This is a genomic window from Aminobacter ciceronei (assembly GCF_014138625.1).
Lineage (GTDB): Bacteria > Pseudomonadota > Alphaproteobacteria > Rhizobiales > Rhizobiaceae > Aminobacter > Aminobacter ciceronei.
Genome location: NZ_JACJHY010000008.1, coordinates 52,838 through 107,194, shown reverse-complemented (window position 1 = coordinate 107,194; position 54,357 = coordinate 52,838). Strand labels below are relative to the sequence as shown.

Sequence of the window (54,357 nt, the reverse complement as noted above, 5' to 3'; positions counted from 1 at the left end):
GACGAAATGCCGTTGCGCGGGCTGGACTTCAACGACATTTGTATGAGATTGTGCGCTCACAGCCGGTTTCAAGGCGTTACAGGCCTTGTTTAGGTCTGAAAGAAACATCATATTTCGGCGGAGGCATGCTGGAGTCCCGCCAGCGGCGCCTGGGTCTCGGCCTGACACCCGACGGGGCAGAAGCAACAGAGGAAACCATGTCCGACTTTAGAAACTACCAGACGCGCATGGCGACGGCAGGCAGCCGCACCGACGCGTCGATCGACGAAGGCCTGCGCGCCTACATGCTCAAGGTTTACAACCTTATGGCGCTCGGCCTGGTCATCACCGGTCTTGCAGCGCTGGGCACCATGACGCTGGCGACCACCAACGATCCGGCCACCGCCGTCGCCACGATGGGCAACGGCAAGATGCTGACCAGCCTCGGCGTTGCGCTCTATGGTTCGCCGCTGAAGTGGGTCGTCATGCTGGCTCCGCTCGGCATGGTGTTCTTCCTGAGCGCCCGCATCCAGTCGATGAGCGTTTCCGGCGCGCAGACCGCGTTCTGGGTGTTCGCCGGCCTGATGGGCCTGTCGCTGTCGTCGATCTTCCTGGTCTACACCAGCGCCAGCATCGTCCAGACCTTCTTCATCACCGCGACCGCCTTCGGTGCGCTCTCGCTTGTCGGCTACACGACCAAGCGTGACCTGACCGCCATGGGCACGTTCCTGACCATGGGCGTGATCGGCCTGCTGATCGCGATGGTGGTCAACATCTTCCTGCAGTCGCCGGCCCTGCAGTTCGCCATCTCGGCGATCGGCGTGCTGGTGTTCGCTGGCCTGACCGCCTACGACACGCAGAAGATCAAGGAGATGTATTTCGACGGCGACGACGTGCTCGTCTCCGGCCGCAAGGCGATCATGGGCGCGCTCACGCTCTATCTCGACTTCATCAACCTGTTCTCGTTCCTGCTGTCGTTCCTGGGCAACCGCGAATAATCAGCTGGACCATCAGACTTTCGAAGGGCGGCCAATGGCCGCCCTTTTCATTTGTTCGGAGCTTTGCTCTAATGGAGGCAGAAGAATGGATTGCCTAAAAAATGAGCATGAAGATTCGGCACGCGCTGCCTGACGACCTCGACCGGATCACCGAAATCTATGCCGACGCGGTCCTCAACGGCACGGCGAGCTACGAGCTCGATCCGCCCTCGCGCGCCGAGATGGGGGAGCGCTACAACAGCCTGACGGATGCCGGTTATCCCTACCTCGTCGCCGAGCGCGACGCTGTCATTCTGGGCTATGCCTATGCCGGCCCGTTCCGTGCGCGCCCTGCCTATCGCTTCATTGTCGAGGATTCGATCTATGTTGCGCCGGAAGCCAAGGGCGCCGGCATCGGCAAGGCGCTGATGCAGGCGCTGATCGACGAATCAACTGTTCTCGGCTTTCGACAGATCATCGCCGTCATCGGCGACGGCCATGCCGACAGCGCTTCGGTGCAGCTGCATGAAAGGCTCGGTTTCCATCACACCGGCCGCATGGAAGGCTCCGGCTACAAGCATGGCCGCTGGCTCGACACCGTGTTCATGCAACTGGCGCTGAATGGCGGCGCGACACTGCCGCCGGATCCGGGCTCGATGCTGGAACGGCGCTTCGTCGCCAAAGGCGGCAAGGGCTGAGCCGTCAGCCCGTGCCGCCGAGAAGCGGCACGAAACGCACGGCCACGAGCGTCTTCCGCGCATAGTCGTTCTCGCCGTTGCGCACGATCTTGACCAATTGCTGGTCGCCGAACGGGCCCAAGGGCATGATCAGCCGTCCGCCTATCGCAAGCTGTTCCTTCCACGCCGACGGCACGGTGCGTGAACCCGCTGCCGAGAGAATGGCGTCGAACGGCGCCTCGGCCTCGCAGCCGGCCGAGCCGTCTCCCGCGATGACTTGTACATTCGCATGGCCGAGCTTGTTCAGCCGAGCCCTGGCGCTGTCGGCCAGCGAAGCGATGCGCTCGATGGTGACGACGCGGCCGGCTAGCCTGGCCATGACGGCCGCCGCATAGCCCGAGCCGGTGCCGATCTCCAGAACCTTGTTGCCGCGCTCGAGTTCCGCCGCCCAGGCCATCAGCGCGACGATATAAGGTTGCGATATAGTCTGGTCGTGGGCGATGGGCAGGGCGGTATCGTCGTAGGCGCGGTCGCGCAGGGCCGTGGGTACGAATTTCTCACGCGGCACCGCGGCCATGGCCTCCAGCACCGCCGGCTCGGTCAATCCACGCCGGGCGATCTGGTACTCCACCATGTTGAGGCGCGCTGCCCGATAGTCGACCATGGCCTTCCTGCCGTCGCCCCTTTAACCGTCGCGGTTGCGCAAGGTTCCCCTATCAGGGCTGCTTACGCAGCGTCCGCAAGATGGTGCAGCGCGGCGCCTCTTGCTGCATTGCACAAAACGCAAAGCTCCTATGCAATATCAACACTTTAAATCGATACGCAGCGGAGCTAGATATCAGTCATCGAATTTGTCGGGCCTACCTCCTCCCAGGTTTCCGACGAATAGGTCAGCGCCTACCTCCTCCCAGACGCTGGCCACAAATACGACACCCGCCGGACCTCCTCCCCCGGCGGGTGTTGTTTTTTCAGCCTCCCTCACATCGATGTCAGCTTCGCCGCGCGTACCGCGTGGCGCTGGATCACGTCTGGCCAATTCGCCGGACAGCACGCTCACAGCGATCGCCGATGTGGCGCTGAGGTGGTCGATCAGGCTATAGCCATTGCCAAGCGTCTTGCGGCCAAGGCCGTCGAGAAACGAAGCGATAATGCCCCGACCGACGACGCGAACACACGCGCAAACGGCCCCGGGGCGGGTGAGGAACGAGGAAAGGAATTCAGCATGAACATGACCAGCGAAACCGCCGCTCTTCTGGAGCGGCTTGGCGTTGCGTCAGCTGCCTTCACCGGCGGCGACCTGATCGTGCGCAGCCCGGTGACGGGCGAGCAGATCGGCGCGCTCAAGTCGATCTCATCAGCCGAGGCGGAAGCCGTAATTGCCCGCGCCGATGCCGCCTTCAAAGCTTGGCGCAACGTGCCGGCGCCGAAGCGCGGCGAGCTTGTCCGCCTGCTCGGCGAGGAGCTGCGCGCTTCAAAGGCCGATCTCGGCCGCCTGGTCTCGATCGAGGTGGGAAAGATCACCTCCGAGGGCCTCGGCGAAGTCCAGGAGATGATCGACATCTGCGACTTCGCCGTCGGCCTGTCGCGCCAGCTTTATGGCCTGACCATTGCCACCGAGCGTCCCGGCCATCGCATGATGGAAACCTGGCATCCGCTCGGCGTCACAGGCGTCATCTCGGCCTTCAACTTCCCCGTTGCGGTGTGGTCGTGGAATGCAGCCCTGGCCTTTGTCTGCGGCAATTCGGTGGTCTGGAAGCCGTCGGAAAAGACGCCGCTGACCGCCCTTGCCTGCCAGGCGATCTTCGAGCGTGCGGCAAAACGTTTTGGCGCTGATGCGCCCGCAGGCCTGTCGCAGCTTTTGATCGGCGATCGCGCCATCGGCGAGGTGCTTGTCGACCACCCCAAGGTGCCGCTGGTCTCGGCCACCGGCTCGACCCGCATGGGCCGTGACGTCGGCCCGCGTCTGGCCAAACGGTTCGCCCGCGCCATCCTCGAACTCGGCGGCAACAATGCCGGCATCGTCTGCCCCTCGGCCAATCTCGACATGGCGCTGCGCGCCATCGCCTTCGGCGCCATGGGCACCGCCGGCCAGCGCTGCACGACCATGCGCCGCCTGTTCGTCCATGACAGCGTCTACGACCAGCTCGTGCCGCGGCTGAAGAAGGCCTATCAGAGCGTCTCGGTCGGCAGCCCGCTGGAAAGCTCGGCGCTCGTCGGCCCGCTGATCGACAAGGCCGCCTTCGACGGCATGCAGAAGGCGCTGAGGCACGCGGCCGAGGCCGGCGGCGAGATCACCGGTGGTGCGCGCGTCGACCAGGGCCATGACGGCGCCTATTACGTCAAGCCGGCACTGGTCGAGATGCCTGATCAGACAGGTCCGGTGCTGGAAGAGACCTTCGCACCGATCCTTTATGTGATGAAATATTCCGACTTCGATGCTGTGCTCGACCTGCACAATGCGGTCGGCGCCGGCCTGTCGTCGTCGATCTTCACGCTCGACCTGCAGGAAGCCGAGCGCTTCCTCTCGGTCGAGGGTTCGGACTGCGGCATCGCCAATGTCAACATCGGCACCTCGGGTGCGGAGATCGGCGGCGCCTTCGGCGGCGAGAAGGAGACCGGCGGCGGCCGCGAAAGCGGCTCGGACGCCTGGAAGGCCTATATGCGCCGCGCCACCAACACGGTGAACTACTCCAAGGCGCTGCCGCTGGCCCAGGGCGTCAGCTTCGACATCGACTGAGCAAGCCGACACCGGTTGCGGCGCTGGCATCGGCCACGCCACAGCCGCCGCATGACTTCAGGCGCCGTCCGCAGAAGCGGGCGGCGTCTCCGCTTGCGGTTCAGAGTGTGAGGTCGGGGATTGTCCATCCCGCCAACTCCGCTTGTGCTGCCGGCGCGATGGGCAGAAGCTTGCGCGTTTCCAGGTCGAAGCAGATGGCCACAACCTCCATCGAGCCGAACGGCCTTCCGGAGAACGGGTCGAGCATCCAGTTGACGATGTTCATGGTCCGCCCGTCGACGCGGGCGAGGCCGGAGCGCACCTCCCAGCAGTCGCCGCTTGCGGGCAGGCCGTCCACGCCGATCAGGAACTCGAGTGCTGCGGCACCGAAATGTGGTCCAGTCCTGTCGCTGTGGCGGGCGCAGGCCTCGCGCAGCGGCGTGATGATGTTGCGGACGCTGTCGGCCATGGCGCCGACGAAGGCGTAAGGCAGCATCCTGCCCCAGGGGTCACAGGCCTGATGCGGCACAGCGCCTTGGCCGAGCCGATGCAGGCCGAGTTGTTCGGCCCGCACGCCCGATGCGGATATCATCGTGGGAAGATCGCCTGTGCCACGCGGCATTGCCAGCCTCGGCGTCTCGGTGAGCTCGGTCGCAATATGATTGGCGAAGGTCTCAGGCCATGGCCGCCCGCTGCCGTCCGTCGATGCGACATGATGAAGGCGGATGCGAAAGGTCGCGGCGCAATCATTCGAGGCTGTGTCGAACATCATGGCAACGATGTCGGCCGTGCCGTTGCCTATGGCGGCGAACCCCGCCGAGATGTGCATCGAGCTTCCGGCCCGCGCCTCGCGCAGGAAGCGGATATGCATGGTCCTGACGGCCAATGTCGTCTCCGAGCCGACCGCCAACAGGCGGGGCAGGCCAGACCGGCCGAACAGCATGGTGATGGCCTCCATGCAGCGCGCCACGTAGAAGCGCGTGTTCATATGGCCCATTTCGTCGCATTCCCAGGTGGCGACGCCGCCGCGCCAGACGTCGCGCAACCCCGATATGCCAGCCTTCATGCGTATTCTCCCGCGCTCGACTGCAAGTCGTACCGGTGATGGCAATGAAGGCCATCGTCCGATGCGACGATGGCCGACGGGAGAGACGGGCGTTCGCTCGAACAAAGAATTTGTCGCAGCGTGGTCCATTTTCGCTTTCGTGCCATCGATGCTATCAGTGGCCCCGAAAAGAAAAGGTCGCGACGCTTGGTCGGATTTCGCCGCAAGGGATTTGGGTTCGGGGTCGCGCATGTCGCGGCGCTGATGCTCGTCCTGCAGACGGTGGCGGGTGCCGTGGCGCTCGGCCAGGGCACGCCGCCGCTCGACATTTTCGGCAACCCGCTCTGCATCACCTCGGCAAGCGGCCACACCGCACCGGCCAAGAGCGAACATCCTGCCTTGACCGCGTGTTGCACGCTTGGCTGCAACATGGTCTCGCCGCTCGCGGTGATGCCGCCCGATGGCGCTGGTCTTCTGCTCGGGCGCCAGATCGAGACAAAGACCGTCTTTCTGGCGCTCAGACCCGATGCGGCGACAGCGCCGGAGCACGACCCCGGAAATCCGCGCGCGCCGCCACCACTGGTCTGAGACGGCTGCCGCATAGCTGCAGCCGGACGAATTCGCATATCTCGACAGACCCTGCGCCGCATGTGCCGGCGCCTTAGACATCCGGAGTTTTCCATGACCCGTTCCGCTCGCGCCTTTTCGCGCCCGCTTTTCCGCAGCTTCGAGGAGCGTATCGGCATCGCCGTCTTTGCGCTGCTGCTGCTCTTCGCTTCGACCCAGCAGATGCTCGCCCATGGCTTCAAGGCGGGCGATCTCGAGATCGGCCACCCCTGGTCGCGCGCTACGCCGGCCGGCGCCAAGGTCGCTGCCGGTTATTTGACCATCACGAACAACGGCAGCCAGGCCGACCGCCTGGTTTCGATCCAGTCCGACGTTTCCGAAAAGGCCGAGATTCACGAGATGGCGGTAGACGCCAAAGGCGTGATGAAGATGCGCCAGATTACCGACGGCCTCGAAATCCCGGCCGGCGGCGAGGTCGCGCTCAAGCCGGGCGCCTACCACATCATGTTCATCGGCCTGAAGGCGCAGGTCAAGGAAGGAGACAAGTTCTCCGGCACGTTGACCTTCGAAAAGGCCGGTACGGTGACCGTCGAGTTCCAGGCCGACAAGATCGGCGGCCAGAGCCAGGACCATTCGGGCCACTGACATCATGGGCGCGCGCTTTCCTTGCCTGACCGGGGGCGGCATTGTTGGCGACGGCGCGCGCCTGCTCGTTTTCCTGTGCGGCCTGATCATGGCCGCCAGTGCCTTTCTGGGCACGACGTCGGTCGCACGTGCTCATGCCTCGTTGCTGCGCTCGACGCCTGTCGAAGGTGCGGTGGTGCAGGCAGCCCCCGCCGAACTCTTGCTCGGTTTCAGCGAGACTGTGGCGCCGCTGGTCACCGAGCTGATTGGGCCCGACGGCACCAAAAAGCGCCTGACAGCCAAGGCAAATGGCGCCGACCTGGCGATTGCCTGGCCGGGCTGGAAGGCCGAAGGCACCTACCTTTTGTCCTGGCGCGTCGTCTCTTCCGACGGGCACCCTGTGGCGGGCGTGTTGTCCTTTTCGGTCGGCAATCCGAGTGTCACGCCTCCCGCTGCACCTGAGCTGAACGACACGTCGCTGCGACTTGCCATCTGGAGCGCCAAGCTGGTGCTCTATCTCGGCCTGTTCCTTGGCGTCGGTGGCGCATTCGCGCTCGCCTGGCTCATGCCCGGCAAGCACTCCGGTGTCGGTGTCATCGGCGCGCTGCTCGTTGCGGGCCTTGTCGCAGCACCCGTCTCCTTCGGGCTGCAAGGGCTCGATGCGCTCGGCGCGCCGCTCGCATTGTTCGGTCAGGGCATGGGCTGGCAGGCGGCGGCTGCGACCAGCTATGCCTTCACCGCGGCTATCGCCTTCATCGCCCTGTCGCTGGCGCTGCTGGCACTCGCCAGCGATGCCAGCCTGGCCCGTTGGCTGTCGCTTGCCGGCCTCGTCGGCGTCGGCACCGCCTTGGCCGCGAGCGGCCATGCCAGTGCCGCAACCCCGCAATGGCTGACGCGTCCGATGGTGTTTGTCCATGGGACCGGCATCGCCTTCTGGGCCGGGGCGTTGCTGCCGCTGGCCTTTTGCTGGCGCGAAGGTGGAGAAAGCGCCGAGCTGGCGCTGCGACGGTTTTCGGTGGCCATTCCCTATGTGGTTGCGGCGTTGGTCGCCGCCGGTCTCGTGCTGACAGTCATCCAGGTCGAGGCAGTTCCCGCGCTCTGGCATACCGGATACGGGCTGCTGCTGTCGGCGAAGCTGGTGCTGGCTTTCGCCCTGCTTGCGCTCGCCGGTTTCAACCGTTGGCAGCTGACGAAACCGGCCTTGGCCGAGCAGCGTGGGGCACAGCGCCTGCTGGTGCGCAGCATCCTGGTCGAGACGCTGCTGATGGTCGCGATCCTCGGTCTCGTTGCCGGCTTCCGCTTCACGCCGCCACCGCGCGTTCTGGCCGTCGAGGCGGCGGAGCCTGCAGCAATTCACATCCATACGCCGGTGGCCATGGCCGACTTTGCCCTCAGCCCCGGCCATGCCGGCGCCGTCAGCGCCTCGATCATGGTGATGACTGGCGATTTCGGCCCGCTCGATGCGCGCGGCGTCGTGCTGCGGCTGAGCCAGTCCGGCTCGACCGAAATCAAGGCCGACGCCTACAAGCCCGGCGACGGCACCTGGCGAATCGACAGCCTCGACCTGCCGGCGCCGGGCATATGGGCCGTCGCCATCGACATCGACATGGCGGAAGGGCAGGTGGTCACTCTGGACGGCGCGGTCGCCAGTCGTCCTGCCACCGGCTGGTAGTCGATACGGACGATGCCGTACCCGTGACGCTGCCTATCGTCCGGCCATCTTTTTTGCAGATGCCCGGGAGCGCGCGCATGAAAATCCTCATCATTGGCGGAACGGGCATGATCGGCGGCCACACCGCCGCCTACCTCAAGGCTCAAGGCAACGAAGTGGTGCTGGCGGCACGCAAGCCGGCACCCGAGACGACCCCGATGGCGGCCTATCCGACCATCTATGGCGACTACACCAAGGGTGATTTCTCGGCTGCCGACCTCTCGCCATTCGACGGCATCCTGTTTGCCGCCGGCAACGACATCCGCCACCTGCCCAAGGGCGTCGACGAGAACGAGTTCTGGACCAAGATGCAGATCGAGGGCGTGCCGACCTTCGTCGAGCTGGCGCGCAAGGCCGGCGTCCGTCGCGTCGTCCACATCGGCAGCTACTATCACCAGGTCATGCCGAACCTGGTGGAGACAAACGCCTATGTGCGTGGCCGCAGCCTTGCCGACGAAGGCGTGCGTGCGCTTGCGACCGCCGACTTCAACGTCTCGACGCTCAACCCGCCGTCGATCGTCGGCTATGTCCAGGGTCTGCCGACCAAGCGCTACGAGACGCTGATGGCTTATGCGCGCGGCGAGACGCAGATGCCGATCTTCGCGCCGCCGGGCGGCACAAACTACATGTCGGTGCAGTCGCTGGCGGAAGCCATCTGGGGAGCTTTCCAGCGCGCCGAGAGCGGCAAGGCCTATCTGGTCGGCGACGAGAACCTGACGTTCCAGCAGTATTTCCAGTCGCTGTTCGACGCCGTCGGCAATCCGCACCGGGTCGAGGAGCGCAATGAGGAGCACCCGCTTTTGCCCGACATGTTCATCGTTCCGGGCCGTGGCAACATCCTCGCCTACGAGCCTGAGGCCGAGGAGACCAAGCTGCTCGGCTATCGCCGCAACGACGTGCAGCGGGCGCTGCGCGAGGTCTTCGCGCAGGTCTCGGGCCGGTAGCGCTTCTCCGGGGAGGACGTCATGGCCGACAATCAGGCGGATCTGCTGATGGAAGTGGCGCTGCGGCGGGTGTCGGAGCGCTATGCCTATGCCGTCGACACTGGCGATGGCGACCTGCTCGCCGCGCAGTTCACCGCTGATGGCGCGGTCATCGCGCCGCGTGGGACCTTCGAGGGTCTCGCCCAACTGCGCGGCATTCCAGCGATGGTCGCCGGCCGCTATCTCAAGACCTTCCATGCCGTGCTCAATCAGGCGGTCAGGCCGGTCGAGGGCGGTGCCGAAGGCGAGACATATTGCATCGCACGACACTATTTCCGCGATCCGGCCGGCCGCTACCTCTGCTACGAGATGACCATCCGCTACCAGGATCGCTTCGTCCGCACCCCTGACGGATGGCGCGTTGCGCGCCGCGAGCTGGTGGTGGTCGGCACCCACACATATGAGGCGCAGGACGCGGCGAGCTGAGCTGCCGGCGCCGGAACCATCGACTGCGGAGACTAAGATGCCCGACGAAATCTCCATCCTTGGCCTCGCCGGCAAAGTCGCGCTGGTAACCGGCGGCGGCGCTGGCATCGGCCGCGCCACGGCCGAACTCTTTGCGCGCGCCGGCATGAAGGTTGCTGTCGCCGAGATCGACCCCGTTCGGGTGACATCGATGCGCGAGACGCTGGGCCCCGATCACCTCGTCGTCGAAGCCGACGTACGCAAGGCGGATGACGTGGCGCGCCTTGTCGAAGCGGTGCGTGGCAGCTTCGGCCGGCTCGATGTGGTGGTCAACAATGTCGGCGACTATCTCGGCTTCAAGACGCCGTTCGAGCAGTCGACCGAGGCCGAATGGAACGCGCTCTACCACGTCAACTTGCTGCACATGTTCCATGTCAGCAAGGCGGCGATCCCGCTGATGCGGGCAAGTGGGCAAGGCGGCAGCATCATCAACGTTTCGACCATCGAGGCCTTCCGCGGCATCCCGATGACGGTTGTCTATTCGGCCTTCAAGGCAGCGGTCACCGGCTTCACCCAGAGCCTCGCCGTCGAGCTTGGCCAGCATGGCATCCGCGTCAACGCCATTGCGCCCGAGACCACCAATTCGGCGCAGATCGTGGCGACGCCGCGCGTGCCCAAGGAAAATCTCGAGCACCTCAAGCGCTGGTTCCCCATTGGCCGCTTTGGCGAGGGTTCGGACTCGGCGGGTGCCGCACTGTTCCTGGCGTCGGACACGCTGTCAGGCTGGGTGTCGGGCACGACGATCCTTGTCGATGGCGGCGCGCTTGCCGCCGGTGCCTGGATGCGCATGGCCAACGACGCCTGGACGCACCTGCCTGTCATCCAGTCCGACGGCTACACGCCACGGCCGGAAGCGCGCTGAGGCCTGACAGGCTTCAGGCAGCGCTCGACCGCTGGAGCTCCGAGCGCATGTTGCCGGGAGCTTCGTTGCGACCGACGAGGCTTGCAATCTCCGACAGCGGCAACGGCCGGCCGAACAGGAAGCCCTGCATCTCGGTGCAGCCTTCGGCGCGCAGGAACTCGAAGCTTTCCCGCTTTTCCACGCCTTCGGCCAGAACCGGGATGCGCAGGTCGTTGGCGAGCAGGATCGTTGCCCTCACGATCGCTGCGGCTGCGCTGTCATTGCTGACGTCCTCGACGAAGGAGCGGTCGATCTTGACCCTGTCGAAGGGGAAGATCTGCAGCGTCGACAGCGAGGAATAGCCGACGCCGTAATCATCCATGGCGATGGTCACGCCGAGCGCCTTGAGCTGGCGCACCACGTGCAGGGCGCGGTCGCGGTCCTCGATGATGCTGGCCTCGGTGATCTCGAGCTCCAGCCGCGAGGCCGCAAGGCCGGTCGAAAGCAGCGTCTCATGCACAACCTTGGTCAGGTCGGCCTGCACCAGCTGGGCGGCGGCGATGTTGACGGCGATCTTGTAGGGCTTGCGCCAGCCGGCAACCTCGGCGCAGGCGGTCTTCAGCACCCACTCGCCGATCGGGATGATCAACCCATTCTCCTCGGCGATGGGGATGAATTCTTCCGGCGCAACGATGCCGCGTTCGCGATGATGCCAGCGCAGCAGCGCCTCATAGGCGGTGACCTCGCCAGTCTTCATGTCGAGCTGCGGCTGGTAATAGAGTTCGAACTCGTCGCGCTCCAGTGCGTGCCGCAGTTCCATGGCGAGCGCGCTGCGCTCGCGCCGGCCCTCGTCCATCGAGCGGTCGTAGTAGCAGACCTTGTCTGTTACGGCGCGTTTGGCGCGGTACATGGCAAGGTCGGCCGCGCCGATCAGCTCGTCGGCGTCGCTGGCGTGGTGCGGGAACAGGCTGATGCCGATGCTGGCGCCGACGGACAACGTCTTGGACTTGTTCTGGATCGGGTCGAGCACACCGGAAATCAGCCTGATGACGAAGCGATCGACTTCTTCCTTGCTCGAAATGTCCTGCTTGACGGCGATGAACTCGTCGCCGCCGACGCGCGCCACCAGTTCACCGGGGCCGGTCAGGATCTTCAGCCGGTTGGCCACCGTCTGCAACAGCAGGTCACCAGCGTGGTGGCCGTGGACGTCGTTGATCTCCTTGAAGCGGTCGAGGTCGACCACAATGACAGCGGCTTCCTTGCCGGCGGCAGCACTGCGCTTGAGCATGCCGGGCAGGTTGTCGGACAGGAAGGCGCGATTGGGCAGGCCGGTCAGCGGGTCGTGCTGGGCGGCATGGCGGAAGCTGTCGACCAGTTCGCGCTGCGACTTGGCGTCCATCACGTAAAGCGTCAGCCCAGCGATGATCGCCATGGTGGCGAGCACCAGAACGGCGAGGAATTCGCTCGACAACACCTTTGTCGGCACCGGAACCGACGGATCGGGCACAATGGTGGCAGCGCCCATGGCAGTGAAATGCATGGCGCAGATGGCAAGCACGAGAGCCAGCACCGAGAGCGGCTTGGCGTAGCGAATGCGCTGCCGCGCCGCCAGATGCATGGCGAGTGCGCCGAAGGCTACGGCAAACAGGATCGAGGCCTCGACGAGACCGGCATCCCACTCGATGCGGCCGGCGATCTCGAAGCCGCGCATGCCGGTGAAATGCATGGCAACCACACCCGCGCCGATCACCGCGCCGCCCGTCTCGACCGGCAGTCCATTGGGCGGGCTCGCTGAAAGATGCAGTCCGGCGGCGGTGAAGGCGATGGCGATGAGCAGCGAGGCGATGGTCAGAAGCGGGTCGAAGGCTGCCTCGAACGGCAGTTGGAAGCCAAGCATGGCAACGAAATGTGTGGTCCAGATCGCGGCACCGCAGGCGATGCCGGAAAGCATGATCCAAGAGGAGCGGGCACTGGCCGAGAGACGAGAGGCACGCTCGAAAAGCCGAATAGTCATGGCCGCGCCGGCAATACAGACGATCGCGGCGACCACGACGAACGAATAGTCATGCTCGTAAGCAAGACAGGAAATGACCTTGAACATTGCCACGCCCCCATGCCCGCCAAGACTGTCTGGTCAGGCCGTGGCTAAGTCTCCTCCCGAAAGATGAAAGAAATTCCTAATCTAAGCAGGCTTTTATTCACGCGGTACGCGCATCTGGTCGCGGTGTACGCGCTGCCCGCGAGCTGTCCGCCGCGGGAAGGCTATCACAGCATCACGGTTGCGAACCGCGCGCATTTCTTCGACAAATGGTTGTCTCAGTCTAAGCAGGAGCAGGGCATGGCCGACGGCAAGACCAAGCGGTTCGACGCGACGCTGACGGCGTTGCGGGGAGTTCTGATCGCGGCGGCGGCATTGGTCGCCTTCTTCTATCCGTCCCAGGCGGTGCAATTGCTGGTGCTGGTCGGCGGCGGGCTGTTGCTCGTCGACGGCATTTTGGGCCTGGTGACGCTCGACCGCTCGCCGCCACGCACGACCGGCCAGACGCTCGGGCTGGTCCGCAACCTGTTGTCGATCGCCGCGGGCGCGATCGTCGTCGCCAGCGGCCTGTTGACCAGCGTGTTCACCTTGTCGGCGCTGACATGGATCGTCGGCCTGCTGGCGCTGCTCGTCGGCCTGATCGAGATGGCGTCGAGCTTTCTCGATAGCGAGCGGCAGACGCGGCTGTGGCCGACACTTGTCGGCGGCGCGGTCTATGCCGCCTTTGGCCTGGCGCTGATGTTCGTGCCGCTTTCAAGCGCTGAAACGCTGCTGCGCATCGCCATGATCCTGATGCTCGCCTATGCGCTGCTGTTGTTCTACCGCGCCTGGAGCATTCGCGCGGCGCGCTAACTAGTTCGCGCCGGAAAAACCGGTGAGGAAGGCGGTCAGGTTGTCGCCGAGCGCGTCACAGAGATAGCCGCCCTCCTGGACGATGACAGTCGGCAACCTTAGCTGGGCAATCGCCTCGGCGATGCGCGCAAAGCCCGATGTCGTCACCGACAAGCCGCCGAACGGGTCGCCTTCGAAGGCATCGAGCCCGAGTGCCACGACAAGCGCGTCGGGCGTAAAGGCCCGGATGCGGCTGATGGCGTGGCCGAGCGCCTCCAGGAACTCGGTATCGCCCGACTTGCGCGCCAAGGGCAGGTTGAGGTTGTAGCCGAGACCGGTAGCCTCGCCGCGCTCGTCGGCATGGCCCCAGAAGAACGGGTAGAAGCGGCTCGGATCGGCGTGCAGCGACACTGTCAGCACGTCCGGTCTCGCGTAAAAGATGCCTTGCGTGCCGTTGCCGTGATGAAGGTCGACATCGAGGATGGCGACGCGCGAGGCGGTCGCCCGCAGCCGCTGCGCGGCGATGGCCGAATTGTTGAAGAAGCAGAAGCCGCCGGCGACGTCGGCAAAGGCATGATGGCCGGGCGGGCGGCACAGCGCGTAGGCCGCCGGTTCACCCGACATCACAGCCTCTGTGGCGGCGACGGCACTCCATGCGCTCCAGCAGGCGCTGTCGAAGGTCTCTGCCGAGATCGGGCAGGCGGTGTCGGCCATGTGGTAACCGGCCTGGCCGGCCGCACCCGCTGGGTAGCTGCCGTTGCGGGCAAAAGGATGGACGTTGGGAATGACCTCGGCGGAAGCGCCCTCCATGCGCTGCCAGCGCTCGAAGATGTGGGTGAGGAACTCGATGTATTCGGGCGTGTGGACCGCAGCGATCGGGGTGAGGCCGTAGCTGGCCGGGCGATGGATCGTCGAGCCGGCCGCCCGGGAGCCCGCCAGCAGGCGCTCGACGCGTTCGGGCTGTTCCGGATTGGGCTTTTGCATTCCCGTCGACAGGAACGCCTTGGGGTCGTGCCGCCTCTGCTCCTCGGCATAGAAGGTTTTCATTCCGGCTCCCCCGTCGTTTGGCTCAGCGCCTGGAATGTCGGTCCGCCGGCAATGTAGGACCTCTGGTCCTTCGTCCAGGCAAAGCCGAGCCTGGTGTAGAAGGGATGCGCCCGCGCATTGTCCTCATCGACCGCGAGCCTGATGTAGACGCCGCCTCTGTCCCGGCAAAGCCGGGCGACATGGCGCAATAGCCGCTCGCCGATGCCGAAGCTGCGGAATTGCTGGTCGACGAACAGGTCCTGCACGAAGACGCCCGGACGACCATACCAGGTCGAGAAGATCGGAAAGAACAGGCACATGCCGGCGAAAGCGCCGTCGATCTCGGCGATGACCGCTTCAAAGGCCGGCTTTTCGCCAAAGCCGAAACGCCGGATGTCGTCTTCCGTGCAGGCGATGCCGTCAGCCTCACCGACATGCGCGGCAAGGCCGATGATCGCCTTCATCAGCAACGGCGAATCGTCAGTGGTTGCCGGCCGGATGAGAATGGCGGCCGGTTCTGTCTTCTTGGCGCCCATTGGCTTGTTCCGCATTCAGTCGCGGAATTGATAGCATCGAGGAAAGGGCTGGGGAGCGGGATTCGGTCTCTGGCGCAAGCATCGCGGCATTATGGCCCGATGCGCTCCAACTCGCGCTTGGCGCACCGGTCGAGACGACTTTAGGCTTCCACCACCTTCAGGCGCTTGTCGAAGACGCCGAGCACACGGGCCAATTCGTGGCCGCGCTTGAGGATCAGGCCGCCGGCGGCGATGACCGAGAAGGCGCCCTGCTTGCGGGCGAGCCTGGGATCCTTGACGATCTGGAATAGCGGCGTTTCGCTGGTGCGGCGAAATACCGAAAAGACGGCGCGGTCGCTGAGATGGTCGATGGCGTAGTCGCGCCACTCATTGGCGGCAACCATGCGCCCATAGAGCCTGAGAATCTGGTCGAGTTCCCGTCTCTCGAATGCCACCGGGAGATCTTGTCGCTCCCGACGGGCCTCATGGAGCGGGATCAAAACCGCGGATGGCTCGCCATCCTCCGCCCCAGCGCCGCGATCAGTCATCAATCGTTCCCTTGCAGAACATGACCTCGGCTAAAGAATCGCGCATTCGCACCCGAAATGCAACAAGTAACACCTGTATGAAGAGTGTAAGGTAGCTTGCCGCAGCGGTAACGTTTGCGAAACAGATTGTCGGAATTGGTGATGACTCGCCACATTCCTGCCGTTTTTTATCCGCGCTGACGCCCCATTGTCCGACGAATTTACCCGTGTTGCCTGAGACGGTTCGGTCCGGCACCGGCTCGTAAACCCCAAGCCCCCCGCCCACGGGCTAGAGTCGGATCGAACCAACCTCGGCTCCTTTTCAGGACGAGGGCGACGATCCCAAAATCTGAAGCCGACGTCTGGCCACAAGCCTGCGTCGGCTTTTTTGCGTCTACAGCGCCATCTTCGACGGCTTGCGCACGACAGCCGCGCCGAGAATCGGGCCCGGTACGCCATCCTTGCCGACAGCCTGCAACAGCACGGCGCAGCCGCCCTTCTTTTCCACTTCGCTCTTCGGCAGCTCGAACCGTTGCGTCTGGCCGTGCCACATGCCAGCGGTGTGCAGGTCGGTGACGGCATTCCAGTAGGTGACGCTGCGGCCCTTGTTTTCGCCCTTCTGGAGGTCGACGACCTGCGGCGGCTGATAATGCACGATCACCACATGGGCCGGGCTGGCCGGGCCGGTGGCGGCGCCGACCTCGATGGTGAAGGTGTCGCCATTGTCGGTCACCTTCAGGTCGACATTCATGCCCTGGCCGGTCTCGGCGAGGTTGGCGAGTGCGCCGTTCACATCGTCGCTCTTGGCGCCATTTACATGGGTGCGGCCATTGATGACGGCCTGGGGTGTGTAGACCGAGCGCGCGCCGAAGGCACGCATATAGGCATATTGGCGTTCGGTGTTGTCCTTGCTGCCGAGTTCGTCCTGCCAGCCGAGGTAATCCCAGTAGGTGACGTGATAGGCGAGCGCGACCATGTCGTCCTGGGCGGCGAATTTGGCAAACAGTTCGTCGGCCGGCGGGCAGGAGTTGCAGCCCTGGCTGGTGAAGAGTTCGATGACGCCGAGCGGGCGCACGGGTGCCTTGGTTGTCGAGTCGGCATGCGTTGCGCCGGTAAACCCGGCAAAGACCAGCGCCACGGCCGCCAGCCGAAAATATCTGCGAAACTCCATGACCGATCCAGATCCTCAGCCAGCGAAACCGGCCTTTTTTGTAGTTGCTGAAATATGTGGCAGAAGCGCCATTCAACGGGAAGTCACGTTGCGGTGAAATTTTCAACAAGTGAAGTTTCCGCTGCGTCAGGCTGTCGGGACAAATTACCGTTATGAAAATTGGCTGGCGGCGGTAGAATTGGGCTGTGACGAGGCAAGGTGATGCTGGAACAGTTCAGCCAACATCTCGATCTCTATTGCGAACGGACTGACATCGGTCTGTGGGCCGAGCCGTTCAATGCCGTCAGCAATCTCGCCTTTTTCCTCGCCGGCCTGTGGGGCGTCTACGAGGCACGGCGGCGCGATGCCGGCGCTTTCGCCGAGGTGCTGGGCTGGTGGGTGGTGGCGATCGGCATCGGCTCGACGCTGTTCCATACGTTTGCCAACGAGGCGACCAAATGGGGCGACATCGTCCCGATCGCCGGTTTCACGCTGGTCTATTCGCTGTTCAACCTGCGCCGCTTCGCCGGCATGGGATGGCCCAAAGCGCTGGTGATCTTCTTTGCTTTCTATGTCGCTGTCGGGTTCGTCACCTACATGGTGCCGGACTGGCTGCGTACAGCTTCAAACGGCACTACCGGCTACCTGCCGCCGTTCCTGGCGCTGATCTTCTTCGGTTGGGTGGTCATCGCCAGCGGCAGCCGTGCCGGCTGGTACAACATCGCCGCCGCCGTCATCTTCCTCGGCGCCGTCACCTGCCGGGTCATGGACCCGCTGGTCTGCGACGCCATGCCGATCGGCACGCATTTCATGTGGCATATGCTGGACGGGCTGATGCTCGGCGTGCTGCTTGCCGCGACGACACGCTACGGCAGGCCACGTACAGCGCGGGCAGTTCATGAAAATCCAGCACGTTTGACGGCGGACGGTGCCTTACCCGGCCAGTGAAGCTGCCGGCTCGGCGTGCCGTTCGGCCCAGCCGTCGAGCCATTCGGCGCCTTGCATCTCGATAAGCCGCGACGACGTCCGGTCGAACTCAAAGGCCTCGTGTCCCCGCTTTCCGACATAAAGCTTGTCGGGCGTGGCGGCGGCACTGATCACCAGCCTGATCTGCTGGTCATAGAGCGTGTCGACCAAGAGGATGAAGCGCTTGGCCTCGTTGCGATTGGCTTCTGCCAGAACCGGTACATGGTCGACGAAAATGGTCTTGTAGTGTGCGGTGATCGCCAGATAGTCGCGCGCCGCAAGCGGCTTTTCGCAGAGATCGGCGAAGCCGAAGCGCGCACAGCCGGGAACGGCCGCCGGCACGGCGACCTTGCGGCCCTTGACCGCGACGGTGGCCGCCTCAGCTGCGGCACCATGGGTCATCCTGGCCCAGGCCTTGTCCATCGCCTTGTCGGCAGCCTCGCCGAGCGGGCTGATATAGACAGGCACGCGATCGAGCTTCTCCAGCCGGTAATCGGTGTCGGCATCGAGGTTGAGCACGTTGGTGTTCTGCTCGAGCATACCGATGAAGGGCAGGAACAGTTGGCGATTGAGCCCGTCGCGATAAAGATCGCGCGGCGCGACGTTGGAGGTGGCGACCAGCACCACGCCTTGGGCAAACAGCGCCGAAAACAGCCTCGACAGGATCATCGCGTCGGCGATGTCGGTGACCGAGAACTCGTCGAAGCACAGCACCCAGGCCTCCTCGGCCAGTGCCGCCGCCACCGGGGGGATCGGGTCGTCATCGCGCGAGGTGCCGTTCTTGCGCGCCGCCCGCTGCCTCTGGATGCGGTCGTGCACGTCGGCCATGAAGTCGTTGAAATGGACGCGACGCTTGTGTTTGACCGGCACCAGCTCGAAGAACATGTCCATCAGCATGGTCTTGCCGCGGCCGACGCCGCCATGGACGTAGAGGCCCTTGACGTGTTCGTGCTGCGGCTTGCGCCGGGCAAACAGCCAACCCAGGGCGCTCGACTTGCGCGCCAGCCTCTTCTCGGAAATCTCGTCGATCAGCCGGTCCAGTGCGGCCACGATCGGAAGCTGGGCCTGGTCGCTGCGGATGCTGCCGCTCTCGACCAGGTGGTCATAACGCTGCCTGACGGTCACATGAGTCTGCAGGCCGTCACGAACGTGCATGATTTACTCTGGCTGCCGAGATGTCAGCGGTTCAGCGAAATCGGCAGGCCGTTCGAGGTCTGGCCGTCGAAGCGGCCTTCGCCCGATTGATAGAGCCTGGCCAGCGGCGAGCCGCTTTCATCGAACAGCGTCAGCTGCTTGCCAGCGACGTTCCACGACTTGACGCCGTCGATCGGAGCCGGGCAGCGCAGCGGGCCGGCGCGGAAGCCCTGGCCGAACTTGGTCTGCGGCGTCGCCACCTTGCAGCTCTGGCCGGAAACCGACGCGCTCCACACCCCAGCCACGCTGGTTGCGGTGATGTCGGGTGCGTTGGCGGCGGCAGCGCCACCGTCGGCGGGCAGGGCCGCGACCTGGGTCTGTGCCGGCGCGGCCGGAAATTGCGAAGCACCTGCGGCGGCGCCTGGTGCCGAGGGCGGCGGCAGCTGGCCGCTGGTGACAGTGCCGGCGGGCGCCGCGGGCAGCGGGGCCGGCTGGGTGTCCATCGAGGAAAGGCGCGTGCTGTTGCAGCCAGCTGCAGCCAGAAGCGCCACCAGCGATGCGGCCAGCAGGCCGGTTTTCGAAAAAGCCATTGCATTCCCTCCGTGGGGCAGTTCTGGGGGCGCCCCCGCGCGATCGACAATTCGCCTCTAAAGCGGCGAAGTTGGCAGAATTTCAACCTGATATGGTTAAAATAGGGTTTGCGTATGAAATTGTTGCAAAATTGTCTCAATAGGCCAACGTGCCGCGAGACTGGTAATTCGGTGATGTTTCCGCCATATAGGCCCCAAACAGCCGCGAGACTTACCGACCATGGCCATTGAGGCCCCTTTCGCCAAGATGAACGGGCTCGGCAACGACATTATCGTTGCCGACATGCGCGGTCGCGCGGACCGCGTTACGCCTGCCGCGGCGATTGCGCTTGCCGCCGATCCGGCGACCAAGTTCGACCAGATCATGGCGATCCACGACCCGCGCACCCCGGGCACCGTGAACTACATCGAGATCATCAACTCCGACGGCACCCATGCCCAGGCCTGCGGCAACGGCACGCGCTGCGTCGTCCAGGCGCTGGCCGCCGAGACCGGACAGAAGGTGTTCACCTTCGAGACTGTCGCCGGCATCCTCAATGCCGAAGAGCATGAGGACGGCTCGATCTCGGTCGACATGGGCATTCCCCGCTTCGGCTGGCAGGACATCCCGCTGGCGGAAGAATTCCGCGACACCCGCGCCATCGAGTTGCAGATCGGGCCGATTGACCAGCCTGTGCTGCATTCGCCCTCGGTCGCCTCGATGGGCAACCCGCACGCCATTTTCTGGGTCGACAACGACGTCTGGTCCTACGATCTCGACCGTTTCGGCCCGCTGCTCGAAAACCATCCGATCTTTCCCGAGCGTGCCAACATCTCGATCGCCCAGGTGACCTCGCCCGGGACGCTCAACCTGCGCACCTGGGAGCGTGGCGCCGGCCTGACCTTGGCCTGCGGTTCGGCCACCTGTGCTGCTGCCGTCTCAGCCGCTCGCACCGGCCGTACCGGCCGTAGCGTGATCGTCACCGTGCCGAGCGGCGGGACGCTTCAGATCGACTGGCGCAACGACGACCATGTCGTCATGACCGGTCCCGCCGAGTGGGAATTCTCCGGCAGCTTCAATCCGGCGACCGGCGCCTGGCGTCGCGATCAGCAGGACGTCGCCTGATGGCGGTCGACGTCGTAACTTTCGGCTGCCGCCTCAACACCTACGAATCCGAGGTGATGAAGCGCGAGGCCAAGGCCGCAGGCCTTGAAGAACTCAAGGGCGGCGCGGTCATATTCAACACCTGCGCAGTGACGAGCGAAGCGGTGCGCCAGGCCAAGCAGTCGATCCGCAAGGCGCGCCGCGAGAACCCTGACGCACGCATCATCGTCACCGGCTGTGCCGCCCAGACCGACCCGGCGGCTTTTGCCGACATGGCCGAGGTCGACCTCGTGCTCGGCAACGAGGAAAAGCTCAAGGCGCACAATTACCGGGCGCTGCCGGACTTCGGCGTCAACGATTTCGAGAAGGCCCGCGTCAACGACATCTTTTCCGTGCGCGAGACGGCTGGCCACATGGTCGATGCCATCGAAGGCCGCGCACGCGCCTTCGTCCAGGTGCAGAACGGCTGCGACCATCGCTGCACCTTCTGCATCATTCCCTATGGCCGCGGCAATTCGCGCTCGGTGCCGATGGGCGCGGTGGTCGAGCAGATCAAGCGCCTGGCCGGCAACGGTTATGCCGAGGTGGTGCTGTCGGGCGTCGACATGACCAGCTATGGCGCCGACCTGCCGGGCGCGCCGCGACTGGGCAAGCTGGTCAAGACCATTCTGCGCCAGGTTCCCGACGTTCGCCGCCTGCGTCTCTCCTCGATCGATTCGATCGAGGCCGACGAGGACCTGCTCGAAGCGGTCGCTACCGAGAGCCGGCTGATGCCGCATCTGCATCTGTCGCTGCAGTCGGGCGACGACATGATCCTGAAGCGCATGAAGCGCCGCCACTTGCGCGACCAGTCGATCCAGTTCTGCGCCGATGTGCGCAAGCTTCGCCCCGACATTGTCTTCGGCGCCGACATCATTGCCGGTTTTCCGACCGAGACCGACGAGATGTTCGAGAATTCGATCCGCATCGTCGAGGAGTGTGGGTTGACCCATCTCCACGTTTTCCCGTTCAGCCCGCGAGAGGGCACGCCCGCCGCGCGCATGCCGCAGGTTCGTCGCGACATCGTCAAGCTGCGCGCCGCCCGCCTGCGCGCTGCCGGCGACGTCGCCTATACGCACCATCTCGAAAGCCTCAAGGGTTCGCGCCAGAAGGTGCTTGTCGAGCGCGAGGGGCTCGGCCGGACGGAAGGTTTTACGCTCGTTGCGATCGACAGGGGCATGGCGGGTGAAATCATGGAAGTCGACATCGCCGGACATGACGGCGAGCGGCTGACAGCGGCACCGGCCGCCGCGCGCGCGGCCTGACGAAAGCGACCGCATGGCATTCGGGTTCATCAAGAAAGTTTTCTCCTTCGGCAAGAAGGAGGCTGTCGAGCAGCCGGCCGAGAACGAGGTTCTGCCGCCGCTGAATTTTGACGCTCTGGAAGCGTTGAAGCCGGCGGAAGAGGTGCCGGCCGCGGCGGAAACGCCTGTTGCCGGGGAGACACCGGCCGTTCCGATCGAAGAGCCGACGCCGGAGCCGGCTCCAGAAACGCCGCCGACGCCGCCAGTGGTGCCGGAGCCAAAGCCGGCCGAACAGCCGGTACCGATCGAGCCCGGGCCGCAGCCCGTTCCGCAGGAAGAACCTGCTGTCGAGCCGGAAAAGCCAGCCGAACAGCCCGTGCCTGCGCCGAGCCCGGTCGAGCCGGAGCCAACGCCGGCGGAGGTTCCGCTGCCGCAGGTTGAGCCGTCCACGCCGGAGTTGCCCGAAGAAGTTCCGGCTCAGCCGGTGCCCTCTGCGCCCGAGCCGACAATGCGTGCCCCTGAAACGGAGCCGGTTGTCGAAGAGCCCGTCGTCGAGGCGCCTGCCCCTGTACCGCCGGAACCTGTGGCTGAACCACGTCCCGTCGAGCCAGTCGACGAGGAGCCTGCGCCGATCGCAGCCGAAGCGCCTGTGCCTGTGGCGATGGCGGCCGAGGAAGCGCAGCCGGTAGCCGCGCTGCGCGATGCCGTTTCCAAGCCTGCACCTGTTGTCGTTCCCGCTCCCGCTGAACCGGTACAGGCTTCCTCTGCGCCTGAGCCGAAACCCTCGGCCGGCAAGGTCACCGTCCAGAAGAAGGTCGAGCAGAAGGCCGAAATCGTCGAAGTGGCGGCGCCCGCGCCGCGCCAGAGCTGGTTCCAGCGCCTGCGCCAGGGCCTGTCGCGCTCATCCAAGGAACTGTCGGGCAACATTGCCGGCATCTTCACCAAGCGCAAGCTGGACGAAGACACGCTGCAGGACCTCGAAGACGTGCTGATCCGCGCCGATCTCGGCGTCGAGACCGCGCTTCGGGTCACCGACGCGCTGGCGGCGAGCCGCTATGGCAAGGACGTTTCCGACCACGAGGTCCGCTCGATCATGGCGGTCGAGGTCGAGAAGGTGCTGAAGCCGGTGGCGCTTCCGCTGGAGCTCGACCTGTCGCACAAGCCGCATGTCATCCTGGTCGTCGGCGTCAACGGCACCGGCAAGACCACCACCATCGGCAAGCTGGCCGCCAAGCTCACCGAAGGCGGGCTGTCTGTCATGCTCGCCGCCGGCGACACGTTCCGCGCTGCGGCCATCGAGCAGCTGAAGATCTGGGGTGAACGCACCAAGTCGCCCGTCATCGCCACCAAGCTCGGCGCTGATGCCGCCGGTCTCGCCTACGATGCCTTCGAGCAGGCCAAGGCCGCCGGATCCGACGTGCTGATCATCGATACCGCCGGCCGCCTGCAGAACAAGGCCGAACTGATGGCCGAGCTCGAAAAGATCGTGCGCGTTCTCGGCAAGCTCGATCCCGAAGCCCCGCACACAGTGCTGCAGACTGTCGATGCCACCACCGGCCAGAACGCGCTCAATCAGGTCGAGATCTTCCGCAATGTCGCAGGTGTGAACGGGCTGGTGATGACAAAGCTCGACGGTACGGCGCGCGGCGGTATTTTGGTCGCAATCGCCGCCAAACATAAGCTGCCGGTCTATTTCATCGGCGTCGGCGAGCAGGTCGACGATCTCGAACCCTTTTCGGCAAGCGATTTCGCCAAGGCGATCGCAGGAGTCGCCTGATCCATGAATGCACCTATCCTCGAACGCGATCCGTCGGACCCGAAAACCAAGAAGGAAGACGTCAGCCCGCTGCTCAAGCTGGCGCTGGAGCTCGGGCCGCTGGTCGTGTTCTTCTTCGCCAACGCGCGCGGCGAGTGGCTGGCGTCGCACTTCCCGATACTGGCAGAGCTTGGCAAGCCGATCTTCGTCGCCACAGGCCTCTTCATGGTTGCCACGGCGGTTGCGCTGGCGGCTTCCTGGCTGCTGACCCGCTCGCTGCCGATCATGCCACTGGTCTCGGGCGTCGTTGTCTTCATATTCGGCGCGCTGACGCTCTATCTGCAGAACGACATCTTCATCAAGATGAAGCCAACGATCATCAATTCGCTTTTCGGTGTCGTGCTACTGGGTGGCCTTGTCTTCGGCAAGTCGTTGCTTGGCTATGTCTTTGCATCGGCCTTTCGCCTCGATGCCGAAGGCTGGCGCAAGCTGACCTTCCGCTGGGGCCTGTTCTTCCTGTTTCTTGCTCTGGTCAACGAGGTTGTTTGGCGATCCTTTACGACCGACACCTGGGTGGCTTTCAAGGTCTGGGGCATCATGCCGATAACCTTGCTCTTCACTTTCAGCCAGATGCCGCTCATCATGCGCCATTCGTTGGAAGACCATAAGTAAGAGGGCATCATGGAGTTCATCACCGACCGCGAGGCGTTGCGTCAACATTATCGCGCGCCGGGTGATGGCGCCGTGCGCAAGGAGCTCCGCCGCCTCGACCGTCACGCCAAGGGCTTCCTGGCGCGCAGCCCATTCGTGCTGATCGGTTCGTCCGACGACAAGGGCAACGCCGACGTCACGCCCAAGGGCGACAAGCCGGGATTCGTCGCCATACTCGACGATGCCACCATCGCCATTCCCGACCGGCCCGGCAACAACAGGCTCGACACGCTGGAGAACGTCATCGTCAATCCCGCTGTCGGCCTGCTGTTCCTGATACCGGGCATGAACGAGACACTGCGTATCAATGGCGATGCGCGCCTGACCGCCGATCCGGCGTTGTGCGAACGGCTCGCCGCCGAAGGCAAGTTGCCGGTCACCGTCATGGTGGTTGCGATCAAGGCTGTCTACATGCATTGCGCCAAGGCGTTCATGCGTTCCGAGCTGTGGGTATCAGGCACATGGCCCGACCGCACCAGCCTGCCTACGCTCGGCCAGATCCTCCGCGACCAGCTGGCGCTCGCCGACAATGCCGAGACGCTCGACCGCTCGCTGGACGAGTCCTATCGCAAGAGCATGTGGTAGCTTTCGCCGGACACGAATCGTCCGACGCTGGCGGCCTTGCCTTGATCAATATTCTCGCCCTTTCCGGCAGCCAGCGGGCTGCCTCTACCAACACTGCGCTTGTTGTCGCCCTGGCGCGCAATGCGCCACCGGGATGCCATGTCAGCGTCTATGACGGGCTTGGCCACCTGCCGATTTTCAATCCCGATGACGAGGGTGAACGCACACCGCAGGAGGTGACGGCGCTCATCGCTGCCGTTACGCGAGCCGACGGAGTGATCGTCTCTTGTCCTGAATACGCCCATGGGGTGCCGGGCGGACTGAAGAATGCGCTGGACTGGCTGGTTTCACGTGACGCCGTCGTCGGCAAGCCGGCGATGCAGGTTCATGCCTCGCCGCGGTCGCAATTTGCCCGCGCTGCCCTTGCCGAGATCATGAAAACAATGTCCTTCGACCTTTTTGACGGGCAAGACCTGACCATTACGCTGCTTGGCAAGAGACCGCAGGAGATGGACGAGATCCTTGCTGACGCGGCTAGCATTGCATTGATGCGGGACAGGTTGGCGGCGTTTTCCAGTTTTGTTTGCACTCGTTAACTCGTTATGCGCGCCGTGCATTGCTGCGTTGCAGCATCTTATTTTGCAGCGCAACGGTTCCTATGTCATGTTCGGATCGATCAGGGAGGTCGGTTCAAGCCGCATCGGGCGGCAGACGAAAGGAACGCAAGATGTTGTTCGACAACCTTCTGACCCGCGCGCGCCAGAGCGCCGCCAAGCGCAAGCAGTACAAGCGCCTCGTTGCCGAAATCGACGGCTTCTCGAGCCGCGACCTGGCCGATATGCGCGCCGACCGCAGCGAGATGCTTTTCCAGGCCTACAAGCAGGTCTACGGCTGATTCCTAGCCAGAAATGTCCGGCCGGCTTTTGACCGGCCGTTGCGACAAGGCGCCAGGGGCACCCTCAAGGGATGCCGCAAGCGCCTTTTTCGTTTGCAGCATCGTGGGCCACGCGGTGGCCTCAGTGCACCGGCATCGTCGCAGTCGCGCGGCCATGCGACCGCTTCAGCCAGTAGCCGAAGATCGCTGCGGTGATGAAGGCGATCAGCCCGTAGATCGCTGCCGGAACCGCCATTGTCGCGTTGTTGAGCAGCAGCGGGCTCAGTGCGATGGCGATTGCCAGCGTGCCGTTGTGGATGCCGATCTCCATGCCGATCGCGGTGGCCTGCCGTTTTTCGACGCCGGCGGCGCGGGGCACGAAATAGCCGACGCCAAGGCTGACGAGGTTGAAGGCAAGGGCTGCCAGGCCGACGATCGGTCCCCAGGCCTTGAGTGTTTCCCATTCCTGCACGAGCGCCACGGCAACCACGGCGAACAGGAACAGCATCGAGAAGATCTTCACCGGCCGCGCCATGCGTTCGGCGAAATCAGGGAAGCGGCTGCGCAGCCACATGCCGATCAGCACGGGGCCGAGCACGATGACGAACACCTGCATCACCTTGGCGAATTGCAGCGGGATCGCCTGGTCGCCCGACATGAAATGCATCAGCGACCAGTTGACGATCAGCGGCAGCGTCACGATCGACAGCGCCGAATTGATCGCCGTCAGCGTGATGTTGAGCGCCACGTCGCCGTCGGCCAGGTGGCTGTAGAGATTGGCTGAGGTGCCGCCGGGGCTTGCCGCCAAAAGCATCATGCCCACAGCCAATGCCGGTTCGAGGCCGAAGACGTAGACCAGGCCGAGACACGCAAGCGGCAGGATGACGGTCTGGCAGAGCAGCGCCACGATCACCGCCTTGGGCTTTTGCAGGACGTTGCGAAAATCCTCCGTCGTCAGCGACAGGCCGAGGCCGAGCATGATGACGCCGAGCGCGAGCGGCAGAAAAATGATGAGCGCGGAACTGTCTTGCATTGACGTCTCCCCCAACAGCCACCGGTCGCGCCCTCACGGCGCGCCTCTCCCCAGCGGTTGTATGAAAACGTAGTTGAAATCTTGATGATTCGCACGTGGTGCGCGAGCCGGCCCCGATCCGGTCTATTGCGCCGCCAGTGCCTTCTCGATTTCGGGCATGAGTGTCGTGCTCACCGCCTCCGGCGACAGCGGTCCGACATGCTTGAAGGCAACTTTGCCGTCCTTGCCCAGAAGGAAGGTCTCCGGCACACCATAGACACCCCAGTCGATCGCCGTGCGGCCGTTCTGGTCGACGCCGATCGCCTTGTAGGGGCTGCCGAGGTCGCCGAGAAAACGACGGGCATTCTCGGGCTTGTCCTTGTAGTTCAAGCCGGCGATGGAAAAGCGCTGGTCCTTCGACAGTTCGAGCAGCACCGGGTGTTCCTCGCGGCATGGCGCGCACCACGACGCCCAGACATTGACCAGCGTGACCTTGCCGGCGAAGTCGGCTGAGTTCAGCCCGGGAACCTGCATGCCTTCGAGCGGCGGCAGGTCTGTCTCTGGCGCCATCTGGCCGATCAGCGCCGAGGGCACCGCGGTGAGGTCGCGGCCGGACAGCAGCTGCGCCAGAAACAGGCCGGCGAGGCCCATGAAAATCAGCAGCGGCAGCAGAACCATAAGCCTGCGAGGCCGCGCCGTCGGCTTCTGGCTGTCGGTGCTCATGCCTTGGCCTTGTCCGAGCGACGGCGATGGCCGGCGGCCTCAAGTTCGGCCATTTCGCGCTTGCGCGCGCGCTGGTCGGCAAGAATCCACAGCACCAGTCCGACGATGGCAATCGCCGAAACGGCATATGCCGCGGTGACATAGAGGGCATGCGCGCTCATCGGGCACCCTGGCAAGACGTGGTCATGTCGCTGTTTCCGAGCATGTCATTCACTTAGCGGCGAGGCTGCCGCTGCGCAATCGGACGCCGCGCCGCACCGTTGCGGTTGAAGGAAACGTGATCAGTCGGTGCCCGAGCGAAGCGCAACCGCCGCCGCCAATGGGCCGATGACGGCGAGGAACATCGTCAATGCGCAAAGAATCAGGAACGGCGGGGTGAACGGGTCGGGGTCGTTGACAGCACCGTAGCTTGCTGTGACGCCGAAGATCAGCACCGGGATGACCAGCGGCAGCACCAGCACCGAGATCAGCAGCCCGCCCCGCGGCAGGGCGACGGTGACGGCGGCACCCGTCGCGCCGATGAAGACGATGGCCGGCGTGCCGACGAGCAAGGTGAGTGCCGCGGCCCCGATGCCGATGAGCTCCATGTTCATGAACAGGCCAAGCAGGGGGGCTGCGATAACCAGAGGTAACACGCTTGCTGTCCAGTGCGCCAGGCATTTGACCAGCACCGTCAGCGCCAGCATGTGGCGGTCGGCATTGAGCACCAGAAGATCGAGCGAGCCGTCCTCGCGGTCGGCCTGGAACAGCCGGTCGAGGCCGAGCAGGCTGGCCAGCAGCGCGCCGATCCAGAGAATTGCCGGGCCGATGCGGGCAAGCAGGTTGAGATCGGGCCCGACGCCGAAGGGGATGGTGACGATGACGGCGAGGAAAAACAGCACGCCCGTCAAGGCGCCACCGCCGGCGCGGACGCCCATGCGTAGGTCGCGAAGGTAGAGGGCTAGCATGGGAGCTGCCTTCCGTTGATCTGTTCGGAGAGGGGGGTGGGAAGAAGGGCAGCGTTTTCAGACATGCACCCGCCCCATCTCCAGCGCCTTCACTCCCTCCAGCCCAAGCGGCAGATGGGTCGCGGCGACGACGATTCCGCCCGCCGCGCAATGATCCCGCATCAGCCCTGCCAAGCGCGCGTCGGACGCCTTGTCGAGACCTGCAGTCGGCTCGTCGAGCAGCCAGACCGGGCGGTGGCTGATGCGCAGCTTGGCGATCGCGGCACGGCGCTTCTGGCCGGTGGAGAGGTAGCCGAAGGGCAGGTGGCTGAGGCCGCCGAGGCCGACATCGTCCAGGGCGTCAGCAATGCCCAGCTTTCCGCTGCCCGCAAAGCTTTGCCAGAATTCGAGATTCTCGCGAACCGTCAATGCGGCCTTCATTGCGTTCTGATGACCGAGATAGTGGCAGGCTGCGGCAACGGTCGGAAACTCCTCGCCGCCGCCCTCGATGCCGATTCGTCCCGATGCATGCGGCAAAAGCCCGGCGATGACGCGCAGCAGGGTCGACTTGCCCGAACCGTTGGGGCCGGTGACGATCAGCGCCTCGCCGTTCTCCAGCGTGAAGCCGATGTCTTCGAAAACCGGCTCGCCACCCCGTTCACCGCTGAGATTTTCGGCGATCAGCCGCATTCTTCCCCCGTCGCCGAAACCATCTCGCTGCCGCTTTGCGTCGCAGCAAAATAGGCGAATCTCCGTCTAGAACTATTCCAATAAATTCTCTATATGCCACTCGACCATGCCAGCGGTCGGCATGGAAACAGAATTTGCGCCGAACCAGCGCACGCGCCGCCTTGAACGGCTCGGGTTGCTTGGGACCGGACAGCGGAAATGGCCGTACCCGCACCTTTGCGCGTGATTGCATGCCCATCGGAGTCCGTTCCCTTTCAGGCTGAACAGACAAGGATGGATCGCACGTGTCCAAATCACTCGACAGTTTCAATTGCCGCCGCACGCTCACCGCTGCAGGCACGGACTATGTCTATTACAGCCTCATCGAGGCCGAAAAGAACGGCCTGACCGGCATCTCGCAGCTGCCCTATTCGATGAAGGTGCTGCTGGAAAACCTGCTGCGCAACGAAGACGGCCGCACCGTCACCAAGGACGCCATCCAGGCGGTTGCCGGCTGGCTTGTCGACAAGGGCACCGCCGGCGTCGAGATCGCCTACCGCCCGGCCCGCGTGCTGATGCAGGACTTCACCGGCGTTCCGGCCGTCGTCGACCTTGCCGCCATGCGTGACGGTATCAAGACCCTGGGCGGCGACCCTGAGAAGATCAACCCGCTGGTTCCGGTCGACCTCGTCATCGACCACTCGGTCATCGTCGACGAATTCGGCACCCCGCTGGCCTTTGCCCGCAATGTCGAGCTCGAATATGAGCGCAATGAAGAGCGCTACAAGTTCCTGAAGTGGGGCCAGCAGGCGTTCCGCAACTTCCGCGTCGTGCCGCCCGGCACCGGCATCTGCCACCAGGTCAACCTCGAATACCTCGCCCAGACGGTCTGGACCAACACCGAGGATGGCGTGACGACCGCCTATCCCGACACCTGCGTCGGCACCGATTCGCACACCACCATGGTCAATGGCCTCGGCGTGCTGGGCTGGGGCGTCGGCGGCATCGAGGCTGAGGCCGCGATGCTCGGCCAGCCGGTCTCGATGCTTCTGCCCGAGGTCATCGGCTTCCGCCTGACCGGCAAGCTCAAGGAAGGCGTCACCGCCACCGACCTGGTGCTGACCGTCACCCAGATGCTGCGCAAGAAGGGCGTCGTCGGCAAGTTCGTTGAGTTCTTCGGCCCCGGTCTCAGCAACATGACGCTGGCCGACCGTGCCACCATCGGCAACATGGCGCCGGAATATGGCGCGACCTGCGGCTTCTTCCCGGTCGATTCCGAGACCATTCGCTATCTCAACATGTCGGGCCGCGCCGAAAACCGCATTGCACTGGTCGAGGAGTTCTCCAAGGCGCAGGGCATGTGGCGCGACGCTTCGTCGGCCGATCCTGTCTTCACCGACCTGCTCGAGCTCGACATGGCGTCAGTCGTTCCATCGATGGCCGGCCCGAAGCGTCCCGAAGGCCGCATCCCGCTCGAAGGCATCGCCTCGGGCTTCGCGACCGCGCTCGAAGCCGAGTACAAGAAGACCGTCGACACCGCCAAGCGTTATGCGGTCGAGGGTGAAAAGTTCGACCTCGGCCATGGCGACGTGGTGATCGCTGCGATCACCTCCTGCACCAACACCTCGAACCCGAGCGTGCTGATCGGCGCCGGCCTTCTGGCCCGCAATGCCAACCGCATCGGCCTCAAGCAGAAGCCGTGGGTCAAGACCTCGCTGGCGCCCGGTTCGCAGGTGGTTGCCGAGTACCTCGAGAAGTCGGGCCTGCAGAAGGAGCTCGACCAGATCGGCTTCAACCTCGTCGGCTTCGGCTGCACGACCTGCATCGGCAACTCCGGCCCGCTGCCGGCGCCGATCTCCAAGACCATCAACGACAAGGGCCTGATTGGCGCGGCCGTGCTCTCGGGCAACCGCAACTTCGAAGGCCGCGTGTCGCCCGACGTGCAGGCCAACTACCTGGCCTCGCCGCCGTTGGTGGTCGCTTACGCGCTCGCCGGCACTGTGACCCTGGACCTGACCTCCGAGCCGATCGGCGAGGACCGTGACGGCAAGCCGGTGTTCCTGAAGGACATCTGGCCGACCAATGTCGAGATCGAGCAGTTCATCGCCGAAAACGTCACCCGCGAGCTGTTTGCCCGCAAATATGCCGACGTCTTCAAGGGCGACGAGAACTGGCAGAACGTCAAGGCGCCGGAAGGCCAGACCTATGCCTGGGACGACAAGTCGACCTATGTGCAGAACCCGCCTTACTTCGTCGGCATGGGCTCGAAGCCGGGCCAGATCGGCAAGATCCAGGGCGCGCGCGTGCTCGGCCTGTTCGGCGACAAGATCACCACCGACCACATCTCGCCGGCTGGTTCCATCAAGGCGGCTTCACCTGCCGGCAAGTACCTGACCGACAACGGCGTCGGCGTTGCCGACTTCAACCAGTACGGCACGCGTCGTGGCAACCACGAAGTGATGATGCGCGGCACGTTTGCCAACATCCGCATCCGCAACCACATGCTGGGCGAGAACGGTCGCGAGGGTGGCTACACCTTCCACTATCCGTCCAAGGAAGAGATGCCGATCTACGATGCCGCCATGCAGTATCGCAGCGAAGGTACGCCACTGGTGATTTTCGCCGGCGTCGAGTACGGCAACGGCTCGTCGCGTGACTGGGCTGCCAAGGGCACCAACCTGCTCGGCGTTCGCGCCGTCATCGCCCAGTCGTTCGAGCGTATCCACCGCTCGAACCTGGTCGGCATGGGCGTGATCCCCTTCACCTTCGAGGAAGGCACGTCGTGGAAGACACTTGGCCTCAAGGGTGACGAGCAGGTGACGATCGACGGCCTCGAGACGATCAAGCCGCGCCAGAAGATGGTGGCCAAGATCACCTTCGCCGACGGTTCGGTGAAGGACGTTCCGATCCTCTGCCGCATCGATACCCTTGATGAGCTCGACTACTTCAAGAACGGCGGCATCCTGCAGTACGTTCTGCGCGACCTCGCCGCGTAAGTTTTCGCAGCGATTCATGTGAAACACCGCCGGGGCGAAAGCTCCGGCGGTTTTTTGCAGGTGCTGTTTGCAATAGACGTATTCCCGGTCCAGGGGCGCCGGGCAGGAGCCACTTGGCCGCCAGATGGGTCGGCGACGCGATCGGCTGCAGTTTCTGGATGTTCAGGGGCTGGATCGTGTTCGACGGCCGGTCGCAGCGGTCTTGGCCTTCATCGCGGCGGGCAGCATCGGGCCATGCCGCGTGTCTCTGACCCTTCTCAGCGTTCCCTATGTGCCGCTCTGTGCGGCCTGCCGTCGCCCCGTAGTGCAAGGGTCCCATGCGCGGGATCGGCGACTTGTCCCATGGTACTACGTCTTTGCATTCCCGATGCAGCAGATGACGGTTGCGCGCCCAGAGCGGCGGCTGAGCCTGATCGTGGTGCCTATGAAGCTTAATCTTCGGCGTCATGATCCTTCGCACCCCCCTCTGGCCTGCCGGCCATCTCCCCCACAAGGAGGGAGATCATGCCTTCATCCGCGCCTTGCCTTACCATTGACGTTGCAAGAGCATTTCCAGCAATCTTGCAGAATGAGCGCCGGCAGCGGAGAGACTAGTCTCCCTCCTTGTGGGGGAGATGCCCGGCAGGGCAGAGGGGGGTGCGAAGGAACGAGACGATGGAAACCAGGCCAGCGGCATCGCCGGAGCGTGAAGGCGTGAGGATCCTATCCCGCTCTCTTCCGTAGGCCCCGCCAAAACGAAGGTCAGGCCGTCATCGACGCTCCACTTATTTCGATCCTTCCCCAAGATCGTAGAGATACATCACAAAGCTCCCCACCGGCTCGGCCGGCTCCTTGCGCCCGTCATAGAGGGCGCGGGCGGGGAGGTTGTCGGGTTCGGTGCCGAGCCAGGCTTCTTCGCAGCCGGCTTCGCGGCCGGCGTTGAACAGCGCGTCCATCAGCAGGTTGGCGATGCCGCGGCGCTGCCAGGCGGGCGAGACGCCGACTTCGTCGACATAGAGTTCCGACGGCTTGTCGACGTGGTGGTGGATCATGCCGGCTGCCTGCGCCACAACCTGGCCATCATCGAGGGCGACGAAGAGCAGATGGCCCGGGGAGGCGAGGCAGGCCTTCAGGCGGAGCGGGTCGACCGGCTCGTCGAAGACGTCTGCGGCGACGGTGTCGAGCAGGCGTTCGTCGCCAGGACCGAGTCTGCGGATCTCGATGGGAGGCATCGTACTCTTCACCATTTCTTCGTAAAGTCGTCACAAAACTTTGACGTTTACGTAAATCCCGTTGTTTCTAACCGATTGAAAAAGTTGAGGTCAAAATAATCGGTTGAATTTTTTTGGCCATGGAGCTATTGCGAGCCGCTATTTCTGGCTGCATTTCCGCGGCCTCTCTGGCCCAAACCTAATCCACCCCGCCGCCACGGCGTCGTTACAGGCAAAGGGAAATTCCTTCATGGCACGCAACAAGATAGCCCTCATCGGCTCCGGCATGATTGGCGGCACGCTCGCCCATATGGTTGGCCTCAAGGACCTCGGCGACGTGGTCATGTTCGATATTGCCGAAGGCATCCCGCAGGGTAAAGGTCTCGATATCGCGCAATCTTCGACGGTCGACGGCTTCGACTCGCGCTACACCGGCGTCAACGACTATGCCGGCATCGAGGGTGCCGACGTCTGCATCGTCACCGCCGGCGTGCCGCGCAAGCCCGGCATGAGCCGCGACGACCTGCTCGGCATCAACCTCAAGGTCATGGAACAGGTCGGCGCCGGCATCAAGAAGTATGCCCCGAAGGCCTTCGTCATCTGCATCACCAACCCGCTCGACGCCATGGTGTGGGCGTTGCAGAAGTTCTCGGGCCTGCCCAAGAGCCACGTCGTCGGCATGGCCGGCGTGCTCGACTCGGCGCGTTTCCGCTACTTCCTGTCGGAAGAGTTCAAGGTTTCGGTCGAAGACGTCTCGGCGATGACGCTGGGCGGCCACGGCGACGACATGGTGCCGATGGTGCGCTATTCGACCGTTGCCGGCATTCCGCTGCCGGACCTGGTCAAGATGGGCTGGACCAGCCAGGACAAGCTCGACGCCATCGTCGAGCGCACCCGCAAGGGCGGCGGCGAGATCGTCGGCCTGCTCAAGACCGGCTCGGCCTACTACGCGCCGGCCTCGTCGGCGATCCAGATGGCCGAAGCCTATCTCAAGGACAAGAAGCGCGTGCTGCCCTGCGCGACGCACCTGTCGGGCCAGTATGGCGTCAAGGACATGTATGTTGGCGTTCCCGTGGTGATCGGCGCCGGTGGCGTCGAGCGCATCATCGAGCTCGACTTCAACAAGGCCGAGCAGAAGATGTTCGAGAAGTCGGTCGAAGCGGTGAAGGGTCTGTGCGAGGCCTGCGTCGCCATCGCGCCGAACCTCGGCAAGAAGTAAGGGACAACGGGCATGAACATCCACGAATATCAGGGCAAGCAATTGCTCAAGGGTTTCGGTGCTCCCGTCGCTGACGGCGTGCCGGTGTTCAAGATCGAGGAAGCCGAAGCTGCCGCCAAGGCGCTGCCGGGCCCGCTCTACGTCGTGAAGAGCCAGATCCACGCCGGCGGGCGCGGCAAGGGCAAGTTCAAGGAACTGCCCGCCGACGCCAAGGGCGGCGTGCGTCTCGCCAAGTCGGTCGACGAGGTCGTGGCGTTTGCCAAGGAAATGCTCGGCAACACGCTGGTGACCAAGCAGACCGGCCCGGCCGGCAAGCAGGTCAACCGCCTCTATATCGAGGACGGCGCCGACATCGACCGCGAGCTGTATCTGTCGATCCTCGTCGACCGTTCGGTCGGCCGCATCGCCTTCGTGGTTTCGACCGAGGGCGGCATGGACATCGAGGCTGTCGCCCATGACACGCCGGAGAAGATCATCACCGTTGCGATCGACCCGGAGAAGGGCGTGACGGCTGACGACCTCAAGGCGCTGAATTCGGCGCTGAAGCTCTCAGGCGAGGCGGCCAAGGACGGCGAGAGCCTGTTCCCGATCCTCTACAAGGCGTTTGTCGAGAAGGACATGAGCCTGCTCGAGGTCAATCCGCTGATCGTCATGAAGAATGGCCGCCTGCGTGTGCTCGATGCCAAGGTGTCGTTCGACAACAATGCGCTGTTCCGCCACGCCGACGTGCTCGAGCTGCGCGACACCACCGAAGAGGATGCCAAGGAGATCGAGGCGTCGAAATACGACCTCGCTTATGTGGCGCTCGACGGCAACATCGGCTGCATGGTCAACGGCGCCGGCCTGGCGATGGCCACGATGGACATCATCAAGCTCTATGGCGCTGAGCCTGCCAACTTCCTCGACGTCGGCGGCGGCGCTTCCAAGGAGAAGGTGACGGCAGCGTTCAAGATCATCACCGCCGACCCGGCTGTCGAAGGCATCCTGGTCAACATCTTCGGCGGCATCATGAAGTGCGACGTCATTGCCGAGGGCGTGATCGCGGCGGTCAAGGAAGTCGGCCTCAAGGTTCCGCTGGTTGTGCGCCTCGAAGGCACCAATGTCGAGCTGGGCAAGAAGATCATCAACGAGAGCGGGCTGAACGTCATCTCGGCCGACGACCTCGACGACGCGGCGAAGAAGATCGTCGCTGCGGTGAAGGGAAACTGAGCCAATGTCCATTCTCATCGACAAGAACACCAAGATCCTGGTGCAGGGCCTGACCGGCAACACCGGTTCGTTCCACACCGAACAGGCGCTGGCCTATCACGGCACCAAGATGGTCGGCGGCATCCACCCCAAGAAGGGCGGCGAGACGTGGGACGGTTCCGTGCCGCTGCCGATCTTTTCGACGGTTGCCGAAGGCAAGGAAAAGACCGGCGCCAATGCGTCCGTCGTCTACGTGCCGCCGGCAGGTGCCGCCGCAGCGATCATCGAGGCGATCGACGCCGAGATCCCGCTGATCGTCTGCATCACCGAAGGCATCCCGGTCACCGACATGATCAAGGTCAAGGCACGCCTCGACCGCTCGAAGTCGCGCCTCATCGGCCCGAACTGCCCCGGCATCGTCACGCCGGACGAGTGCAAGATCGGCATCATGCCGGGCAACATCTTCCGCAAGGGTTCGGTCGGCGTTGTTTCGCGCTCGGGAACGCTTACCTATGAAGCGGTGTTCCAGACCACCAATGCCGGTCTCGGCCAGTCGACGGCTGTCGGCATCGGCGGCGACCCGGTCAAGGGCACGGAATTCATCGACATGCTCGAGATGTTCCTGGCTGACGACGAGACCAAGTCGATCATCATGATCGGCGAAATCGGCGGCTCGGCCGAAGAGGACGCAGCGCAGTTCCTCATCGACGAGGCCAAGCGCGGCCGCAAGAAGCCGATGGCCGGCTTCATCGCCGGACGCACCGCACCGGAAGGCCGTACCATGGGCCACGCCGGCGCAGTGATCTCCGGCGGCAAGGGCGGCGCGGAAGACAAGATCGCGGCCATGGAGGCAGCGGGCATCCGCGTGTCGCCGTCGCCTGCACGCCTCGGCACCACGCTGGTCGAGGCGATCAAGGGCTAAGGCCAAGTGAATAGGGGAGTAGGGCAGTACGGGCAGCAGGAATTCCAGATCATTGCCCTACTGCCTTACTGCGCTACTCCCTTCAAAACAGGAGAGGAGCCAGAGGCTCCGCAGGACAAAGATGGCACGATCCGATCAGGCCAACGACCAATTTTCCCTCACCTCGTTCCTCTATGGCGGCAATGCCGACTACATCGAGGCGCTGCACGCCGCCTATCTCGACGACCCTGAAGCGGTCGACCAGGAGTGGCGCGACTTCTTCGGCGCGCTGAAGGACGACGCCGGCGACATCCGCAAGAACGCCAAGGGCGCCTCGTGGTCGACGCCGAGCTGGCCGCTGCAGGCCAATGGCGAACTGGTTTCCGCGCTCGACGGCAACTGGGGCATGGTCGAGAAGCTGATCGAGAAGAAGGTCAAGGACAAGGCTGTCGCCACAACCGGCGCCGAGCCGTCCAAGGCCGACGTGCTGCAGGCGACGCGCGACTCGGTGCGCGCCATCATGATGATCCGCGCCTACCGCATGCGCGGCCACCTGCACGCCAATCTCGACCCGCTCGGCATCGCCAAGCCGCTCGAGGATTATAACGAGCTGTCGCCTGAGGCCTATGGCTTCACCGCCGCCGATTACGACCGGCCGATCTTCATCGACCATGTGCTGGGCCTCGAATACGCGACCATCCGCGAGATGCTCGAGATCCTGAAGCGCACCTATTGCTCGACGCTCGGCGTCGAGTTCATGCATATCTCCGATCCCGAGGAAAAGGCCTGGATCCAGGCCCGCATCGAAGGTCCGGACAAGGCGATCGAGTTCACGCCCGAGGGCAAGAAGGCGATCCTGTCGAAGCTGATCGAGGCCGAGGGCTTCGAGCAGTTCATCGACGTCAAGTACAAGGGCACCAAGCGTTTCGGCCTCGACGGCGGCGAGTCGCTGATCCCCGCGCTCGAGCAGATCGTCAAGCGCGGCGGCTCGCTCGGCCTCAAGGAGGTCGTGCTCGGCATGGCCCATCGCGGCCGCCTCAATGTCTTGACCAACGTCATGGCCAAGCCGCATCGCGCCGTGTTCCACGAATTCAAGGGTGGCTCCTACGCGCCTGACGACGTCGAGGGTTCGGGCGACGTGAAATACCACCTTGGTGCCTCGTCGGACCGCGAGTTCGACGGCAACAAGGTCCATCTGTCCTTGACCGCCAACCCCTCGCATCTCGAGATCGTCGATCCGGTGGTGATGGGCAAGGCACGCGCCAAGCAGGACCAGCTTTTCGGTCGCGCCCGCGGCGAGATCGTACCGCAGGAAGAGCGCGCCAAGGTGATGCCGCTGCTGTTGCACGGCGATGCGGCATTCGCCGGCCAGGGCGTGATCGCCGAAATCCTCGGCCTGTCGGGCCTGCGTGGTCATCGCGTCGCCGGCACGCTGCACTTCATCATCAACAACCAGATCGGCTTCACGACGAACCCGCGCTTCTCGCGCTCGTCGCCCTATCCGTCCGACGTTGCCAAGATGATCGAGGCGCCGATCTTCCACGTCAACGGCGACGATCCGGAAGCGGTGGTGTTCGCGGCCAAGGTCGCGACCGAGTTCCGCATGAAGTTCCACAAGCCGGTTGTCGTGGACATGTTCTGCTACCGCCGCTTCGGCCACAACGAAGGCGACGAGCCTGCCTTCACGCAGCCGATCATGTACCGCAACATTCGCACCCATAAGACCACGGTGCAGACCTATGCCGACAAGCTGATGGCCGAAGGCCTGATGAACCAGGCCGAGGTCGACAAGATGCGCGCCGACTGGCGCGGCTTCCTCGAAGCCGAGTTCGAGGCGGGCCAGGCCTACAAGCCGAACAAGGCCGACTGGCTTGATGGCGCGTGGTCGGGCATGCGCACGGCCGACAACCAGGACGAACAGCGCCGCGGCAAGACCGCGGTGCCGGTCAAGACGCTGAAGGAAATCGGCAAGAAGCTGACCGAGGTGCCGAAGGACTTCGAAGTCCACCGCACCATCGGCCGCTTCCTCGAAAACCGCCGCCAGGCGATCGAATCGGGCGAAGGCATCGACTGGGCAACGGCGGAATCGCTGGCGTTCGGCTCGATCCTGCTCGACGGCAATCCGATCCGCCTGTCGGGCCAGGATTCCGAGCGCGGCACGTTCTCGCAGCGCCACACCGTGCTCTACGATCAGCGTGACGAAAACCGCTACATCCCGCTCAACAATTTGTCGGCGGCGCAGGCCGGTTACGAGGTCATCAACTCGATGCTCTCGGAAGAAGCCGTGCTTGGCTTCGAATATGGCTACTCGCTCGCAGAGCCCAAGGCGCTGACGCTGTGGGAAGCGCAGTTCGGCGACTTCGCCAACGGCGCCCAGGTGGTGTTCGACCAGTTCATCTCGTCTGGCGAACGCAAGTGGCTGCGCATGTCGGGTCTCGTCTGCCTCTTGCCGCACGGCTATGAAGGCCAGGGCCCCGAGCACTCGTCGGCTCGCCTCGAGCGCTTCCTGCAGCTCTGCGCCGAAGACAACATGCAGGTGGCCAATGTCACCACGCCGGCCAACTACTTCCACATCCTGCGCCGGCAGCTGAAGCGCGACTTCCGCAAGCCGCTGATCCTGATGACGCCGAAGTCGCTGCTGCGCCACAAGCGTGCCGTGTCGTCGCTGTCGGAGATCTCGGGCGAGAGCTCGTTCCACCGTCTCTTGTGGGACGACGCCCAGTATCTCGGCGATCAGCCGATCAAGCTGGTCAAGGACTCGAAGATCCGCCGCGTCGTGCTGTGCACCGGCAAGGTCTATTACGACCTCTACGAGGAGCGCGAGAAGCGCGGTATCGACGACATCTATCTGTTGCGCGTCGAGCAGCTCTATCCGTTCCCGGCCAAGGCGCTGATCACCGAGCTCAGCCGCTTCCGCAACGCCGAAATGGTGTGGTGCCAGGAAGAGCCCAAGAACATGGGCGCGTGGTCGTTCATCGACCCGTATCTGGAATGGGTGCTCGCCCATATCGACGCCAAGCACCAGCGCGTGCGCTACACCGGCCGTCCGGCTGCCGCCTCCCCGGCGACGGGCCTGATGTCCAAGCACCTGGCGCAGCTCCAGGCATTCCTCGACGACGCCCTCGGCGAATAAACAAAGAACGGACAGGCAAAAAAATGGCTACCGAAATCCGTGTCCCTACCCTCGGTGAATCCGTTTCCGAGGCAACCATCGGCAAGTGGTTCAAGAAGGCCGGCGACGTGATCGCCGCCGATGAGCCTTTGGTCGAGCTCGAGACCGACAAGGTCACCATCGAAGTGCCGGCGCCGGCCGCCGGCGTGCTGGTCGAGCTGACCGTCAAGGAAGGCGAAACCGTCGGCGTCGGCGCGCTGCTTGGCACCATCGGTGCCGGCGATGGCGCCGTGGCAGCAACCAAGCCCGCAGCGGTTGCCCAGGCGTCCGCGCCGAATGCGGCATCGACCGTCAAGGAAGCTGTCGCGCAGACCGCATCGGTTGCCGGCTCGCCGCCCATCGAAGAGCGCAAGATGCCGCCGGCACCGGCTGCTGCCAAGATTCTGGCCGAGACCAACCTGTCGGTCGACCAGGTCGCCGGCTCCGGCAAGCGCGGCCAGGTGCTGAAGGGCGACGTGCTCGAAGCCATTGCCAAGGGCGTTTCGGCGCCCGCCGCTGCACCGGCCGCTGCCGCCGCACCGGTTGCGGCACGCGTTCCCTCGTCAACCGAAGACGCTCCGCGCGAAGAGCGCGTGCGCATGACCAAGCTGCGCCAGACGATCGCGCGCCGCCTCAAGGAAGCGCAGTCGACGGCTGCCATGCTGACCACCTTCAACGAGGTCGACATGAGCGCGGTGATGGCGCTGCGCACCAAGTACAAGGACATCTTCGAGAAGAAGCATGGCGTGAAGCTCGGCTTCATGGGCTTCTTCACCAAGGCGGTGACCCATGCGCTGAAGGAAATCCCGGCCGTCAACGCCGAGATCGACGGCACCGATATCATTTATAAGAACTTCGCCCATGTCGGCGTTGCCGTCGGCACCGAAAAGGGCCTGGTGGTTCCGGTGGTGCGCGATGCCGACCAGATGTCGATCGCCGAGATCGAGAAGGAAATCGGTCGCCTCGGTCTCGCCGCGCGCGATGGCAAGCTGTCGGTCGCCGACATGCAGGGCGGCACCTTCACCATCTCCAACGGCGGCGTCTACGGCTCGCTGATGTCGACGCCGATCCTGAACGCACCGCAGTCGGGCATCCTCGGCATGCACAAGATCCAGGACCGTCCGGTCGTTGTCGGCGGCCAGATCGTCATCCGCCCGATGATGTATCTTGCACTGTCCTACGATCACCGCATCGTCGACGGCAAGGAAGCCGTGACCTTCCTGGTCCGCGTCAAGGACAGCCTGGAAGATCCGGAGCGTCTGGTTCTCGACCTCTGATCGAAAAAGGCTTCAAGGGGCCCGGCTGACCGGGCCCCTTTGCTTTCCTGAGCTAATGCCGGACTTGCCAGCGGCCGGAGACGCCGTACTGATCAGCTATCTTGCGCTTCGAGGGCGGTAGTGGTGATGGAACCCGCAGCAGCATCGACTGAAATCTGGGTTCTGGGCTGGAGTGTCGTGCTGCTGATCGCGCACATACTGGTGCAGGCGCTTTCGCTCGACCTGTCGGGCGATTTCAGCATCAAGTATCTGCTCAGTTCGCGTGACGACGGCCGCGCGCCGAAGAGCATCGTTTCGGGGCGTCTGATCCGGTCGCTCAACAACATGCTGGAGACCTATCCCGCCTTCATCGCGCTGGCGTTGGCGCTGGCGGTGACAGGCAAGACGGGCGAGCTGGGTGCTCTGGGCGCCGTGATGTGGATCGTCGCCCGCCTTGTTTATGCCTTGCTGTACGTGGCCGGAATTCCGGTGCTGCGTACGCTCGTCTGGTTCGTTTCGATCGCCGGGCTGGTCCTGATGGTCGTGCGCCTGATGACGTAACATTGCCGCCTGAAGAAACCGAAACGAGACGGTCGCATGGCTTTCGAACCAGACATTCCCGCAATCCAGGTGCATCTGTGCGTCAAGGACGGCAAGGAGGCGATCGCCTTCTACGAAAAGGCGTTCGATGCCGTCGAGACCTTCGAGCAGATGGCCGATGACGGCGTGCGCGTACTGCATGCCAACCTCGCCATGTTCGGCAGCGAGGTGATGCTGCATGACGAGTTTCCCGAATTCGGCGGTGACGTGTTGTCGCCGCTCTCCCGCGGCGGCGCCAGCATGACCGTCAACATCAATTTGAAGCTGCCCGGCCAGGTCGACCAGGCGGTCGAGCGCGCGGTGGCGGCTGGTGCGAAGACTGTGATGGAGCCAGACGACATGTTCTGGGGCGCACGCTACGCCAAGATCCAGGATCCGTTCGGCCATGTCTGGGCGTTCAATGCGCCCTTGGGCAATGCGTCACTGGGCGCGCAGTCGGGGAGTGACAAGGCATGACGCAATATGCGTTCGAATTTGCCGGCCTGCTGGCCGTGTTCTCGGTGCTGATGGTGGTGCCGGGTGCCGATTTCGTCATGGTGGTACGCCAGAGCATCGTGCATGGCCGCCGTGCCGCCATCATCACCAGCTTCGGCATCGGCGTGTCACTGCTGTTTCATGTCAGCTACACCATTTTGGGCATCGGGCTGATCGTGTCGAAGTCGTTGCTGCTGTTTTCGCTGATCAAGTGGGCCGGTGCGGCCTATCTGCTCTATCTCGGTATCAAGGCGCTTCGCGCCGGGCCGATGGAGATGGCGTCGGTCGAAGTGCAGGCGGGCGCAAGTGAGCCGCGGGAGATTTCTGCTGTGCGCTGCTTCCTGACGGGCTTCGTCACCAACGCGCTCAACCCCAAGGCCGTGCTGTTCTTCCTGCCGCTGTTCACGGCGATGGTCAGCCACGAGACGCCCGCCGCGGTGAAGGGCGTCTACGGGCTGTTGATGGCCGTGGTGCTGATTACATGGTTTGTCGGCGTGTCGATGTTCTTCACCATGGCCTCGGTACGCGAGCGCTTCGTCGCCTGGGGCCGCTGGTTCAACAAGGTGACCGGCATGATCTTCATTGGGCTTGGCGTGAAGCTCGCGACCGTGCAGGCCGGCTGATGCGGCTTCAGGCACTGATCACGGCTGTTGCAGTGCTGTCGGCGACGGTGGCGCAAGCGGCATGCCCGATCGAGCTTGCTGTCTATGGCGACCGCGACGGTGCCGCCGAGATCGACTTCCGGCCGACGCTGGAATCGGCAACCGTGACCAACAGCTTCAAGATGGTGATGGACAATTCCATCGTGCTCGACGGCGTGGTGATGTGGTCGCAGGACGTGGCGCGGCCGAACGGCATGCTGATGCATCAGTGCCCGGAAGGCGACGTGACCGGCGAGGAGATCGAAGCCTGCACGGTGTGGCAGGGTGTGATCTACAGCGTCGACGAGCAGGGCAATGTCGGGCTTCTGCCCCGCGAGCGCATCGCGGCGGCCGCGCCGAAGAAACTTATCTTCTCCGACCTGGGCCACGGGCTCAGGACATCTGCAGCCTATGGTCCCCAAGGCTTTTCCAAAGTGCCGTGGGACGTTTTCGAGCTGAAGGGGTGCCAGGAATGAGCGCTCAGGGAAAAGTCCTGCTGGTCACAGGCGGCAGCCGCGGTATCGGGGCCGCCATCTGCAGGCTGGCGGCCAAGGCCGGCTATCGCGTGGCGTTCAGCTACGTGTCCAACGCTGCCGCGGCCACAGCACTGGTGGCCGAGCTGAATTCGGCAGGCGGCGATGCCATCGCCATCAAGGGCGATGTCGGTAACGAGGCCGACGTGCTCGCCATGTTCGCCGAGGTTGACCGCGCCTATGGCCGGCTCGACGCCTTCGTCAACAATGCCGGCGTGGTCGACATGAAGGCGCGCGTCGACGAGATGAGCGCCTTCAGACTCGAGCGCATGATGCGCATCAACGTCGTCGGCTCGATCCTGTGCGCCCGCGAGGCGGTGAAGCGCATGTCGAGCCTGCATGGTGGCGCGGGTGGCGCCATCGTCAACATCTCGTCGGCGGCCGCCTCGCTCGGCTCGCCCGGCGAATATGTCGACTATGCCGCCTCCAAAGGCGCGATCGACACCTTGACCATCGGGCTTGCCAAGGAAGTGGCGACCGAGGGCGTGCGCGTCAACGCGGTGCGTCCCGGCATCATCGACACTGAAATCCACGCGTCGGGCGGTCAGCCCGACCGGATCGCCGCCATTCGCGGGCTCGTGCCGATGAAACGCGAAGGCAGGGCGGAAGAAGTTGCCCGTGCCGTCATCTGGCTTTTGTCGGATGAGGCATCATATACGACGGGCTCGATTTTGAATGTGAGCGGCGGTCGCTGACCGCCCCAGGCAAGAAGGAAAGAACAATGGCATATGACGTCGTCGTAATCGGCTCGGGCCCAGGCGGATATGTGTGCGCCATCAAGGCGGCGCAGCTCGGATTGAAGGTCGCCGTGGTCGAGAAGAACGCGACCTTCGGCGGCACCTGCCTCAACATCGGCTGCATTCCCTCCAAGGCGCTGCTGCATGCGTCGGAAATGCTGGCCGAGGCGCAGCATTCCTTCGACGCGCTCGGCGTCGAGGTCGGCACGCCGAAGATGAACCTGAAGAAGATGATGGCGCACAAGGATGCGACCGTCGCTGCCAACGTCAACGGCGTGTCGTTCCTGTTCAAGAAGAACAAGATCGAAAGCTTCCAGGGCATCGGCAAGGTGTTGGGCGCCGGCAAGGTCGGCGTGACCGGGGCCGACGGCAAGACCCAGGAAATCGAGACCAAGAACATCGTCATCGCCACCGGCTCCGACGTCGCCGGCATTCCGGGCGTCAATGTCGAGTTCGACGAGAAGGTGATCATCTCGTCCACCGGCGGCCTGTCCCTGGAGAAGGTGCCTGCTCATCTGGTGGTTGTCGGCGGTGGCGTCATCGGCCTCGAGCTCGGCTCGGTCTGGGCGCGCCTCGGTGCCAAGGTGACTGTTGTCGAGTATCTCGACACCATCCTGGGCGGCATGGACGGCGACGTCGCCAAGCAGTTCCAGCGCATGCTGGCCAAGCAGGGCTTCGAGTTCAAACTCGGCTCCAAGGTGACGGGTGTCGCCAAGGCCAAGAAGGGCGCGACGGTGACCTTCGAGCCGGTAAAGGGAGGAGACACTGAGACCATCGAGGCCGATGTCGTGCTCGTTGCCACCGGCCGTCGGCCCTACACTGACGGTCTGGGGCTCAAGGAAGCCGGCGTCGAGATGGACGAGCGTGGTCGGGTCAAGACAGACGGCCATCTGCGCACCAACGTTGCCGGCATCTATGCCATCGGCGACGTCGTCTTCGGCCCGATGCTGGCACACAAGGCAGAGGACGAGGGCGTGGCGGTTGCCGAGATCATCGCCGGCCAGGCCGGCCATGTGAACTACGACGTCATCCCCGGTGTGGTCTACACCAGCCCCGAAGTGGCTTCGGTCGGCAAGACCGAAGACGAGCTCAAGAAGGCCGGCGTTGCCTACAAGGTCGGCAAGTTCCCGTTTACCGCCAACGGCCGGGCGCGCGCCATGCTGCACACCGACGGCTTCGTGAAGGTGCTGGCCGACAAGGACAGCGACAGGGTGCTGGGCGTGCACATCGTCGGCTTCGGCGCCGGCGAGATGATCCACGAAGCGGCGGTGCTGATGGAATTCGGCGGCTCGTCGGAAGATCTCGGCCGCACCTGCCATGCGCACCCGACGATGTCGGAAGCGGTGAAGGAAGCGGCACTCGCCACCTTCTTCAAGCCGATCCACATGTAAGAACCGCTGGATCGCTTCGGTCCGCAGTTCGTTTCGAACCAAATTGAAACGGCCCGCTCGATGAGCGGGCCGTTTGCATTTGAGCTGGTGCCTTAGCCGCCGGAAGGTGCCGGGGCCGGAGCCGTTGTGCCGCCGCCCGAAGGCGCTGGCTCGGCCGGAGCCGGAGTGGCCGGTGCGGGTGCAGGCTCGGCAGGTGCCGGCGCGGGGGCCGGTTCAGCAGGCGCGGGCGCCATCGTGCCCGACGGTGCCGGAGCAGCAGGTTCGGCCGGAGCTGGTGCCGGGGCCGTCGCTGCCGGTGGCTCGGCGGGTGCCGGAGCTTCGGCGGTCTTGGGACCGAAGATGTAATAGGCCACCGCGGCGAGCAGCACGACGATGATGGCTATCAGCCACGTGCTGCCCATGCTCGACTGGCCGGCCGGGCGTCCTGGATCTGGATTGTTCACCATTGAGATCTCCCTCAGCTGCGCTCCGCAATCGTTGCGTGAACATCGCAATCAACGCGCGAAGGCCGTTTCGGTTTCACTTTGACGTGAAAATTTCGAAACGAACGTTCCGGCGGCGTCGTTTCGCCACGCTCCGAAGGCGATCAAACAGGAATAGGCTCGGTCAGGTTGCAATGAGCAGAGGCCAAGAACATGCCAGTGGTGCCTGTCTTTCCCGATGCCGCGCAAATATTGCCCGGCGCGAGTTTCGCCGACAAATTTACCGTTGTGGTGCATGGCCAGCGTCTTGACGTCGGGACTGCGGCCGAGCGGGTGTTCCGCCATCGGCCGAGTTGGATCGGGGCACTGATGACGCTGCGCAACGTGATGGTCAGGCCGTTCGGCTTGAAGACTCGCGACGAAGACCTTGCGCCGGAGCTGGAACGGAAGGGGATGTTCCCTGTGCTGAGCCAGTCCGGGCAGCGGATGGTGCTTGGCTTGGACGACCACCATCTCGATTTCAGGCTGCTTGTCGAATTGACAGAGCTTGGTGGGGGCCGGCAGGAGGTCAGCGCAACAACGTTGGTCAAGCCGCACAACTGGCTCGGCCGAACCTATCTCACCATTGTCCTGCCGTTCCACAGGATCATCGTTCCGGCCATGCTGGCGCGGGCTGCCAAGCCTTAGAAGCAGTTGTCAGCGGTCGGCCACCGTCACGGTGTAACCGGCCTTGCGGAACAACTCGACCAGCCCGTCCGGGCCGGGCAGGTGCAGCGCGCCGACGGCCATGAAGGCGTCGCCCGGACCGACGAGTGGCCCGGCGCGCTCGACCATGGTTTTGTTGCGCGTCGTCACCATCGCTTCCTCGAAGGCGGCATAGCTGGTCTCGTCGCCGGCTGAGCTCGGCAGCGCATTGCGGAACAGCGGCCAGAACATGCCGGTGTCGCCGCGCTGGTAGAGCACGACCATCGTTTCGATGACATCGTTCATGCGGTTGCCGAGCTTGAGGGTTTCGACGAGGCCCTTGATATGGAATTCGATCGGCAGCGACGCCATCGCCGAGAGCTGGTCGGCCGCACTTTCGAGGCCCTTGACCTGCTTGCCGGCCGCCTTGGCCTGCTGGGCCAAGAGGATGTCGAGCACCGGCGCGCCGCCGGACTTGCGGGCGAGCTCGCAGGCTGGAAGGGCGACCATCGCCGACAGCATCCACGGCTTCATCTTGGTCACGCTTGCCGGCGGGATGCCGCGCGCTTCCAGCGCCGCATTGACGATCTTTGCTTCCTCTGCCGACAGCAACGACGGCAATGTCGTCGCATCGGTGAACATCATCAATTCGGGCTGTTTCATCAGGCCGGCGACCATCGCCTGCTGGTCGAGCACATCAGTGGTTTCGATGACCAGCGTGTGCGATCCGTCGAAGGCCTTTTGCGCCGCCGGCTCAAGCACGGTGACGCGCGGATCAGTGACATGCATTGTGCCGTAGAGCCAGGACGGCTTCTGGCCGGGCTTTTCCAGCTTCCACAACAGGCCCTGGCCGTTGAGCGTGTCCCTGGCCTCGGTTTCGATCCTGGCGAGCGCTGCCGGGTCGCTCTCCTGCAACTCGGTCAGTATGTCGGAGCCAGTGCAAACAGGCGCCTCGGCATGTGCCTTGCCGGCGAGCAGGAAGGCGATGGCGAAGAACAGGATGAAGAACAGCATGTTGAGTGCTGCAAGCAGCTTCAACGACAACAGCGAGGTGCGATCGGCAATGGCAACGAGACGTGTCATGCTGCTGGTGTAACGGTCAAAAACGGCAAAACGGTTAATGCGGTGGTGACAATTGTCGAGCCGCAGAGCTGTTGCAGGCGGAATATGCTCCGGAAATCGGGGGCGACTTTCGGACGAGGCGTCAGGCACGCGGGTGGGCGGCTTCGTAGATTTCCAGCAGCCGCGCCGTGTCGACGCCGGTGTAAATCTGGGTCGTCGACAGGCTGGCGTGGCCGAGCAGTTCCTGGATTGTGCGCAAGTCGCCGCCTCGGCCGAGCAGGTGGGTGGCAAAGGAATGGCGCAAAGCATGCGGGGTTGCCGTATCGGGCAGGTTGAGTGCTGCGCGCATCTTGCGCATCTCGCGCTGGATGATTGCCGGATCGAGCTGGCCGCCGCGCGCGCCGCGAAACAGGGCGCCGCCAGCGCCGAGATGGTAGGGGCAGAGCTTGCGGTATTCGGCGACGGCCTGGAGTGCAACTGATAGAACCGGCACGAGACGGGTCTTGCCGCCCTTGCCCGAAACGCGCAGCACGGTGTCGGCAGGCGAGGCCAGTTCCGCGCCGGACAGGTTGAGTGCTTCGGAAATACGCAGGCCTGAGCCATAGAGCAGGGTCAGCACGGCGGCATTGCGCGCGGCGATCCATGGTTCTTCGGCGAGCTGTTCGCCCACCGAGACGACACGCCTGGCATCGACCGCGGTCAGCGGTTTGGGCAGCGATTTCGGTTGCTTCGGCGCCCTGAGGGCCGACGAACCGGCTGCATTGACCAGGCCCTGGCGTTCGAGGAAGCGCAGCAGCGAGCGAACGCCGGCAAGGCCGCGCCCGAGCGTGCGGGCACCGGCGCCGTCGGCGCGGCGCGAGGCAAGGAAGCCGCGCAGGTCGGCCGGGCGCAGGTCGCTGATGTCGGAAATGCCGGGTGGGCCGCCATTGTGGCCGGTCAGGAACTGCAGGAACTGGCGTGTGTCGCGCTCATAGGCATCGACCGTTGCTGCCGAGAGGCGACGTTCGCCGGCAAGCGCCTTCAGCCAGCCTTCGCGGGCTGATTGCAGGTCGGGTTTTGCGGCGATGAGGAATTCCTGCATTGGCAGCGGGCGTCCGATTGGAATATGGCAGTGTTGAACGCGTGAAGTTGACAAGCAGTGAAGCAGGCGATGGCCAAACCCCAAAATCCTATCCAGATGGCCGTGATCGGCGCCGCCCATGGCATCAAGGGCGAGTTGCGGGTCAAGACCTTCACCGGCGACCCGCTGGCTTTGGCCGACTACGGCCCGCTCTATGCCAAGGACGGGCGCGCTTTCGAGATCGCTGCGATCCGGCCTGCCAACGAGGTGGTGGTGGTGCGTTTCAAGGGCGTGGCCGACCGCAACGCGGCCGAGGCGCTGACGGGCACGGAGCTGTTCGTCGACCGTTCGGCGCTGCCCGACGATGGTGACGAGGGCGAGTTCTATCACGCCGACCTGGTCGGCCTTCAGGTTCGCGATGAAACCGGCGCACCGGTGGGCAAGGTGTTTGCCGTGCAGAATTATGGCGGCGGCGACATTTTGGAAATCCAGTACCAGGGCCGCAAGGGCGTGCTGATCCCGTTCACCCAGGCCGCGGTGCCGGTCGTCGATGTATCAGGCGGCTTCGTGGCCATCGACACTGTGGCGGCCGGACTTGTCGATGACGAGGACGACGAAGACGCACCCTCCGATGGCGAGTTCGACAAACGGCCGCGCGGCCCGAAGGACGCCGGGGGCAATCGCTGATGTTCCGAGCAACCGTGCTCACGCTTTATCCGGAAATGTTTCCGGGCGCGCTGGGGCTGTCCCTGGCCGGGCGGGCGATGGAGCGCGGCGACTGGGCGCTGGAGTCGGTGCAGATCCGCGACTTCGCCACCGACAAGCACCGGACCGTGGACGATTCTCCGGCCGGCGGCGGCGCCGGCATGGTGCTGCGTGCCGACATCATCGCCAAGGCCGTCGACCACGCTTCGCCCGAAGGTGACGAACGTCCGCGCATCCTGATGAGCCCGCGCGGCAAGCCGCTGACCCAGGAGCGGGTGCGCGAGCTGGCGGCGGGGCCTGGTGCTGTGATCCTGTGCGGGCGCTTTGAAGGCGTCGACCAGCGCGTGATCGATGCACGCGAGCTGGAAGAGATTTCCGTTGGTGACTTCATCCTCTCCGGCGGCGAGCCGGCAGCACTGGTGCTGCTCGACGCGGTGGTGCGGCTTCTGCCCGGCGTGATGGGCAACGACGTCTCGGGTGACGAAGAGAGCTTTGAGGGTGGGCTGCTCGAGCACCCGCATTACACCCGGCCGCAGGAGTTCGAGGGCCGGGCCATCCCCGAGGTGCTGACCTCGGGCAATCACGGCAAGATCGCCAAATGGCGGCGGGCGGAGGCGGAAAAGCTGACCAGGGAGCGACGACCGGATTTGTGGGCCGCGCGTGCGGGGAAGAAGGGGTAGGCGTTAGCCCCGTCCCTCATCTGCCTGTGAGCACCCTCTCCCGGTGAACGGGGAGAGGTGAGAAGCGACGGCGTTTCAGCCTTTTGTGAAGTAATAGCCCGCAAGGAACAGCCCGACCGCGACGACGAAGGTGCGTACGAGCGCTTGGGGGACGCGGCGGGCGGTCCAGACGCCGGCGTAGCCGCCGAGCGCGACGCCCGGCACCATGATCGCGGCATGGGTCCAGGCGACGACACCGCCCGAGGCGAAGATGATGATGGCAACCGCGGCGATGACGATTGAGAGCATGTTCTTGAGCGCGTTGAGGCGGTGGTAGTCGCCGCCTTCGGTGAGGCCGAGGGTGGCCAGCATCATCACGCCCATGCCGGCGCCGAAGAAGCCGCCATAGATCGAGGTGAAGAACTGAACGATGCGGCCGGCGAGCGAGGCCGGTGCATCAGCGGCGCGCGCGGCGAGCTTCTTCGGGCGCAGCCACGGGCCGGCGGCAAAGAGGGCGGTGGCGGCGAGCAGAAGCCACGGCACGAGCGCACCGAAGGCGACATTGTCGAGCGAGAGCAGGATGAGCGCTCCGGCCAGCGCGCCAACGGCCGAAATGATGGCAAAGGCGACGGCGCCGCGCCACATCTGCCTGATGTCGGCCATGTAGGCCCAGGTCGACGTGATGTAGCCGGGGAACTGGGCGATCGACGAGGTGGCGTTGGCCGAGATCGGCGGGACGCCGAGCATGGTCATGGCGCCGAAAGTGAGGAAGGTGCCGCCGCCGGCGATGGCATTGACGACTCCCGATAGGAAGCCGGCGAGGAAGAGGATGCCAATTGTGACGAGGGACACGGGCTGCCTGAGAGGTGGTTTGCGTTCGTTGCTCTCTAGGAAGCTGACGCAGGGAAGGCAAGGCACGTTGTCCAGTGCCTCGGTGAAACTGGCTTTGTGGCCGCCGGCCGCCATCCTTCGCTGGACCGCTGCACACAAGGCGCGTAAAAAAGAAGCGGCAAAGGCGTGACAAATGGCCGAAATAGCGCTATGTGCCCGCCCGAACCGGACGAATAATCGACCGGACCCGTCAACAGTGACGGTGTAGTCGCCCCTGCCAGAAGGCCCGCAAGGGAAGAAGGCATACCCAAGCGGTCATTTGGAACTGCAAGGCGAGCGTTGGGCGCTCTGGCTGTCGGAAGAACAAGAAGTGGATTTTTGAGATGGATATCATCCGCCAGCTCGAGGCCGAACAGGCCGCCAAGATCGAAGCCAAGCGCACCCTGCCGGAATTCCAGCCGGGCGACACCGTGCGCGTCCAGGTGCGCGTCACCGAAGGCTCGCGTACCCGCGTCCAGGCCTATGAAGGCGTCGTCATCGCTCGCGCCGGCTCGGGCTTCCAGGAAAACTTCACCGTCCGCAAGATCTCCTATGGCGAAGGCGTGGAACGCGTGTTCCCGGTCTATTCGCCGATGATCGAGGGCGTCGAGATCGTCCGTCGCGGCAAGGTGCGTCGCGCCAAGCTTTACTACCTGCGCGATCGTCGCGGTAAGTCGGCTCGTATCACCGAGAACACCGGCGTCCGCGCCCGCAAGCTGAACGACGCCGAGCGTGCCGCACTGGTCGCCGAGAAGGCCCGTATCGAAGCCGAGAAGGTTGCCGCAGCCCAGGCGCTGGCCGCCGAGAAGGCCGCTCAGGAAGCCGCCGAGAAGAAGGCAGCAGCCGAGGCCGCCAAGGCAGCTGAAGCCGCCGCTGAGACCGCAGCCGAGTAATTTCCGGACTTGATTTCGAAAGGGCGGCTTCGGCCGCCCTTTTGCGTTTGGGGAGGATTTGTTGGTGGTGAGCTCGCGGGATTTCGTCGTGCGTCGGCTTATGCTGGGCGAGGGCGCTGCCTATCGCAAGCTGCGGTTTGCTGCGCTTGAAAACGCGCCGCTGGCTTTCAGCTCGAGCCCGGAAGACGAGGCGCACCTGACCGACGCCGATTTCGAGGCGCGGATCAGCCTTGCCGAACCCGATGCGGTGTATGGCGTGTTTGGCGATGGCGAGCTCGTCGGCGTCGCGACCTTCATCGGCGACAAGCGGCGCAAGACACGGCACAAGGGCGCGATGTTCGGCGTTTATGTCGATCCGGTCTGGCGCGGCACGGGTTCCGCCCGGGCGCTGGTGCGGCAGGTGATCGACCATGCGACCGAACGCGGCCTTGCACTGCATGCCCATGTGATCGCCGACAATCTGCCGGCACTCAGGCTCTATCTCGGTCTTGGATTCGTCAGCTACGGCGTCGAGCCGAGGGCGCTTCTCGTCGACGGCGTGTTTCATGACGAGCATCTGCTGATTTACCAGCCGGGTGGCTGAGGCCGGGGTTTGTTTCGCAAACGGGCCAAAAGCGAAACAGATACAGTGCATTCGGCTGTGCCAGCGCATCGTCCATGCTTGCAAGCACGCTTGGGACGGCTAAAGTCTGGCGCAAATCGACCGGCGCCGCCGGTCTTCTCGTTTCGGGGAACGCATCATGTCTAATTTCAAACTGTCGCTGGCCGGCGCGCTGGCTGTCGTGCTTCTGCCCTTGGCCGCCATGGCCCAGAGCCTGCCGGATCTTGGCGGCAAGTCGGTCGTCGTGGTGACCGAAAATGCCTATCCGCCGCTGCAGTTCATCGACCCCAAGACCGGCAAGCAGATCGGCTGGGAGTACGACGCCATGGACGAGATCGCCAAGCGTCTGAACGTCAAGATCGAGTACCAGAACACCTCGTGGGACGCCATGATCCAGGCGGTCTCGGACGGCCAGTACCAGATCGGCATGACCGGCATCACCATCAAGGACGAGCGCAAGGAGAAGGTCGACTTCTCCGACCCCTATATGCGGTCACAGCAGTTCATGCTGGTGCGATCAGACGAGAGCCGCTTCACTGACGCCAAGAGCTTCGGTGCCCTCAAGGACGGCCTGATCGCGGCGCAGCCGGGCACCTCGCCTTTCTACACCGCCGTCTACGAGATCCTCGACGGCAACGAGCAGAACCCGCGCATCAAGCTGTTCGAGACCTTCGGCGCCACCGTGCAGGCGCTCAAGGCCGGCGACGTCGACCTCGTGCTGACCGACAGCGTCGCCGCCCAGGGTTATGTCGACGCCTCGGAAGGCAAGCTCAAGGTGGTGGGCGAGCCGCTGGGCAGCGAGGATTTCGGCTTCATCTTCAAGAAGGGCTCGGACCTCGTCGCTCCGATCAACCAGGCGATCGCGGCGCTGAAGGCTGACGGCACCTTCGACAAGCTGAACAAGAAGTGGTTCCTCGACTACAAGATGGGGCAGTGATTGCGCTGCCGTCTCCTCCATCTGGCGGAGACGGCAAACTGTTGGTCGAGCCTAGGCTCGGTAGCGGCTGGCGCCGGCGTGGTCGACGACATAGAGCCACGTGCCGTCGGCCTGCCTGCGCACGATCTCGGCAGTGAAGCCGAAATAGAGGGGGCGGCCTTCGTCATCGACGATCGCGAAATCGGCGCGCAGCAGCGCCAGGTCGCCATGCTCGACGCAGAAGGTGTTTTGCGACCTCATCGTGCCGGGCATGCGCACGAGCCGCTCAAGTTCTTCGGCGATGGCGGCCTTGCCGGCAAAGCCCTCGCCGCCGGCATCGACCAGCAGGCGGGCATCTTCCTCGTAGAGCCCAAGCAGAGCCTCGACATCGCCGCTGTTGCGGATGGCGGCAAAAGTTTCGTTCATGTCGGCCGGCCGGTAGACTTTTGATGACATTGGCTTTCTCCTGTTTCGGCGACCAGAACACGCCCTTGCAGAGCTATCCAAACGGGTACCCCGAATGAGTGCAGAGATGACCGCGACCAGCGAGCGCGAGGTGCCGATGCCGCGACGGCCGGAGCTATGTCCGGTAGAAGACTGGCTCTCTTTTCTCGGCCATCGCTGGAACGCGCTGGTGTTGTGGCAGCTGTCGGTGGGCGCGAAGCGGCATGGCGACCTGATGGCGCGGCTGCCCGGGGTCACCGCCAAGGTGCTGTCGGAGCGGTTGGACGGCCTGTTGAGACGCGGCCTTGTCGAGCGCGACGCAGTTTCAGCTTTCCCGCGCGGCGTCGTCTATTCGTTGACGGCGGGCGGTCGCCGGGTGGTCGCCTTGCTCGACCAGTTCGAGACGCTGCCGCATTCTTTTGCCGGGCCGCGGCAGGACGCAGCATGAGCCAGTACCGGGTCAAGAAGGACGATTTCCCGTGGTGGCTGGTGGCTGCCGTGGCGATCGGTGTGGTTTCGGCGGTGACCATCGCGGCCAGCGACGTCTACGGCCAGATCCTGTCGACCCTCGTCAAAGGGCTTTGGGTAACACTTTTGGTCACCATCGTCGCCTTCGCCATGGCCTCGGCGCTCGGGCTGCTCATCGCCCTGCTCGGGCTGTCGAATTCCAAGCTGCTGCGTCAGGTTTCGCGTTTCTATGTCGAGATCATTCGCGGCCTGCCGATCCTGGTGCTGCTGTTCTGGATCGCTTTCGTCGGCGCGCCGGCCTTCGTCGTGGCGTGGAACTGGGTGACGCTACC

General features: G+C 64.2%; 60 protein-coding genes (2 of these 60 only partly in view). 39 read left to right on the top strand and 21 right to left on the bottom strand.

From position 1 onward, the window contains the following. The 3 genes from HNQ95_RS10555 to HNQ95_RS10545 form a co-directional block, all read left to right on the top strand. Nucleotides 1–2: a 2-nt sliver of an ABC transporter permease gene (locus tag HNQ95_RS10555; RefSeq protein WP_154386300.1), read on the top strand. 2,542 nt of this gene lie to the left of the window's left edge; just 2 of its 2,544 coding nucleotides fall inside the window; its start codon lies off the left edge, out of view; only part of the stop codon is in view: it crosses the left edge, with 2 bases visible at nt 1–2. A gap of 195 nt (nt 3–197) precedes the next feature. Further along, entirely contained in the window at nt 198–977 is a 780-nt protein-coding gene (locus HNQ95_RS10550; RefSeq protein WP_154386301.1) for a Bax inhibitor-1/YccA family protein, read from the top strand. A 101-nt stretch (nt 978–1,078) separates the two neighbouring features. Further along, nucleotides 1,079–1,654: a GNAT family N-acetyltransferase gene (locus HNQ95_RS10545; protein ID WP_182574021.1), complete on the top strand. Its 576-nt coding sequence runs from the start codon at nt 1,079–1,081 to the stop codon at nt 1,652–1,654. Between the two features lie 4 nt (nt 1,655–1,658). Here HNQ95_RS10545 and HNQ95_RS10540 read toward each other — a convergent pair whose 3' ends face one another. Continuing rightward, the gene (locus HNQ95_RS10540; RefSeq protein WP_067956017.1) at nt 1,659–2,297 is read right to left on the bottom strand and encodes a protein-L-isoaspartate(D-aspartate) O-methyltransferase; all 639 of its coding nucleotides are present in this window, start codon (nt 2,295–2,297) and stop codon (nt 1,659–1,661) included. A 558-nt stretch (nt 2,298–2,855) separates the two neighbouring features. Here HNQ95_RS10540 and amaB point away from each other — a divergent pair. After that, the gene (gene amaB / locus HNQ95_RS10535) at nt 2,856–4,370 is read left to right on the top strand and encodes an L-piperidine-6-carboxylate dehydrogenase (protein WP_067965925.1); all 1,515 of its coding nucleotides are present in this window, start codon (nt 2,856–2,858) and stop codon (nt 4,368–4,370) included. A gap of 100 nt (nt 4,371–4,470) precedes the next feature. Here the strand turns inward: amaB and HNQ95_RS10530 are convergent, their stop codons facing one another. Further along, nucleotides 4,471–5,415 carry a thioesterase family protein gene (locus tag HNQ95_RS10530; protein ID WP_067956018.1) on the bottom strand — a complete coding sequence of 315 codons (945 nt, stop codon included), beginning with the start codon at nt 5,413–5,415 and terminating at the stop codon, nt 4,471–4,473. Nucleotides 5,416–5,601: 186 nt separating this feature from the next. On the opposite strand from HNQ95_RS10530, the gene HNQ95_RS10525 reads away from it, so the two are divergent. The 6 genes from HNQ95_RS10525 to HNQ95_RS10500 all read left to right on the top strand — a co-directional run bounded on the left by HNQ95_RS10525 (nt 5,602) and on the right by HNQ95_RS10500 (nt 10,606). Next, the gene (locus HNQ95_RS10525; protein ID WP_169808297.1) at nt 5,602–5,982 is read left to right on the top strand and encodes a hypothetical protein; all 381 of its coding nucleotides are present in this window, start codon (nt 5,602–5,604) and stop codon (nt 5,980–5,982) included. A gap of 93 nt (nt 5,983–6,075) precedes the next feature. Beyond that, entirely contained in the window at nt 6,076–6,606 is a 531-nt protein-coding gene (locus HNQ95_RS10520) for a copper chaperone PCu(A)C (protein WP_182574020.1), read from the top strand. 4 nt (nt 6,607–6,610) lie between these two features. Continuing rightward, entirely contained in the window at nt 6,611–8,257 is a 1,647-nt protein-coding gene (locus HNQ95_RS10515; protein WP_182574019.1) for a copper resistance CopC/CopD family protein, read from the top strand. Nucleotides 8,258–8,334: 77 nt separating this feature from the next. Continuing rightward, entirely contained in the window at nt 8,335–9,240 is a 906-nt protein-coding gene (locus HNQ95_RS10510) for an NAD-dependent epimerase/dehydratase family protein (RefSeq protein WP_067956025.1), read from the top strand. A gap of 21 nt (nt 9,241–9,261) precedes the next feature. Beyond that, entirely contained in the window at nt 9,262–9,705 is a 444-nt protein-coding gene (locus HNQ95_RS10505) for a nuclear transport factor 2 family protein (RefSeq protein WP_067956027.1), read from the top strand. Between the two features lie 37 nt (nt 9,706–9,742). Then, nucleotides 9,743–10,606 (top strand): SDR family NAD(P)-dependent oxidoreductase, encoded by an 864-nt coding sequence (locus HNQ95_RS10500; protein WP_154386764.1) that lies wholly within the window; start codon nt 9,743–9,745, stop codon nt 10,604–10,606. A gap of 13 nt (nt 10,607–10,619) precedes the next feature. On the opposite strand, the gene HNQ95_RS10495 is transcribed toward HNQ95_RS10500, so the two are convergent. Beyond that, nucleotides 10,620–12,686: a putative bifunctional diguanylate cyclase/phosphodiesterase gene (locus HNQ95_RS10495; protein WP_154386763.1), complete on the bottom strand. Its 2,067-nt coding sequence runs from the start codon at nt 12,684–12,686 to the stop codon at nt 10,620–10,622. 237 nt (nt 12,687–12,923) lie between these two features. On the opposite strand from HNQ95_RS10495, the gene HNQ95_RS10490 reads away from it, so the two are divergent. Then, a complete protein-coding gene (locus tag HNQ95_RS10490) occupies nt 12,924–13,475 on the top strand; it encodes a DUF308 domain-containing protein (RefSeq protein ID WP_067965929.1) in 552 nt (183 codons plus the stop codon). Here the strand turns inward: HNQ95_RS10490 and HNQ95_RS10485 are convergent, their stop codons facing one another. The 4 genes from HNQ95_RS10485 to HNQ95_RS10470 all read right to left on the bottom strand — a co-directional run bounded on the left by HNQ95_RS10485 (nt 13,476) and on the right by HNQ95_RS10470 (nt 16,693). Next, nucleotides 13,476–14,501, bottom strand: coding sequence for a histone deacetylase family protein (locus HNQ95_RS10485; protein WP_182574018.1), 1,026 nt, complete (start codon nt 14,499–14,501; stop codon nt 13,476–13,478). Next, nucleotides 14,498–15,031 (bottom strand): GNAT family N-acetyltransferase, encoded by a 534-nt coding sequence (locus HNQ95_RS10480; RefSeq protein WP_246719232.1) that lies wholly within the window; start codon nt 15,029–15,031, stop codon nt 14,498–14,500. The genes HNQ95_RS10485 and HNQ95_RS10480 overlap by 4 nt, the downstream gene beginning before the upstream one ends. 125 nt (nt 15,032–15,156) lie before the next feature. Further along, nucleotides 15,157–15,543 carry a DUF2794 domain-containing protein gene (locus HNQ95_RS10475; RefSeq protein ID WP_182574016.1) on the bottom strand — a complete coding sequence of 129 codons (387 nt, stop codon included), beginning with the start codon at nt 15,541–15,543 and terminating at the stop codon, nt 15,157–15,159. A gap of 373 nt (nt 15,544–15,916) precedes the next feature. After that, nucleotides 15,917–16,693, bottom strand: a complete 777-nt coding sequence (locus HNQ95_RS10470) for a DUF1223 domain-containing protein (RefSeq protein ID WP_067956037.1) — start codon at nt 16,691–16,693, stop codon at nt 15,917–15,919. Between the two features lie 201 nt (nt 16,694–16,894). Here HNQ95_RS10470 and HNQ95_RS10465 point away from each other — a divergent pair, with 201 nt between their 5' ends. After that, nucleotides 16,895–17,620 carry a ceramidase domain-containing protein gene (locus tag HNQ95_RS10465; protein ID WP_182574015.1) on the top strand — a complete coding sequence of 242 codons (726 nt, stop codon included), beginning with the start codon at nt 16,895–16,897 and terminating at the stop codon, nt 17,618–17,620. Here HNQ95_RS10465 and zapE read toward each other — a convergent pair. Further along, a complete protein-coding gene (zapE, locus tag HNQ95_RS10460) occupies nt 17,606–18,793 on the bottom strand; it encodes a cell division protein ZapE (RefSeq protein WP_067956042.1) in 1,188 nt (395 codons plus the stop codon). The two genes, HNQ95_RS10465 and zapE, sit on opposite strands and share 15 nt — an antisense overlap. Nucleotides 18,794–18,816: 23 nt before the next feature. Next, nucleotides 18,817–19,362, bottom strand: coding sequence for a protease inhibitor Inh/omp19 family protein (locus tag HNQ95_RS10455; RefSeq protein ID WP_067956044.1), 546 nt, complete (start codon nt 19,360–19,362; stop codon nt 18,817–18,819). 220 nt (nt 19,363–19,582) lie between these two features. On the opposite strand from HNQ95_RS10455, the gene dapF reads away from it, so the two are divergent. The 7 genes from dapF (at nt 19,583) to HNQ95_RS10420 (ending at nt 25,655) form a co-directional block, all read left to right on the top strand. Continuing rightward, nucleotides 19,583–20,467 (top strand): diaminopimelate epimerase, encoded by an 885-nt coding sequence (gene dapF, locus HNQ95_RS10450; protein ID WP_182574014.1) that lies wholly within the window; start codon nt 19,583–19,585, stop codon nt 20,465–20,467. After that, entirely contained in the window at nt 20,467–21,750 is a 1,284-nt protein-coding gene (mtaB, locus tag HNQ95_RS10445; RefSeq protein ID WP_182574013.1) for a tRNA (N(6)-L-threonylcarbamoyladenosine(37)-C(2))-methylthiotransferase MtaB, read from the top strand. Before dapF ends, mtaB begins: the two co-directional genes overlap by 1 nt. Nucleotides 21,751–21,763: 13 nt before the next feature. Continuing rightward, nucleotides 21,764–23,506 carry a signal recognition particle-docking protein FtsY gene (ftsY, locus tag HNQ95_RS10440; protein ID WP_182574012.1) on the top strand — a complete coding sequence of 581 codons (1,743 nt, stop codon included), beginning with the start codon at nt 21,764–21,766 and terminating at the stop codon, nt 23,504–23,506. A gap of 3 nt (nt 23,507–23,509) precedes the next feature. Beyond that, the gene (locus HNQ95_RS10435) at nt 23,510–24,157 is read left to right on the top strand and encodes a septation protein A (RefSeq protein WP_067956052.1); all 648 of its coding nucleotides are present in this window, start codon (nt 23,510–23,512) and stop codon (nt 24,155–24,157) included. A 9-nt stretch (nt 24,158–24,166) separates the two neighbouring features. Further along, the gene (locus HNQ95_RS10430) at nt 24,167–24,781 is read left to right on the top strand and encodes a pyridoxamine 5'-phosphate oxidase family protein (protein ID WP_182574011.1); all 615 of its coding nucleotides are present in this window, start codon (nt 24,167–24,169) and stop codon (nt 24,779–24,781) included. Between the two features lie 41 nt (nt 24,782–24,822). Then, complete coding sequence (locus tag HNQ95_RS10425; protein WP_182574010.1) at nt 24,823–25,356, top strand: NADPH-dependent FMN reductase; 534 nt, start codon at nt 24,823–24,825, stop codon at nt 25,354–25,356. 131 nt (nt 25,357–25,487) lie between these two features. Next, on the top strand, nt 25,488–25,655 hold the full coding sequence (locus tag HNQ95_RS10420) for a hypothetical protein (RefSeq protein ID WP_154386754.1): 168 nt from the start codon (nt 25,488–25,490) through the stop codon (nt 25,653–25,655). Nucleotides 25,656–25,776: 121 nt separating this feature from the next. Here HNQ95_RS10420 and HNQ95_RS10415 read toward each other — a convergent pair whose 3' ends face one another. The 5 genes from HNQ95_RS10415 to ccmA all read right to left on the bottom strand — a co-directional run bounded on the left by HNQ95_RS10415 (nt 25,777) and on the right by ccmA (nt 28,985). Then, on the bottom strand, nt 25,777–26,667 hold the full coding sequence (locus HNQ95_RS10415; protein WP_067956066.1) for a bile acid:sodium symporter family protein: 891 nt from the start codon (nt 26,665–26,667) through the stop codon (nt 25,777–25,779). 123 nt (nt 26,668–26,790) lie between these two features. Then, the gene (locus HNQ95_RS10410) at nt 26,791–27,369 is read right to left on the bottom strand and encodes a DsbE family thiol:disulfide interchange protein (protein WP_154386752.1); all 579 of its coding nucleotides are present in this window, start codon (nt 27,367–27,369) and stop codon (nt 26,791–26,793) included. Next, nucleotides 27,366–27,530 carry a heme exporter protein CcmD gene (ccmD, locus tag HNQ95_RS10405; protein WP_067956069.1) on the bottom strand — a complete coding sequence of 55 codons (165 nt, stop codon included), beginning with the start codon at nt 27,528–27,530 and terminating at the stop codon, nt 27,366–27,368. Before ccmD ends, HNQ95_RS10410 begins: the two co-directional genes overlap by 4 nt. Before the next feature lie 120 nt (nt 27,531–27,650). Then, entirely contained in the window at nt 27,651–28,316 is a 666-nt protein-coding gene (gene ccmB, locus HNQ95_RS10400) for a heme exporter protein CcmB (RefSeq protein WP_067956070.1), read from the bottom strand. A 57-nt stretch (nt 28,317–28,373) separates the two neighbouring features. Next, nucleotides 28,374–28,985 carry a heme ABC exporter ATP-binding protein CcmA gene (gene ccmA / locus HNQ95_RS10395; protein WP_182574009.1) on the bottom strand — a complete coding sequence of 204 codons (612 nt, stop codon included), beginning with the start codon at nt 28,983–28,985 and terminating at the stop codon, nt 28,374–28,376. Between the two features lie 284 nt (nt 28,986–29,269). Between ccmA and acnA the strand changes: the two genes are divergently transcribed. After that, nucleotides 29,270–31,960: an aconitate hydratase AcnA gene (gene acnA, locus HNQ95_RS10390; protein WP_067956075.1), complete on the top strand. Its 2,691-nt coding sequence runs from the start codon at nt 29,270–29,272 to the stop codon at nt 31,958–31,960. Between the two features lie 764 nt (nt 31,961–32,724). Here acnA and HNQ95_RS10385 read toward each other — a convergent pair. Continuing rightward, nucleotides 32,725–33,171: a GNAT family N-acetyltransferase gene (locus HNQ95_RS10385; protein ID WP_067956076.1), complete on the bottom strand. Its 447-nt coding sequence runs from the start codon at nt 33,169–33,171 to the stop codon at nt 32,725–32,727. 229 nt (nt 33,172–33,400) lie between these two features. On the opposite strand from HNQ95_RS10385, the gene mdh reads away from it, so the two are divergent. The 11 genes from mdh to lpdA all read left to right on the top strand — a co-directional run bounded on the left by mdh (nt 33,401) and on the right by lpdA (nt 45,241). Beyond that, complete coding sequence (gene mdh / locus HNQ95_RS10380; RefSeq protein ID WP_067956077.1) at nt 33,401–34,369, top strand: malate dehydrogenase; 969 nt, start codon at nt 33,401–33,403, stop codon at nt 34,367–34,369. Between the two features lie 12 nt (nt 34,370–34,381). Beyond that, nucleotides 34,382–35,578 (top strand): ADP-forming succinate--CoA ligase subunit beta, encoded by a 1,197-nt coding sequence (sucC, locus tag HNQ95_RS10375; protein WP_182574008.1) that lies wholly within the window; start codon nt 34,382–34,384, stop codon nt 35,576–35,578. A 4-nt stretch (nt 35,579–35,582) separates the two neighbouring features. Continuing rightward, entirely contained in the window at nt 35,583–36,479 is an 897-nt protein-coding gene (sucD, locus tag HNQ95_RS10370) for a succinate--CoA ligase subunit alpha (RefSeq protein ID WP_067956079.1), read from the top strand. A 121-nt stretch (nt 36,480–36,600) separates the two neighbouring features. Then, the gene (locus HNQ95_RS10365) at nt 36,601–39,591 is read left to right on the top strand and encodes a 2-oxoglutarate dehydrogenase E1 component (RefSeq protein WP_067956080.1); all 2,991 of its coding nucleotides are present in this window, start codon (nt 36,601–36,603) and stop codon (nt 39,589–39,591) included. A 23-nt stretch (nt 39,592–39,614) separates the two neighbouring features. Beyond that, a complete protein-coding gene (gene odhB, locus HNQ95_RS10360) occupies nt 39,615–40,886 on the top strand; it encodes a 2-oxoglutarate dehydrogenase complex dihydrolipoyllysine-residue succinyltransferase (protein ID WP_182574007.1) in 1,272 nt (423 codons plus the stop codon). A 126-nt stretch (nt 40,887–41,012) separates the two neighbouring features. Next, nucleotides 41,013–41,426 (top strand): MAPEG family protein, encoded by a 414-nt coding sequence (locus HNQ95_RS10355; RefSeq protein ID WP_067956084.1) that lies wholly within the window; start codon nt 41,013–41,015, stop codon nt 41,424–41,426. A gap of 36 nt (nt 41,427–41,462) precedes the next feature. Beyond that, complete coding sequence (locus HNQ95_RS10350) at nt 41,463–41,921, top strand: VOC family protein (RefSeq protein WP_067956086.1); 459 nt, start codon at nt 41,463–41,465, stop codon at nt 41,919–41,921. Further along, the gene (locus tag HNQ95_RS10345) at nt 41,918–42,562 is read left to right on the top strand and encodes a LysE family transporter (protein WP_182574006.1); all 645 of its coding nucleotides are present in this window, start codon (nt 41,918–41,920) and stop codon (nt 42,560–42,562) included. The genes HNQ95_RS10350 and HNQ95_RS10345 overlap by 4 nt, the downstream gene beginning before the upstream one ends. Next, nucleotides 42,562–43,056, top strand: a complete 495-nt coding sequence (locus tag HNQ95_RS10340) for a hypothetical protein (RefSeq protein WP_067956089.1) — start codon at nt 42,562–42,564, stop codon at nt 43,054–43,056. Before HNQ95_RS10345 ends, HNQ95_RS10340 begins: the two co-directional genes overlap by 1 nt. Beyond that, nucleotides 43,053–43,808, top strand: a complete 756-nt coding sequence (locus tag HNQ95_RS10335) for an SDR family oxidoreductase (protein ID WP_067956090.1) — start codon at nt 43,053–43,055, stop codon at nt 43,806–43,808. Before HNQ95_RS10340 ends, HNQ95_RS10335 begins: the two co-directional genes overlap by 4 nt. A gap of 26 nt (nt 43,809–43,834) precedes the next feature. After that, a complete protein-coding gene (gene lpdA / locus HNQ95_RS10330) occupies nt 43,835–45,241 on the top strand; it encodes a dihydrolipoyl dehydrogenase (RefSeq protein WP_182574005.1) in 1,407 nt (468 codons plus the stop codon). Nucleotides 45,242–45,333: 92 nt separating this feature from the next. On the opposite strand, the gene HNQ95_RS10325 is transcribed toward lpdA, so the two are convergent. Then, entirely contained in the window at nt 45,334–45,687 is a 354-nt protein-coding gene (locus tag HNQ95_RS10325) for a hypothetical protein (RefSeq protein WP_083948376.1), read from the bottom strand. Nucleotides 45,688–45,735: 48 nt separating this feature from the next. Continuing rightward, nucleotides 45,736–46,008, bottom strand: a complete 273-nt coding sequence (locus tag HNQ95_RS33610; RefSeq protein ID WP_246340668.1) for a hypothetical protein — start codon at nt 46,006–46,008, stop codon at nt 45,736–45,738. Here HNQ95_RS33610 and HNQ95_RS10320 point away from each other — a divergent pair. Then, a complete protein-coding gene (locus tag HNQ95_RS10320; protein WP_312870924.1) occupies nt 45,952–46,350 on the top strand; it encodes a DUF2867 domain-containing protein in 399 nt (132 codons plus the stop codon). The genes HNQ95_RS33610 and HNQ95_RS10320 overlap by 57 nt on opposite strands. 9 nt (nt 46,351–46,359) lie before the next feature. Here the strand turns inward: HNQ95_RS10320 and HNQ95_RS10315 are convergent, their stop codons facing one another. Both HNQ95_RS10315 and HNQ95_RS10310 read right to left on the bottom strand, forming a co-directional pair. Continuing rightward, nucleotides 46,360–47,430, bottom strand: coding sequence for a TraB/GumN family protein (locus HNQ95_RS10315; protein ID WP_182574004.1), 1,071 nt, complete (start codon nt 47,428–47,430; stop codon nt 46,360–46,362). A gap of 121 nt (nt 47,431–47,551) precedes the next feature. Further along, nucleotides 47,552–48,490: a tyrosine recombinase XerC gene (locus HNQ95_RS10310; protein WP_067956094.1), complete on the bottom strand. Its 939-nt coding sequence runs from the start codon at nt 48,488–48,490 to the stop codon at nt 47,552–47,554. Nucleotides 48,491–48,559: 69 nt separating this feature from the next. Between HNQ95_RS10310 and rimM the strand changes: the two genes are divergently transcribed. Together rimM and trmD are read left to right on the top strand one after the other, a co-directional pair. Then, a complete protein-coding gene (gene rimM / locus HNQ95_RS10305) occupies nt 48,560–49,156 on the top strand; it encodes a ribosome maturation factor RimM (protein ID WP_067965934.1) in 597 nt (198 codons plus the stop codon). Further along, complete coding sequence (trmD, locus tag HNQ95_RS10300) at nt 49,153–49,854, top strand: tRNA (guanosine(37)-N1)-methyltransferase TrmD (RefSeq protein WP_067956095.1); 702 nt, start codon at nt 49,153–49,155, stop codon at nt 49,852–49,854. Before rimM ends, trmD begins: the two co-directional genes overlap by 4 nt. A 75-nt stretch (nt 49,855–49,929) precedes the next feature. Here the strand turns inward: trmD and HNQ95_RS10295 are convergent, their stop codons facing one another. Beyond that, nucleotides 49,930–50,685, bottom strand: coding sequence for a sulfite exporter TauE/SafE family protein (locus HNQ95_RS10295; RefSeq protein ID WP_182574003.1), 756 nt, complete (start codon nt 50,683–50,685; stop codon nt 49,930–49,932). A 362-nt stretch (nt 50,686–51,047) separates the two neighbouring features. Between HNQ95_RS10295 and rplS the strand changes: the two genes are divergently transcribed. The 3 genes from rplS to HNQ95_RS10280 all read left to right on the top strand — a co-directional run bounded on the left by rplS (nt 51,048) and on the right by HNQ95_RS10280 (nt 53,134). Continuing rightward, nucleotides 51,048–51,596 carry a 50S ribosomal protein L19 gene (gene rplS / locus HNQ95_RS10290; RefSeq protein WP_067956097.1) on the top strand — a complete coding sequence of 183 codons (549 nt, stop codon included), beginning with the start codon at nt 51,048–51,050 and terminating at the stop codon, nt 51,594–51,596. A 67-nt stretch (nt 51,597–51,663) separates the two neighbouring features. Beyond that, the gene (locus HNQ95_RS10285; protein ID WP_182574002.1) at nt 51,664–52,179 is read left to right on the top strand and encodes a GNAT family N-acetyltransferase; all 516 of its coding nucleotides are present in this window, start codon (nt 51,664–51,666) and stop codon (nt 52,177–52,179) included. 157 nt (nt 52,180–52,336) lie between these two features. Then, entirely contained in the window at nt 52,337–53,134 is a 798-nt protein-coding gene (locus HNQ95_RS10280) for a basic amino acid ABC transporter substrate-binding protein (RefSeq protein ID WP_067956101.1), read from the top strand. Nucleotides 53,135–53,185: 51 nt separating this feature from the next. Here HNQ95_RS10280 and HNQ95_RS10275 read toward each other — a convergent pair whose 3' ends face one another. Next, on the bottom strand, nt 53,186–53,569 hold the full coding sequence (locus HNQ95_RS10275) for a YybH family protein (RefSeq protein WP_246340653.1): 384 nt from the start codon (nt 53,567–53,569) through the stop codon (nt 53,186–53,188). 76 nt (nt 53,570–53,645) lie between these two features. Between HNQ95_RS10275 and HNQ95_RS10270 the strand changes: the two genes are divergently transcribed. Together HNQ95_RS10270 and HNQ95_RS10265 are read left to right on the top strand one after the other, a co-directional pair. Further along, nucleotides 53,646–54,005 (top strand): winged helix-turn-helix transcriptional regulator, encoded by a 360-nt coding sequence (locus tag HNQ95_RS10270; RefSeq protein WP_246340652.1) that lies wholly within the window; start codon nt 53,646–53,648, stop codon nt 54,003–54,005. Continuing rightward, nucleotides 54,002–54,357: the 5' portion of an amino acid ABC transporter permease gene (locus HNQ95_RS10265; protein ID WP_067956103.1), read on the top strand. 454 nt of this gene lie beyond the right edge of the window; only the first 356 of its 810 coding nucleotides appear in the window; its start codon is at nt 54,002–54,004; its stop codon lies off the right edge, out of view. The genes HNQ95_RS10270 and HNQ95_RS10265 overlap by 4 nt, the downstream gene beginning before the upstream one ends.

Bases quoted from the DNA above. Each gene is read 5' to 3' on its own strand.
- zapE (WP_067956042.1), bottom strand. From the start codon at position 18,793: ATGCACGTTCGTGACGGCCTGCAGACTCATGTGACCGTCAGGCAGCGT.
- HNQ95_RS10485 (WP_182574018.1), bottom strand. From the start codon at position 14,501: ATGAAAACCTTCTATGCCGAGGAGCAGAGGCGGCACGACCCCAAGGCG.
- HNQ95_RS10350 (WP_067956086.1), top strand. From the start codon at position 41,463: ATGGCTTTCGAACCAGACATTCCCGCAATCCAGGTGCATCTGTGCGTC.
- HNQ95_RS10270 (WP_246340652.1), top strand. From the start codon at position 53,646: ATGACCGCGACCAGCGAGCGCGAGGTGCCGATGCCGCGACGGCCGGAG.
- HNQ95_RS10345 (WP_182574006.1), top strand. From the start codon at position 41,918: ATGACGCAATATGCGTTCGAATTTGCCGGCCTGCTGGCCGTGTTCTCG.
- HNQ95_RS10490 (WP_067965929.1), top strand. From the start codon at position 12,924: ATGGCCGACGGCAAGACCAAGCGGTTCGACGCGACGCTGACGGCGTTG.
- HNQ95_RS10435 (WP_067956052.1), top strand. From the start codon at position 23,510: ATGAATGCACCTATCCTCGAACGCGATCCGTCGGACCCGAAAACCAAG.
- HNQ95_RS10505 (WP_067956027.1), top strand. From the start codon at position 9,262: ATGGCCGACAATCAGGCGGATCTGCTGATGGAAGTGGCGCTGCGGCGG.
- HNQ95_RS10365 (WP_067956080.1), top strand. From the start codon at position 36,601: ATGGCACGATCCGATCAGGCCAACGACCAATTTTCCCTCACCTCGTTC.
- lpdA (WP_182574005.1), top strand. From the start codon at position 43,835: ATGGCATATGACGTCGTCGTAATCGGCTCGGGCCCAGGCGGATATGTG.
- HNQ95_RS10510 (WP_067956025.1), top strand. From the start codon at position 8,335: ATGAAAATCCTCATCATTGGCGGAACGGGCATGATCGGCGGCCACACC.
- HNQ95_RS10315 (WP_182574004.1), bottom strand. From the start codon at position 47,430: ATGACACGTCTCGTTGCCATTGCCGATCGCACCTCGCTGTTGTCGTTG.
- HNQ95_RS10275 (WP_246340653.1), bottom strand. From the start codon at position 53,569: ATGTCATCAAAAGTCTACCGGCCGGCCGACATGAACGAAACTTTTGCC.
- HNQ95_RS10465 (WP_182574015.1), top strand. From the start codon at position 16,895: ATGCTGGAACAGTTCAGCCAACATCTCGATCTCTATTGCGAACGGACT.
- HNQ95_RS33610 (WP_246340668.1), bottom strand. From the start codon at position 46,008: ATGGCGGAACACCCGCTCGGCCGCAGTCCCGACGTCAAGACGCTGGCC.
- HNQ95_RS10420 (WP_154386754.1), top strand. From the start codon at position 25,488: ATGTTGTTCGACAACCTTCTGACCCGCGCGCGCCAGAGCGCCGCCAAG.
- HNQ95_RS10455 (WP_067956044.1), bottom strand. From the start codon at position 19,362: ATGGCTTTTTCGAAAACCGGCCTGCTGGCCGCATCGCTGGTGGCGCTT.
- HNQ95_RS10385 (WP_067956076.1), bottom strand. From the start codon at position 33,171: ATGCCTCCCATCGAGATCCGCAGACTCGGTCCTGGCGACGAACGCCTG.
- amaB (WP_067965925.1), top strand. From the start codon at position 2,856: ATGAACATGACCAGCGAAACCGCCGCTCTTCTGGAGCGGCTTGGCGTT.
- mdh (WP_067956077.1), top strand. From the start codon at position 33,401: ATGGCACGCAACAAGATAGCCCTCATCGGCTCCGGCATGATTGGCGGC.
- HNQ95_RS10480 (WP_246719232.1), bottom strand. From the start codon at position 15,031: ATGCGGAACAAGCCAATGGGCGCCAAGAAGACAGAACCGGCCGCCATT.
- HNQ95_RS10325 (WP_083948376.1), bottom strand. From the start codon at position 45,687: ATGGTGAACAATCCAGATCCAGGACGCCCGGCCGGCCAGTCGAGCATG.
- HNQ95_RS10540 (WP_067956017.1), bottom strand. From the start codon at position 2,297: ATGGTCGACTATCGGGCAGCGCGCCTCAACATGGTGGAGTACCAGATC.
- HNQ95_RS10430 (WP_182574011.1), top strand. From the start codon at position 24,167: ATGGAGTTCATCACCGACCGCGAGGCGTTGCGTCAACATTATCGCGCG.
- HNQ95_RS10500 (WP_154386764.1), top strand. From the start codon at position 9,743: ATGCCCGACGAAATCTCCATCCTTGGCCTCGCCGGCAAAGTCGCGCTG.
- HNQ95_RS10410 (WP_154386752.1), bottom strand. From the start codon at position 27,369: ATGAGCACCGACAGCCAGAAGCCGACGGCGCGGCCTCGCAGGCTTATG.
- HNQ95_RS10280 (WP_067956101.1), top strand. From the start codon at position 52,337: ATGTCTAATTTCAAACTGTCGCTGGCCGGCGCGCTGGCTGTCGTGCTT.
- HNQ95_RS10355 (WP_067956084.1), top strand. From the start codon at position 41,013: ATGGAACCCGCAGCAGCATCGACTGAAATCTGGGTTCTGGGCTGGAGT.
- ccmA (WP_182574009.1), bottom strand. From the start codon at position 28,985: ATGCGGCTGATCGCCGAAAATCTCAGCGGTGAACGGGGTGGCGAGCCG.
- rplS (WP_067956097.1), top strand. From the start codon at position 51,048: ATGGATATCATCCGCCAGCTCGAGGCCGAACAGGCCGCCAAGATCGAA.
- sucD (WP_067956079.1), top strand. From the start codon at position 35,583: ATGTCCATTCTCATCGACAAGAACACCAAGATCCTGGTGCAGGGCCTG.
- HNQ95_RS10415 (WP_067956066.1), bottom strand. From the start codon at position 26,667: ATGCAAGACAGTTCCGCGCTCATCATTTTTCTGCCGCTCGCGCTCGGC.
- mtaB (WP_182574013.1), top strand. From the start codon at position 20,467: ATGGCGGTCGACGTCGTAACTTTCGGCTGCCGCCTCAACACCTACGAA.
- ccmD (WP_067956069.1), bottom strand. From the start codon at position 27,530: ATGAGCGCGCATGCCCTCTATGTCACCGCGGCATATGCCGTTTCGGCG.
- HNQ95_RS10550 (WP_154386301.1), top strand. From the start codon at position 198: ATGTCCGACTTTAGAAACTACCAGACGCGCATGGCGACGGCAGGCAGC.
- HNQ95_RS10340 (WP_067956089.1), top strand. From the start codon at position 42,562: ATGCGGCTTCAGGCACTGATCACGGCTGTTGCAGTGCTGTCGGCGACG.
- ccmB (WP_067956070.1), bottom strand. From the start codon at position 28,316: ATGCTAGCCCTCTACCTTCGCGACCTACGCATGGGCGTCCGCGCCGGC.
- HNQ95_RS10335 (WP_067956090.1), top strand. From the start codon at position 43,053: ATGAGCGCTCAGGGAAAAGTCCTGCTGGTCACAGGCGGCAGCCGCGGT.
- HNQ95_RS10545 (WP_182574021.1), top strand. From the start codon at position 1,079: ATGAGCATGAAGATTCGGCACGCGCTGCCTGACGACCTCGACCGGATC.
- HNQ95_RS10495 (WP_154386763.1), bottom strand. From the start codon at position 12,686: ATGTTCAAGGTCATTTCCTGTCTTGCTTACGAGCATGACTATTCGTTC.
- HNQ95_RS10310 (WP_067956094.1), bottom strand. From the start codon at position 48,490: ATGCAGGAATTCCTCATCGCCGCAAAACCCGACCTGCAATCAGCCCGC.
- HNQ95_RS10530 (WP_067956018.1), bottom strand. From the start codon at position 5,415: ATGAAGGCTGGCATATCGGGGTTGCGCGACGTCTGGCGCGGCGGCGTC.
- dapF (WP_182574014.1), top strand. From the start codon at position 19,583: ATGGCCATTGAGGCCCCTTTCGCCAAGATGAACGGGCTCGGCAACGAC.
- rimM (WP_067965934.1), top strand. From the start codon at position 48,560: ATGGCCAAACCCCAAAATCCTATCCAGATGGCCGTGATCGGCGCCGCC.
- odhB (WP_182574007.1), top strand. From the start codon at position 39,615: ATGGCTACCGAAATCCGTGTCCCTACCCTCGGTGAATCCGTTTCCGAG.
- HNQ95_RS10520 (WP_182574020.1), top strand. From the start codon at position 6,076: ATGACCCGTTCCGCTCGCGCCTTTTCGCGCCCGCTTTTCCGCAGCTTC.
- sucC (WP_182574008.1), top strand. From the start codon at position 34,382: ATGAACATCCACGAATATCAGGGCAAGCAATTGCTCAAGGGTTTCGGT.
- HNQ95_RS10515 (WP_182574019.1), top strand. From the start codon at position 6,611: ATGGGCGCGCGCTTTCCTTGCCTGACCGGGGGCGGCATTGTTGGCGAC.
- HNQ95_RS10475 (WP_182574016.1), bottom strand. From the start codon at position 15,543: ATGACTGATCGCGGCGCTGGGGCGGAGGATGGCGAGCCATCCGCGGTT.
- HNQ95_RS10470 (WP_067956037.1), bottom strand. From the start codon at position 16,693: ATGGAGTTTCGCAGATATTTTCGGCTGGCGGCCGTGGCGCTGGTCTTT.
- ftsY (WP_182574012.1), top strand. From the start codon at position 21,764: ATGGCATTCGGGTTCATCAAGAAAGTTTTCTCCTTCGGCAAGAAGGAG.